This window comes from Pseudomonas sp. P1_A1 (assembly GCF_056406935.1).
In genome coordinates, this window is sequence record NZ_JBFTZE010000017.1 from 57,235 (window position 1) to 111,369 (window position 54,135).

The 54,135-nt window shown below is 59.0% G+C and carries 66 protein-coding genes (1 of these 66 only partly in view); 25 read left to right on the top strand and 41 right to left on the bottom strand.

The genetic code is table 11. From position 1 onward, the window contains the following. The 3 genes in view from AC1D2Q_RS22345 to nrdR are tightly spaced (at most 44 nt apart) and all read right to left on the bottom strand, a layout consistent with a single transcriptional unit that may run on beyond the window. On the bottom strand, positions 1–72 hold the beginning of the coding sequence (locus AC1D2Q_RS22345) for a riboflavin synthase (protein ID WP_477814579.1). It extends 606 nt beyond the left edge of the window; the window shows 72 of its 678 coding nt (coding positions 1–72); its start codon is at positions 70–72; its stop codon lies beyond the left edge, outside the window. 44 nt (positions 73–116) lie between these two features. Next, entirely contained in the window at positions 117–1,250 is a 1,134-nt protein-coding gene (gene ribD, locus AC1D2Q_RS22350; protein ID WP_018925688.1) for a bifunctional diaminohydroxyphosphoribosylaminopyrimidine deaminase/5-amino-6-(5-phosphoribosylamino)uracil reductase RibD, read from the bottom strand. After that, complete coding sequence (nrdR, locus tag AC1D2Q_RS22355; protein ID WP_007906838.1) at positions 1,247–1,711, bottom strand: transcriptional regulator NrdR; 465 nt, start codon at positions 1,709–1,711, stop codon at positions 1,247–1,249. Before nrdR ends, ribD begins: the two co-directional genes overlap by 4 nt. A 116-nt stretch (positions 1,712–1,827) precedes the next feature. Here nrdR and AC1D2Q_RS22360 point away from each other — a divergent pair, with 116 nt between their 5' ends. From AC1D2Q_RS22360 to trxA, 3 genes are all read left to right on the top strand, one after another. Then, a complete protein-coding gene (locus AC1D2Q_RS22360) occupies positions 1,828–2,292 on the top strand; it encodes a YbaY family lipoprotein (protein WP_018925687.1) in 465 nt (154 codons plus the stop codon). Then, the gene (locus tag AC1D2Q_RS22365; protein ID WP_477814580.1) at positions 2,289–2,945 is read left to right on the top strand and encodes a class I SAM-dependent methyltransferase; all 657 of its coding nucleotides are present in this window, start codon (positions 2,289–2,291) and stop codon (positions 2,943–2,945) included. The genes AC1D2Q_RS22360 and AC1D2Q_RS22365 overlap by 4 nt, the downstream gene beginning before the upstream one ends. A 97-nt stretch (positions 2,946–3,042) precedes the next feature. Beyond that, positions 3,043–3,915, top strand: coding sequence for a thioredoxin (gene trxA, locus AC1D2Q_RS22370; RefSeq protein WP_230173056.1), 873 nt, complete (start codon positions 3,043–3,045; stop codon positions 3,913–3,915). A gap of 15 nt (positions 3,916–3,930) precedes the next feature. Here the strand turns inward: trxA and AC1D2Q_RS22375 are convergent, their stop codons facing one another. Continuing rightward, positions 3,931–4,272: a hypothetical protein gene (locus tag AC1D2Q_RS22375; protein WP_477814581.1), complete on the bottom strand. Its 342-nt coding sequence runs from the start codon at positions 4,270–4,272 to the stop codon at positions 3,931–3,933. 135 nt (positions 4,273–4,407) lie between these two features. Between AC1D2Q_RS22375 and AC1D2Q_RS22380 the strand changes: the two genes are divergently transcribed. The 5 genes from AC1D2Q_RS22380 to AC1D2Q_RS22400 all read left to right on the top strand — a co-directional run bounded on the left by AC1D2Q_RS22380 (position 4,408) and on the right by AC1D2Q_RS22400 (position 8,448). Then, positions 4,408–4,995, top strand: coding sequence for a DUF2796 domain-containing protein (locus AC1D2Q_RS22380; protein WP_477814582.1), 588 nt, complete (start codon positions 4,408–4,410; stop codon positions 4,993–4,995). Positions 4,996–5,064: 69 nt separating this feature from the next. Then, the gene (locus tag AC1D2Q_RS22385) at positions 5,065–5,775 is read left to right on the top strand and encodes an ABC transporter ATP-binding protein (protein ID WP_019650853.1); all 711 of its coding nucleotides are present in this window, start codon (positions 5,065–5,067) and stop codon (positions 5,773–5,775) included. A gap of 1 nt (position 5,776) precedes the next feature. Then, positions 5,777–7,042, top strand: a complete 1,266-nt coding sequence (locus AC1D2Q_RS22390; RefSeq protein WP_007933653.1) for an ABC transporter permease — start codon at positions 5,777–5,779, stop codon at positions 7,040–7,042. A gap of 11 nt (positions 7,043–7,053) precedes the next feature. Further along, positions 7,054–7,572 (top strand): DUF3299 domain-containing protein, encoded by a 519-nt coding sequence (locus AC1D2Q_RS22395; RefSeq protein ID WP_018925681.1) that lies wholly within the window; start codon positions 7,054–7,056, stop codon positions 7,570–7,572. Between the two features lie 177 nt (positions 7,573–7,749). Further along, the gene (locus AC1D2Q_RS22400; RefSeq protein WP_477814583.1) at positions 7,750–8,448 is read left to right on the top strand and encodes an OmpW/AlkL family protein; all 699 of its coding nucleotides are present in this window, start codon (positions 7,750–7,752) and stop codon (positions 8,446–8,448) included. A gap of 122 nt (positions 8,449–8,570) precedes the next feature. On the opposite strand, the gene AC1D2Q_RS22405 is transcribed toward AC1D2Q_RS22400, so the two are convergent. Both AC1D2Q_RS22405 and AC1D2Q_RS22410 read right to left on the bottom strand, forming a co-directional pair. After that, complete coding sequence (locus AC1D2Q_RS22405) at positions 8,571–9,500, bottom strand: NAD-dependent epimerase/dehydratase family protein (RefSeq protein ID WP_477814584.1); 930 nt, start codon at positions 9,498–9,500, stop codon at positions 8,571–8,573. Continuing rightward, positions 9,493–10,377 (bottom strand): sugar nucleotide-binding protein, encoded by an 885-nt coding sequence (locus AC1D2Q_RS22410; RefSeq protein WP_477814585.1) that lies wholly within the window; start codon positions 10,375–10,377, stop codon positions 9,493–9,495. Before AC1D2Q_RS22410 ends, AC1D2Q_RS22405 begins: the two co-directional genes overlap by 8 nt. Before the next feature lie 225 nt (positions 10,378–10,602). Between AC1D2Q_RS22410 and AC1D2Q_RS22415 the strand changes: the two genes are divergently transcribed. From AC1D2Q_RS22415 to AC1D2Q_RS22440, 6 genes are all read left to right on the top strand, one after another. Further along, positions 10,603–14,946, top strand: coding sequence for an Lhr family helicase (locus AC1D2Q_RS22415; RefSeq protein ID WP_477814586.1), 4,344 nt, complete (start codon positions 10,603–10,605; stop codon positions 14,944–14,946). A 144-nt stretch (positions 14,947–15,090) separates the two neighbouring features. Next, positions 15,091–16,302 carry an MFS transporter gene (locus tag AC1D2Q_RS22420; RefSeq protein WP_019581394.1) on the top strand — a complete coding sequence of 404 codons (1,212 nt, stop codon included), beginning with the start codon at positions 15,091–15,093 and terminating at the stop codon, positions 16,300–16,302. 156 nt (positions 16,303–16,458) lie between these two features. Next, positions 16,459–17,385, top strand: a complete 927-nt coding sequence (locus tag AC1D2Q_RS22425) for a DUF72 domain-containing protein (protein ID WP_477814587.1) — start codon at positions 16,459–16,461, stop codon at positions 17,383–17,385. Next, on the top strand, positions 17,382–18,179 hold the full coding sequence (locus tag AC1D2Q_RS22430) for an endonuclease/exonuclease/phosphatase family protein (protein WP_477814588.1): 798 nt from the start codon (positions 17,382–17,384) through the stop codon (positions 18,177–18,179). Before AC1D2Q_RS22425 ends, AC1D2Q_RS22430 begins: the two co-directional genes overlap by 4 nt. After that, the gene (gene clsB / locus AC1D2Q_RS22435) at positions 18,176–19,462 is read left to right on the top strand and encodes a cardiolipin synthase ClsB (protein ID WP_477814589.1); all 1,287 of its coding nucleotides are present in this window, start codon (positions 18,176–18,178) and stop codon (positions 19,460–19,462) included. The genes AC1D2Q_RS22430 and clsB overlap by 4 nt, the downstream gene beginning before the upstream one ends. Then, entirely contained in the window at positions 19,459–20,445 is a 987-nt protein-coding gene (locus AC1D2Q_RS22440; protein WP_477814590.1) for a lysylphosphatidylglycerol synthase domain-containing protein, read from the top strand. Before clsB ends, AC1D2Q_RS22440 begins: the two co-directional genes overlap by 4 nt. 40 nt (positions 20,446–20,485) lie before the next feature. Here AC1D2Q_RS22440 and AC1D2Q_RS22445 read toward each other — a convergent pair whose 3' ends face one another. The 3 genes from AC1D2Q_RS22445 to AC1D2Q_RS22455 form a co-directional block, all read right to left on the bottom strand. Then, entirely contained in the window at positions 20,486–21,244 is a 759-nt protein-coding gene (locus AC1D2Q_RS22445; RefSeq protein ID WP_019650842.1) for an alpha/beta hydrolase family protein, read from the bottom strand. Next, positions 21,234–22,343: a DUF3182 family protein gene (locus AC1D2Q_RS22450; protein WP_477814591.1), complete on the bottom strand. Its 1,110-nt coding sequence runs from the start codon at positions 22,341–22,343 to the stop codon at positions 21,234–21,236. Before AC1D2Q_RS22450 ends, AC1D2Q_RS22445 begins: the two co-directional genes overlap by 11 nt. A gap of 208 nt (positions 22,344–22,551) precedes the next feature. Beyond that, positions 22,552–23,547: a GlxA family transcriptional regulator gene (locus tag AC1D2Q_RS22455; RefSeq protein ID WP_477814592.1), complete on the bottom strand. Its 996-nt coding sequence runs from the start codon at positions 23,545–23,547 to the stop codon at positions 22,552–22,554. Positions 23,548–23,645: 98 nt separating this feature from the next. On the opposite strand from AC1D2Q_RS22455, the gene AC1D2Q_RS22460 reads away from it, so the two are divergent. From AC1D2Q_RS22460 to AC1D2Q_RS22505, 10 genes are all read left to right on the top strand, one after another. After that, positions 23,646–24,194, top strand: coding sequence for a cysteine hydrolase family protein (locus AC1D2Q_RS22460; protein ID WP_477814593.1), 549 nt, complete (start codon positions 23,646–23,648; stop codon positions 24,192–24,194). A 281-nt stretch (positions 24,195–24,475) separates the two neighbouring features. Then, the gene (locus tag AC1D2Q_RS22465) at positions 24,476–25,057 is read left to right on the top strand and encodes a YjfI family protein (RefSeq protein ID WP_477814594.1); all 582 of its coding nucleotides are present in this window, start codon (positions 24,476–24,478) and stop codon (positions 25,055–25,057) included. 24 nt (positions 25,058–25,081) lie between these two features. Further along, positions 25,082–25,780: a PspA/IM30 family protein gene (locus tag AC1D2Q_RS22470; protein WP_007933675.1), complete on the top strand. Its 699-nt coding sequence runs from the start codon at positions 25,082–25,084 to the stop codon at positions 25,778–25,780. A 112-nt stretch (positions 25,781–25,892) separates the two neighbouring features. Further along, complete coding sequence (locus AC1D2Q_RS22475; RefSeq protein WP_477814595.1) at positions 25,893–26,456, top strand: rhomboid family intramembrane serine protease; 564 nt, start codon at positions 25,893–25,895, stop codon at positions 26,454–26,456. A gap of 71 nt (positions 26,457–26,527) precedes the next feature. Then, a complete protein-coding gene (locus tag AC1D2Q_RS22480) occupies positions 26,528–27,562 on the top strand; it encodes an ion channel (protein WP_477814596.1) in 1,035 nt (344 codons plus the stop codon). Next, positions 27,549–28,223: a DUF2491 family protein gene (locus tag AC1D2Q_RS22485; protein WP_477814597.1), complete on the top strand. Its 675-nt coding sequence runs from the start codon at positions 27,549–27,551 to the stop codon at positions 28,221–28,223. Before AC1D2Q_RS22480 ends, AC1D2Q_RS22485 begins: the two co-directional genes overlap by 14 nt. Before the next feature lie 14 nt (positions 28,224–28,237). Next, on the top strand, positions 28,238–28,666 hold the full coding sequence (locus AC1D2Q_RS22490; RefSeq protein ID WP_018925663.1) for a DUF350 domain-containing protein: 429 nt from the start codon (positions 28,238–28,240) through the stop codon (positions 28,664–28,666). Between the two features lie 19 nt (positions 28,667–28,685). Further along, a complete protein-coding gene (locus tag AC1D2Q_RS22495) occupies positions 28,686–29,414 on the top strand; it encodes a DUF1190 domain-containing protein (RefSeq protein WP_018925662.1) in 729 nt (242 codons plus the stop codon). Between the two features lie 12 nt (positions 29,415–29,426). Next, a complete protein-coding gene (locus tag AC1D2Q_RS22500; RefSeq protein ID WP_086945160.1) occupies positions 29,427–30,584 on the top strand; it encodes a glutathionylspermidine synthase family protein in 1,158 nt (385 codons plus the stop codon). A gap of 120 nt (positions 30,585–30,704) precedes the next feature. Continuing rightward, positions 30,705–32,909, top strand: coding sequence for an OsmC domain/YcaO domain-containing protein (locus AC1D2Q_RS22505; protein WP_477814598.1), 2,205 nt, complete (start codon positions 30,705–30,707; stop codon positions 32,907–32,909). A gap of 70 nt (positions 32,910–32,979) precedes the next feature. Here AC1D2Q_RS22505 and AC1D2Q_RS22510 read toward each other — a convergent pair whose 3' ends face one another. Both AC1D2Q_RS22510 and AC1D2Q_RS22515 read right to left on the bottom strand, forming a co-directional pair. Then, positions 32,980–33,498: a single-stranded DNA-binding protein gene (locus AC1D2Q_RS22510; protein ID WP_064620707.1), complete on the bottom strand. Its 519-nt coding sequence runs from the start codon at positions 33,496–33,498 to the stop codon at positions 32,980–32,982. Between the two features lie 9 nt (positions 33,499–33,507). Then, on the bottom strand, positions 33,508–34,905 hold the full coding sequence (locus AC1D2Q_RS22515; protein ID WP_477814599.1) for an MFS transporter: 1,398 nt from the start codon (positions 34,903–34,905) through the stop codon (positions 33,508–33,510). Between the two features lie 191 nt (positions 34,906–35,096). On the opposite strand from AC1D2Q_RS22515, the gene uvrA reads away from it, so the two are divergent. Next, positions 35,097–37,931: an excinuclease ABC subunit UvrA gene (gene uvrA / locus AC1D2Q_RS22520; RefSeq protein ID WP_018925658.1), complete on the top strand. Its 2,835-nt coding sequence runs from the start codon at positions 35,097–35,099 to the stop codon at positions 37,929–37,931. 73 nt (positions 37,932–38,004) lie between these two features. Here the strand turns inward: uvrA and bfr are convergent, their stop codons facing one another. From bfr to rpsJ, 30 genes are all read right to left on the bottom strand, one after another. Continuing rightward, positions 38,005–38,469 (bottom strand): bacterioferritin, encoded by a 465-nt coding sequence (bfr, locus tag AC1D2Q_RS22525; protein ID WP_019581411.1) that lies wholly within the window; start codon positions 38,467–38,469, stop codon positions 38,005–38,007. A 164-nt stretch (positions 38,470–38,633) separates the two neighbouring features. Next, entirely contained in the window at positions 38,634–40,073 is a 1,440-nt protein-coding gene (locus AC1D2Q_RS22530) for a catalase (RefSeq protein ID WP_477814600.1), read from the bottom strand. 242 nt (positions 40,074–40,315) lie between these two features. Next, the gene (gene rplQ, locus AC1D2Q_RS22535; RefSeq protein ID WP_007924175.1) at positions 40,316–40,702 is read right to left on the bottom strand and encodes a 50S ribosomal protein L17; all 387 of its coding nucleotides are present in this window, start codon (positions 40,700–40,702) and stop codon (positions 40,316–40,318) included. Positions 40,703–40,744: 42 nt separating this feature from the next. Further along, positions 40,745–41,746, bottom strand: coding sequence for a DNA-directed RNA polymerase subunit alpha (locus tag AC1D2Q_RS22540; RefSeq protein ID WP_003186012.1), 1,002 nt, complete (start codon positions 41,744–41,746; stop codon positions 40,745–40,747). 22 nt (positions 41,747–41,768) lie between these two features. Next, complete coding sequence (rpsD, locus tag AC1D2Q_RS22545; protein WP_003176404.1) at positions 41,769–42,389, bottom strand: 30S ribosomal protein S4; 621 nt, start codon at positions 42,387–42,389, stop codon at positions 41,769–41,771. A gap of 18 nt (positions 42,390–42,407) precedes the next feature. Next, entirely contained in the window at positions 42,408–42,797 is a 390-nt protein-coding gene (gene rpsK, locus AC1D2Q_RS22550) for a 30S ribosomal protein S11 (protein ID WP_002555466.1), read from the bottom strand. A 30-nt stretch (positions 42,798–42,827) separates the two neighbouring features. Beyond that, positions 42,828–43,184, bottom strand: coding sequence for a 30S ribosomal protein S13 (gene rpsM, locus AC1D2Q_RS22555; RefSeq protein ID WP_003186020.1), 357 nt, complete (start codon positions 43,182–43,184; stop codon positions 42,828–42,830). A 130-nt stretch (positions 43,185–43,314) separates the two neighbouring features. After that, positions 43,315–43,431 carry a 50S ribosomal protein L36 gene (rpmJ, locus tag AC1D2Q_RS22560; protein ID WP_002555468.1) on the bottom strand — a complete coding sequence of 39 codons (117 nt, stop codon included), beginning with the start codon at positions 43,429–43,431 and terminating at the stop codon, positions 43,315–43,317. A 27-nt stretch (positions 43,432–43,458) separates the two neighbouring features. Then, complete coding sequence (secY, locus tag AC1D2Q_RS22565; protein ID WP_003228718.1) at positions 43,459–44,787, bottom strand: preprotein translocase subunit SecY; 1,329 nt, start codon at positions 44,785–44,787, stop codon at positions 43,459–43,461. Further along, positions 44,788–45,225: a 50S ribosomal protein L15 gene (rplO, locus tag AC1D2Q_RS22570; protein ID WP_003228720.1), complete on the bottom strand. Its 438-nt coding sequence runs from the start codon at positions 45,223–45,225 to the stop codon at positions 44,788–44,790. Positions 45,226–45,228: 3 nt separating this feature from the next. Then, complete coding sequence (gene rpmD / locus AC1D2Q_RS22575) at positions 45,229–45,405, bottom strand: 50S ribosomal protein L30 (RefSeq protein WP_003176408.1); 177 nt, start codon at positions 45,403–45,405, stop codon at positions 45,229–45,231. Positions 45,406–45,407: 2 nt separating this feature from the next. Then, on the bottom strand, positions 45,408–45,908 hold the full coding sequence (gene rpsE / locus AC1D2Q_RS22580) for a 30S ribosomal protein S5 (protein WP_477814601.1): 501 nt from the start codon (positions 45,906–45,908) through the stop codon (positions 45,408–45,410). A gap of 3 nt (positions 45,909–45,911) precedes the next feature. Further along, complete coding sequence (gene rplR, locus AC1D2Q_RS22585; RefSeq protein WP_003186037.1) at positions 45,912–46,262, bottom strand: 50S ribosomal protein L18; 351 nt, start codon at positions 46,260–46,262, stop codon at positions 45,912–45,914. Between the two features lie 10 nt (positions 46,263–46,272). Further along, positions 46,273–46,806, bottom strand: coding sequence for a 50S ribosomal protein L6 (gene rplF / locus AC1D2Q_RS22590; RefSeq protein ID WP_003176412.1), 534 nt, complete (start codon positions 46,804–46,806; stop codon positions 46,273–46,275). Positions 46,807–46,818: 12 nt separating this feature from the next. After that, a complete protein-coding gene (gene rpsH, locus AC1D2Q_RS22595; RefSeq protein ID WP_003186040.1) occupies positions 46,819–47,211 on the bottom strand; it encodes a 30S ribosomal protein S8 in 393 nt (130 codons plus the stop codon). Between the two features lie 209 nt (positions 47,212–47,420). Further along, positions 47,421–47,726 carry a 30S ribosomal protein S14 gene (gene rpsN / locus AC1D2Q_RS22600; RefSeq protein WP_003176414.1) on the bottom strand — a complete coding sequence of 102 codons (306 nt, stop codon included), beginning with the start codon at positions 47,724–47,726 and terminating at the stop codon, positions 47,421–47,423. Between the two features lie 13 nt (positions 47,727–47,739). Continuing rightward, positions 47,740–48,279: a 50S ribosomal protein L5 gene (rplE, locus tag AC1D2Q_RS22605; protein WP_003210069.1), complete on the bottom strand. Its 540-nt coding sequence runs from the start codon at positions 48,277–48,279 to the stop codon at positions 47,740–47,742. Positions 48,280–48,299: 20 nt separating this feature from the next. Next, positions 48,300–48,614, bottom strand: a complete 315-nt coding sequence (rplX, locus tag AC1D2Q_RS22610; RefSeq protein ID WP_007896770.1) for a 50S ribosomal protein L24 — start codon at positions 48,612–48,614, stop codon at positions 48,300–48,302. A gap of 11 nt (positions 48,615–48,625) precedes the next feature. Next, positions 48,626–48,994, bottom strand: a complete 369-nt coding sequence (gene rplN, locus AC1D2Q_RS22615; protein WP_002555479.1) for a 50S ribosomal protein L14 — start codon at positions 48,992–48,994, stop codon at positions 48,626–48,628. 23 nt (positions 48,995–49,017) lie between these two features. Beyond that, complete coding sequence (rpsQ, locus tag AC1D2Q_RS22620; protein WP_003176419.1) at positions 49,018–49,284, bottom strand: 30S ribosomal protein S17; 267 nt, start codon at positions 49,282–49,284, stop codon at positions 49,018–49,020. A 2-nt stretch (positions 49,285–49,286) separates the two neighbouring features. After that, positions 49,287–49,478: a 50S ribosomal protein L29 gene (gene rpmC, locus AC1D2Q_RS22625; RefSeq protein WP_002555481.1), complete on the bottom strand. Its 192-nt coding sequence runs from the start codon at positions 49,476–49,478 to the stop codon at positions 49,287–49,289. After that, entirely contained in the window at positions 49,478–49,891 is a 414-nt protein-coding gene (gene rplP, locus AC1D2Q_RS22630) for a 50S ribosomal protein L16 (protein ID WP_003228729.1), read from the bottom strand. The genes rpmC and rplP overlap by 1 nt, the downstream gene beginning before the upstream one ends. Before the next feature lie 12 nt (positions 49,892–49,903). Next, a complete protein-coding gene (gene rpsC / locus AC1D2Q_RS22635; RefSeq protein ID WP_003176422.1) occupies positions 49,904–50,590 on the bottom strand; it encodes a 30S ribosomal protein S3 in 687 nt (228 codons plus the stop codon). A gap of 13 nt (positions 50,591–50,603) precedes the next feature. Continuing rightward, positions 50,604–50,936 carry a 50S ribosomal protein L22 gene (rplV, locus tag AC1D2Q_RS22640; protein ID WP_003103908.1) on the bottom strand — a complete coding sequence of 111 codons (333 nt, stop codon included), beginning with the start codon at positions 50,934–50,936 and terminating at the stop codon, positions 50,604–50,606. Between the two features lie 11 nt (positions 50,937–50,947). After that, complete coding sequence (gene rpsS, locus AC1D2Q_RS22645) at positions 50,948–51,223, bottom strand: 30S ribosomal protein S19 (protein ID WP_002555486.1); 276 nt, start codon at positions 51,221–51,223, stop codon at positions 50,948–50,950. Positions 51,224–51,239: 16 nt separating this feature from the next. Next, entirely contained in the window at positions 51,240–52,064 is an 825-nt protein-coding gene (rplB, locus tag AC1D2Q_RS22650) for a 50S ribosomal protein L2 (protein WP_003186055.1), read from the bottom strand. Between the two features lie 14 nt (positions 52,065–52,078). Beyond that, the gene (gene rplW / locus AC1D2Q_RS22655) at positions 52,079–52,378 is read right to left on the bottom strand and encodes a 50S ribosomal protein L23 (RefSeq protein WP_002555488.1); all 300 of its coding nucleotides are present in this window, start codon (positions 52,376–52,378) and stop codon (positions 52,079–52,081) included. Next, positions 52,375–52,977, bottom strand: a complete 603-nt coding sequence (rplD, locus tag AC1D2Q_RS22660; protein ID WP_003228735.1) for a 50S ribosomal protein L4 — start codon at positions 52,975–52,977, stop codon at positions 52,375–52,377. Before rplD ends, rplW begins: the two co-directional genes overlap by 4 nt. Positions 52,978–52,989: 12 nt before the next feature. Beyond that, entirely contained in the window at positions 52,990–53,625 is a 636-nt protein-coding gene (gene rplC, locus AC1D2Q_RS22665) for a 50S ribosomal protein L3 (RefSeq protein ID WP_003186059.1), read from the bottom strand. Between the two features lie 80 nt (positions 53,626–53,705). Beyond that, entirely contained in the window at positions 53,706–54,017 is a 312-nt protein-coding gene (gene rpsJ, locus AC1D2Q_RS22670) for a 30S ribosomal protein S10 (protein ID WP_003186070.1), read from the bottom strand. Positions 54,018–54,135 lie beyond the last annotated feature (118 nt).

The window sequence follows — 54,135 nt, forward strand, 5'->3', positions numbered from 1 at the left end:
AACCCGCACATCTCCGCCTTTTGGGGTCAATGCACGAATACTGCCGATGGATTCGATGATGCCGGTAAACATGGAGTCCTCCTCGAGAACAGGGCCTTCTGGGCTGCAGCCGGGAATTATACGCTGACCGTTGGGACAGGTATGGCAATGACTCGCCAGTCATCGCCAACCGCGCGGATTTCGGTAATTTTGAGCTCGGGCGCATCTTTCATCTGCGCCAGCGGCCAGTCCAGCAACGGTCGCGCCGTGGAGCCGAGAAACTTGCCGGCAATGAAAATCTGGAACTCGTCCACCAACCCTTGCTGAGCAAACGCCCCGGCCAGACGCGGACCGGCTTCGACCAGCACCTCGTTGACGTCACGGGCAGCCAGTTCAACCAGCAACTTGCGCAGGTCGACCTGGCCATCGTCGCCCGCCACGATCAGGCATTCCGGACCGTTGGCGTATTGCTCTTCGATCGCCATGCACGTCGCAACCAACGCCGGGCCAGCCTTGAAAAACGGCGCGTCCAGCGGCACCCGCAGGCGACCGTCGATCAGCACGCGCAGTGGCGGACGGCTCATGGCCAAGGCAGTTTGTTCGGGATCGAGGCCCAATTCATCGGCACGCACGGTCAAACGGGCATTGTCCGCCAGCACCGTGTCGGCGCCGGTCAGCACCACGCTGGCCTGCGCGCGCAGCCGTTGTACCGCCGAGCGCGCCGCCGGGCCGGTAATCCATTGGCTCTCGCCGCTTTCCATCGCTGTGCGACCGTCGAGGCTCATGGCCAACTTGACCCGCACGAACGGCAAGCCGTGCTCCATGCGCTTGAGGAAGCCTTCATTGAGCTTGCGCGCCTCACCTTCCAGCACGCCACTCTCGGTGGCGATACCCGCCTGGGCCAGACGTTGCAGACCGCGACCGGCAACTTCCGGGTTCGGGTCCTGCATCGCCGCAACGACGCGCGCCACACCGGCATTCACCAGCGCATCGGCGCAGGGCGGCGTACGGCCGTGGTGGCTGCACGGCTCCAGGGTCACGTAAGCCGTAGCGCCTCGCGCCTTGTCGCCGGCGGCACGCAAGGCGTGGACTTCGGCATGGGGCTCGCCGGCCCGTACATGCCAGCCTTCGCCGACAATCTGCCCGTCGCGCACCACTACGCAGCCAACCCGCGGGTTGGGGTGCGTCGTGTAATGACCTTTGCGCGCCAGTTCCAGGGCACGGGCCATGTAATGGGCGTCGAGGATGGCTTGTTCCGGGGAGGTGGTCATTCTTTCACCGGTTCACGGGCGAGGCGATCGATCTCTTCGCGGAACTCGTTGAGGTCCTGGAAGCGTCGGTACACCGAAGCGAAGCGGATATAGGCGACTTCATCAAGCTTTTTCAGCTCGGCCATCACCAGTTCGCCGACCACGAGGGATTTGACCTCGCGCTCGCCAGTGGCGCGCAGCTTGTGTTTGATGTGCACCAGCGACGATTCCAGGCGCTCGACACTCACCGGGCGCTTCTCCAGCGCTCGCTGCATGCCGGCACGAAGTTTTTCTTCGTCGAACGGCTGGCGACTGCCGTCGGTTTTGATCAGGCGCGGCAACACCAGTTCAGCGGTTTCGAACGTCGTGAAGCGTTCGCCGCAGGCCAGGCATTCACGCCGGCGGCGCACCTGTTCGCCCTCGGCGACCAGACGCGAGTCGATGACCTTGGTGTCGTTGGCACCGCAGAAGGGACAGTGCATGGTGGCAGGCAACAAAAAATGGGAGGGCCATGGTAGCGCATCCCCGTGGCAAGACAAGCCATAGGGTTTGCGGTATACAGACGGGCTATAATGTTTTCACCTTGCTGGAGCCGCCAATGTCGTTACGACCGCTCGTTTTGCTCAGTCTTTTCAGCCTGCTGGTGGCCTGTGGCAGCGATGCACCCAAGCCCCAGCCACCAACACCAGGCCCAGCGCCGCAACAGGCGCAGAAGAAAGCCAAGGCGTCTGCCGAGCTCGGCCCGCTGCCGGCTTACCAACGTGAAATCAGCGGCACCCTGATGGGCGTGCCGGCCGATGCCGAAGTCGAACTGGCGCTGCTGGTGATCGACGAAAAGGATCGCCCGCAACAATTGCTCGCCAGTGCCAACCTGATCGGCACCAATCAGGTGTTGCCGTTTCGCCTGCGTTTCAACCCTGAATCCTTCCCGGTTGGCGCTCGCGTTGAACTGCGCGGTCGCGCCAGCCAGTCCGGGCAGTTGATTCTGCATCTGCCGGCGCAACTCATCACCCAACCGACGACCCAGGCCCTGGGTCAGTTGCAATTTGTCAAAGCGCCATGATTGCACCGCTCGACCTGCAACAGGCGTTGGGTGAACTGCTCGGTGACGCACAGCTTGTAGCCTGTGAATTGCCGGGCACCGAGCTGAAACTCTGGCTGATCGACGGCGACAACATGGACCGCGCCTTCAGCCCCGAAGAAACCCGACGGATTCTCCACGAGCCGCCGTACTGGAGTTTCTGCTGGGCCAGTGGGCTGGCCGTGGCCCGCTATCTCGCCGAACACCCGCACTGGGTCGAAGGCAAACGGGTGCTGGATTTCGGCGCCGGTTCCGGCGTGGCTGCGATTGCGGCCGTGAAGGCCGGGGCGCTGGAAGTGGTGGCCTGTGACCTGGACCCGCTGGCGATTGCCGCGTGTCGGGCGAATGCCGAACTTAATGATGTGCAACTGCGCTACTCGACGGATTTTTTCGCCGAAGCGGATCGATTTGATCTGATTCTGGTGGCCGATGTGTTGTACGACCGGGAAAATCTGCCGTTACTCGACGAGTTTCTCAGCCGTGGCCGGGAAGCGTTGGTGGCGGATTCACGGGTGCGGGATTTTCGCCATCCGCTGTATCGGCGCATCGAGATGCTGGAGGCGATGACCTTGCCGGACCTGGCCGAACCCGAAGAGTTTCGGCATGTGAGCCTTTACCACGCGCGGCGCGGTTAGCAAAAAGCTTCACGGGCAAGAGTTGGATCACCCCCGCTTTCAGCCGCCCCCCACCAAGCCTTATAGTGGCCTCATCCACGCTTTTACGAGATCCCCCATGAGTCAGGAAACGCCGTACATTTTCGACGCCACGACTGCCGATTTCGACCAGTCGGTGATCGAGAACTCTTTCCACAAACCGGTACTGGTGGATTTCTGGGCCGAATGGTGTGCGCCGTGCAAGGCCTTGATGCCGATGCTGCAAACCATCGCCGAGAGCTATCAGGGTGAGTTGCTGCTGGCCAAGGTCAACTGCGACATCGAGCAGGACATTGTTGCGCGTTTCGGCATTCGCAGCCTGCCGACCGTGGTGCTGTTCAAGGATGGTCAGCCGGTGGACGGTTTTGCCGGTGCGCAACCGGAATCCGCTGTGCGCACGATGCTCGAGCCTCATGTGCAAATGCCGCCGCCAGCCGCCGCCGATCCGTTCGAACAGGCTCAGGCGCTGTTCGATGACGGTCGTTTCGCCGACGCCGAAGCCACGCTCAAAGTGTTGCTGACTGAAGACAACACCAATGCCAAGGCACTGATCCTCTACGCCCGCTGCCTTACCGAGCGCGGCGAGCTGAGTGAAGCGCAAACCGTACTCGACGCAGTCAAGACCGATGAACACAAGGCCGCGCTGGCCGGCGCCAAGGCGCAGATCCAGTTTCTCGGCCAGGCCAGGGATTTGCCGGATGCGGCAGACCTGAAAGCACGCCTGGCGAAAAACCCGCAGGACGATGAGGCGGTCTATCAACTGGCGATCCAGCAACTGGCCCGTCAGCAATACGATGCGGCGCTGGATGCGTTGCTGAAACTGTTCATCCGCAATCGCAGCTACAGCGAAGGCTTGCCACACAAGACCTTGCTGCAAGTGTTCGAACTGCTGGGCAACGATCACCCGTTGGTGACCACGTACCGTCGCAAGCTGTTTGCCGCGCTCTATTAAGCTCTTTTTTGCGGTTTACTCGATCCAGCTGTAGAGCGGCGTATCCCCGCCGCTCACCACTTTGACATCTGCGCAGTGGCGCAAGCGCACCAACAAGCGCTTGCCCGCCGCTGCGCTGCCGGTCAGCCCTTCCAGTTGCTCCAGCAAATCCGGCCCGCTCAATTGCCCGGCCTTGCGCAGCAATTCTTTGGCGATCTGCCATAGCGCCTCGTCCTGATTCACCGGTTTGGCGGGCGTCACACTCGCCTCGGGTTTGGCAGCCTGCAACTGCGCACCGAGCTGCGCCCAGTCGCCCTCATCCAGTTCCAGGGTCAAATCCACCGGCCAGTCGCCGATGCTTCCGCGTATTCGCAACATAAGTCTGCTCCAGCACATACCTGACTCGCATGCTCCCATGGGTCTTGCACAACGCCAAGCAGACGGTCAAACTCTCGGCGCTTTCGTTATAAGATTACATAACAAATTCTTCATTTTACTTTTCGGAGACCCGCCATGCGCCGTCTGCTGCTCGCTTTGCCGTTTGCCTTGTTGCCGCTGGCTGTCGCCCACGCGGCTGTCGAGCATGATCACGACCATGAGCACGGCAGCCTCGGCGCCCACGAACACGGCGTCGGTCGTTTGAATGCGGCGCTGGACGGCCAGACCCTGGAGCTGGAACTGGAAAGCCCGGCAATGAACCTGGTGGGCTTCGAGCACGCCGCCACCACCGATGCCGACAAGGCCAAAGTCGCCGCCGTCCGTGCCCAACTGGAAAAACCACTGACACTGTTCAACCTGCCGAAAGCCGCCGGTTGCGTGGTCGCGACCCAGGAACTGGAAAGCCCGTTGTTCGGTGACAAACCGGATGCCGACGATGAGCATGAAGAAGCCAAGGACGGTCACGAGCATCAACATGACCACAGCGAAATCCACGCCCGTTACCAATTCAGCTGCTCGGCCCCGGGCGCGCTGAAGACCCTGGACCTGGCGACTGTCTTCAACACGTTCCCGGCTACCCAGAAGATTCAGGTACAACTGATCAGCCCGAGTGGACAGCAAGGGGTTGAAGTGACGGCCAAAACCGCCGCCCTGAAATTCTGATCCACCCCGATCCTGTAGGAGCAGCCTTCGGCAGCTCCTACAGGTCATCAACACCATAGAATCGGCGCCATGACCCAAGCACTCATCGAACTGTCCGACCTGGGCTTCAGCTGGCCCGGTCACCCGCCGCTGCTGGACATCCCGGCGTTTCGCCTGGAGCCTGGTGAAACCCTGTTCCTCAAAGGTCCCAGCGGCAGCGGCAAGACCACCCTGCTCGGCCTGCTCGGCGGAGTGCAAAAGCCTGATCGCGGCAGCATCCGGCTGCTCGGCCAGGAGTTGACCGAACTGTCTGCCGGGGCCCGCGACCACTTCCGGGTCGACCACACTGGCTACATCTTCCAGCAGTTCAACTTGCTGCCGTTTCTGTCGGTGCGGGAGAACGTCGAACTGCCCTGTCACTTCTCGAAGCTGCGCGCCGAGCGGGCGAAACAGCGCCACGGCAGCGTCGATCAGGCCGCCGCCACCCTGCTCGCCCATCTGGGCCTGAAGGATGAAAACATTCTGGGCCGCCGCGCCGATTCGCTGTCCATCGGCCAGCAGCAACGGGTCGCTGCCGCGCGTGCGTTGATCGGTCAACCGGAACTGGTGATCGCCGACGAACCGACCTCGGCCCTGGATTACGACGCTCGCGAAAACTTCATTCGCCTGCTGTTCGCCGAATGCCGCGAAGCCGGCTCGAGCCTGTTGTTCGTCAGCCACGATCAGAGCCTCGCGCCGCTGTTCGATCGCCACCTGTCGCTGGCCGATCTCAATCGCGCCGCCACCCCGTCCGAGGTTTGAGATGTACTTGTTTCGTCTTGCCATGGCCAGCCTGGCTAACCGTCGCTTCACCGCGATCCTCACCGCGTTCGCCATCGCCCTGTCGGTCTGCCTGCTGCTGGCGGTGGAGCGGGTGCGCACCGAGGCCAAGGCCAGTTTCGCCAGCACCATCAGCGGCACCGACCTGATCGTCGGCGCGCGTTCCGGCTCGGTGAACCTGCTGCTGTATTCGGTATTCCGCATCGGCAACGCCACCAACAACATCCGCTGGGACAGCTTCGAGCAGTTCGCCAACAACCCGAAAGTGAAGTGGGCGATCCCGATGTCCCTCGGCGATTCCCATCGTGGTTATCGGGTGATGGGCACCACTGAAGCGTACTTCGAGCATTACCAGTACGGCCATCAACAGCATCTGGAACTGGCTGACGGCCGGGCTTTCGCCAGCGATCCGTTCGAAGTGGTGCTCGGTGCCGAAGTGGCCGACGCGCTGCACTACAAACTCGGTGACAAACTGGTGCTGGCCCATGGCGTGGCGGCGATCAGCCTGGTCAAGCACGACGACAAGCCGTTCACCGTGGTCGGCATCCTCAAACGCACCGGCACCCCGGTGGACCGCACGTTGCACATCAGCCTCGGCGGCATGGAAGCTATCCACATCGACTGGCACAACGGCGTGCCGGCGCGGGGTAACGGTCGGGTCAGTGCCGATCAGGCGCGCAACATGGACCTGACGCCGCAAGCGATCACCGCGTTCATGCTCGGCCTTAACAACAAGATTTCGACCTTCGCGCTGCAACGTGAAATCAACGAATTCCGTGGCGAACCGATGCTGGCGATCCTGCCAGGTGTGGCGTTGCAGGAACTGTGGAGTTTGATGAGCACGGCGGAAAAAGCCTTGTTCGTCGTCTCGCTGTTCGTGGTGCTGACCGGGTTGATCGGCATGCTCACGGCGATTCTCACCAGCCTCAACGAGCGGCGCCGCGAGATGGCGATTCTGCGTTCGGTGGGCGCGCGGCCATGGCATATCGCGACTTTACTGGTGCTGGAAGCGTTTGCCCTGGCGCTGTCGGGAGTGATTGCCGGCGTGGCGCTGCTGTATGTGGGCATCGCCGTGGCGCAGGGCTACGTGCAGTCGAATTACGGTTTGTACCTGCCGCTGGCCTGGCCGAGCGAATATGAATGGACGCTGCTCGGTGGCATCCTGATCGCCGCGCTGCTGATGGGCAGCGTGCCGGCCTGGCGCGCTTATCGCCAATCCTTGGCCGATGGCCTGTCGATCCGCCTGTGAGGACCTTGAACATGCCCCGCGCTCTGCTTGCGCTGTTGATGCTGGTTGCTCTGCCGCTGTGGGCGGCCGAGCCGAAAGACCTGACCTGGTCGGAAATGATCCCGCCGGATGCCCCGCCGGAAGTGCCGAACATGACGCCGCTGCACGACCTGTCGAAGATGAGCGACGCGTTGTCCGCAGAGTCGGCCCCGGCCGCCAAGCAGGACATGCCGAACGCGCCAGTGGTGAAGAGTCTCGATGGCCAGAACATTCGCTTGCCGGGGTACATCGTGCCACTGGAAGTCAGTGAAGAAGGCCGCACCACGGAGTTTCTGCTGGTACCGTATTTCGGCGCCTGCATCCACGTACCGCCTCCGCCGTCGAACCAGATCGTGCACGTCAAAAGCGAAGTCGGCGTGAAACTCGATGAGCTGTATCAGCCGTACTGGGTCGAAGGTGCGTTGCAGGTCAAGGCGTCCACCAGCGAATTGGCGGATGCCGGGTATCAGATGGAGGCGCAGAAGATTTATGTGTATGAACTGCCGGAGTGAATCCGGTGGTGATCTGTCGCCTACTGGACTGCCATCGCGGGCTTGCCCGTGATGAGGCCATCAAAGGTTCCGCAAAAATCTGGGCCATCACTGTTTCGTTGAGCTGAGTCAAAAGACCGTATCAGTTGGATCCTTACCATTGGACATCGAACATTTTTAACGTCCTTTGGAGCCCCCATGCACAAGTCCCTGCTCAGCGCTTCGCTGCTTGCCCTCGCGCTCGCAGCCCCGCTCACCCATGCCCATGAGGCTGGCAATATCATCGTTCGGGCCGGTGCGATCACCGTCAATCCGACAGCCGACAGCTCCAGCGTCAAGGTCGATCAAGGCCCGCTGAAGGGCGCCGACCTGGGTGGCAAGGCCACCATGAGCAGCGACACGCAACTGGGCCTGAACTTCGCCTACATGATCACCAACCACCTGGGGATCGAACTGCTCGCGGCCTCGCCGTTCGAGCATGACGTAAAGCTCAAAGGCACCGCCCTCGGCGCCGCCAACGGCAAACTCGGCACCCTGAAACACCTGCCGCCGACCCTGAGCCTGATCTACTACCCGATGGACGCCAAGTCCGCATTCCAGCCGTATGTCGGCGGCGGGATCAACTACACCTGGATCTACGATGAGCACGTCAGCAGCGAAGCCAGCGCCAACGGCTTCAGCAACTTCAACGCGAAAAACTCCTGGGGCCTGGCCTGGGAAGTCGGTGCCGACTACATGCTGACCGACAACGTGATGATCAACGCCCAGGTGCGCTACATCGACATCGACACCCGTGCCACCGTGGAAAACAACGCCGTGGCTCCGGGCACCCGTGCACGGGTGAACGTGGACGTCGATCCGTTCATCTACATGGTCGGTCTGGGTTACAAATTCTAAGCAACATATGATCAGCTTTTGTGGCGAGGGAGCTTGCTCCCGCTGGGCTGCGAAGCAGCATCGGTCATTCGACACACAAAAAAGGCGCCTTCAAGGCGCCTTTTTCACGGCTGTGTAAAACCTCAGCGCCCCAACAACCGCGCCAGGCCAACGTTCATCGGCGTCTGCTCCGGGTAGGTGAACCGCTCCAGCAAACGCCGGTTATTCGCTCGTGAATGACGGATGTCACCGGAACGCGCCGGGCCATAGCTAACGGGCGGCAGTTTGCCGACCACGGCTTCAAGGGCTTCAAGCATCTGCTTGAGAGTCGTCGCCTGATTCCAGCCGACATTCACCGCGCCAACCTCGACCTGCGGTTTCTCGATGGCTTGCACCAGCACGTCCACCAGGTCTTCGACGTAGACAAAATCCCGGGTCTGCTCACCATCACCAAACACGGTGATCGGCAGGCCTTTCTGCGCGCGCTCGCTGAAAATGCTGATCACCCCGGAGTACGGCGAGGACGGATCCTGGCGCGGGCCGAAGATGTTGAAGAAGCGAAAAATCACCGGTTCCAGACCATGCTGGCGGCGATAGAAATCGAAGTAATGCTCGCTCGCCAACTTGTCCGCCGCATACGGCGTCAACGGTGCCTTGGGCGTGTCTTCGTCGATCGACTCGCCTTCACCGTTGTTGCCATAGACCGCTGCGCTGGACGCGTACAACACGCGTTTGACACCGGCCTGACGCATGGCTTCGCAGACGTTCAGCGAGCCGATGAAGTTGCTCTGGTGAGTTTTCACCGGGTCATCTACCGAAGCCTGCACCGAAGCCACCGCGGCCAAGTGAGCCACCGCGCTGCAACCGAGCATCGCCTGCGCCACCAGGGCGGCATCGGCGACATCGCCTTCGATCAGCTCGACGAGGGGATTGTCCATCGGCAGGTTGCTGCGTTTGCCGGTGGACAGGTCATCGAGAATCCGCACCGAATGCCCTTTGGCGAGCAAGGCGTCGGTCAGGTGCGAACCGATGAAACCGGCGCCGCCGGTGATTAAAACAGGGCCGTTAGCCATGGCGATAAAACCTATCCAGTAAGCCCGGGAGTGCCGCGCGCCAGGCGCGGGGCTTGATCCCGAAAGTGTGCAGAATTTTCTTGCAGGCCAGCACCGCGTGTTGCGGTTCTTCGGCAGCGTCGGGCCGCGCGGCGTGAGCCTGGGCGGTCGGCGATTCGATGGCCAGCGGGTGCAGCGCGCGTGCTTCGGTAAGGATTGCCTGCCCCAGTGCCAGCGGCGTCGTCGCCTCATGCCCGGCGTAGTGGTAGGTGCCCCACAGCGGCGCCGCGCAATCGAGTTGCTTGAGCACCGAAATGATCACTCGGGCGGCGTCGTCCACCGGCGTCGGATTACCGCGACGATCATCCGCCAACAGCAGTTCTTCAGCTTTCTCCGCCCGGGCGAGGAATCGCCCGAGGGTGCCCTCGGGGCTGTCATCGAGCAGCCAGCCGAAACGCAGCAACACATGCTGTGGACAAGTGGCGCGCACGCTTTGCTCAATGCGCCACAAAGCCTGACCGCGCAGGCCCAACGGTACCGGTTCGTCTTTTTCGCTGTAGGYGGTCGCCCGGGAGCCATCGAACACGCGATAACTCGACGGTTGCACCAGCACGATGTTGTGATGCTGGCACAATTCGGCCAGACGCTCGATGGCGCGCTCCTGCCCGGCCAGACGCTGTTCGCTGACGGTCTCCGCCTGGAACCAGTCGAAATAGTAGGCGAGATTGATCAACGCATCCGGACGGGTATCGTCGAGCAGTTGCGTCAGGCTCGCGGCGTCCCAGCCGTCTTGTGGTGGGCGGGGGGCGAGGAAACCGATGTCTTCCTCCGCACCGAGGCGAATCAGCGCCTGCCCAAGGGCATTTCCGCCGCCCAGTAACATAAGGCGCATTCGCATAGAGTCAGCAGGCCCAGTCTGATTGGAACGATGGCTTTATCGACAGCGCCCGCAGGCGATGTCCTCAATAATTGCCGGAATCGTTGCATTTTGCGGGTTTAGTGCGCAACCGTCACCCGTAAAGTGTAGTTCCCGGGGATTTGTGGTGCAGCTACTGGCCTCAGGATCAACACAGAGCCTGAGCGGTACTTGCAACTTCCCGCCCCCACCCGCATAAATTGGCTCATGAACCTGCCCATCCCTGCAGACAGCGCTCTGAACGGTTTCCACCCCGCCGTCAGCGCCTGGTTCAGCAACACCTTCGCGACGGCTACCGCCGCCCAGGCCCGGGCGTGGCCGTTGATCCGCCAGCGCCGTTCAACGCTGATTGCCGCGCCCACTGGCTCCGGCAAAACCCTCACCGCGTTTCTGGCCGTACTCGACGATCTGGTCCATCGCGGCCTGGAAAACCCGGATGGCCTGCCGGACGAAACCCTGGTGGTCTACGTTTCGCCGCTCAAGGCCCTGTCCAACGACATCCGGATCAACCTGCAAAACCCGCTGGCCGGCATCACCGAGCAGTTACGCGTGATGGGCCTGCCCGACGTGCCGATCAGCACCGCCGTGCGCACCGGCGATACGCCGCAAAAAGACCGTTCGGCCATGCGCAAAACCGCGCCGCACATTCTGGTGACCACCCCGGAATCCCTTTATGTGCTGCTCGGCTCCGACTCCGGGCGGAAAATGCTCGGCACCACGCAAACGGTGATCGTCGACGAAATCCACGCCATCGCCGCCAGCAAACGCGGCAGTCACCTGGCCCTGAGCCTGGAGCGCCTGCAAGCGCTTTGCCCGCAACCGCTGGTGCGGATCGGCCTGTCCGCCACGCAAAAACCCATCGAAGCGGTGTCGCGTTTTTTGGTTGGCCGTGATCGCGCCTGCGAAATCATCGACATCGGCCATGCCCGCCCACGGGATCTCGATATCGAAGTGCCGCCCGTGCCGCTGTCGGCGGTGATGGCCAACGACGTCTGGGAGCTGGTCTATGACCGCCTCGCCGCCCTCGCCCGCGAACACCGGACCACGCTGATTTTCGTCAACACCCGGCGCCTGGCCGAACGCCTGAGCCGACACTTGAGCGAACGCCTCGGCAAAGACGCGGTGGCCGCCCACCATGGCAGCCTGGCCAAGGAATTTCGCCTGGACGCCGAGCAACGGCTCAAGCGCGGCGAGCTGCAAGTGCTGATCGCCACCGCCTCGCTGGAACTGGGGATTGATATCGGCGATGTCGACCTGGTGTGCCAGATCGCTTCGCCGCGCTCGATTGCCGGGTTTCTGCAACGGGTCGGCCGCTCCGGGCACCAGGTCGGCGGCACGCCCAAGGGCCGGTTGTTCGCCACCACCCGCGACGACCTGATCGAATGCGCCGCTTTGCTCGATTGCGTGCGCCGTGGCGAACTCGACACCTTGCTGATCCCCGAAGCGCCACTGGACGTGCTGGCCCAGCAGATCATCGCCGAGGTCAGTTGCCAGGAATGGCACGAGCAGGCGTTGCTGGAGATGCTGCGTAAAGCCTCGCCTTACGCCAAGCTCGACGAAAAGCATTATCAGGCGCTGCTGCACATGCTCGCCGAGGGCTACAACGGTCGCCAGGGCATACGTAGCGCGTACCTGCACCGGGACGCCGTAAGCCGCACCTTGCGCGGCCGTCGGGGCGCCAAGCTGACCGCCGTGACCAGCGGCGGGACGATTCCCGACAACGCCGACTACAGCGTGTTGCTGGAGCCTCAGGGGCTGAACATCGGCAGCGTCAACGAAGACTTCGCGGTCGAAAGCATCGCCGGGGATATCTTTCAGTTGGGCAATACGTCGTATCGAATCCTGCGGGTGGAAACCGGCAAGGTCCGGGTCGAAGACGCTCAGGGCCAACCGCCGACCATTCCGTTCTGGCTCGGGGAAGCACCCGGTCGCAGCGATGAACTGTCGTTCGCCGTGGCCCGCCTGCAAGCACAACTCGATGAACTGCTCGCGGCCACGCCCGGCAACTTGCAACCGGCGCTCGACTGGCTGACCGACACCCTCGGCCTGAACCTCGCCAGCGCCGAGCAACTGGTCGACTATCTGGCCCGAGCCCGCCAGCCCCTCGGTGCCTTGCCATCGCAAGACACACTGGTGATGGAGCGGTTTTTCGACGAGTCCGGCGGTACGCAGCTGATCATCCACTCACCATTCGGCAGCCGCATCAACCGCGCCTGGGGCCTGGCCCTGCGCAAGCGTTTCTGCCGCACCTTCAACTTCGAATTGCAGGCCGCCGCCAGCGAGGACGCCATCGTCCTGTCGCTATCCACCAGCCAAAGCTTCGCGCTGGAGGACGTCTGGCGCTACCTGCACAGCAACAGTGCCGAACACACCTTGATTCAAGCGGTACTCGAGGCGCCGCTGTTCGGCGTGCGCTGGCGCTGGAACGCAGGGGTCGCCTTGGCGCTACCGCGCTACAGCGGCGGCCGCAAAGTACCGCCGCAGATCCAGCGGATGAAGAGCGAAGACCTGATTGCCAGCGTGTTTCCCGATCAGATCGCCTGCGTGGAAAACCTCGCCGGCGAGCGCGAGATTCCCGACCATCCGCTGGTGGAACAAACCCTCGACGATTGCCTGCACGAGGCCATGGACAGCGAAGGCTGGCTGGCGTTGTTGCGGCGTATGGAACAGGGCGATATCCGCCTGATCAGCCGCGACTTGCCAGCGCCCTCGCCGCTGGCGGCGGAAATCCTCAGCGCCCGCCCCTACACCTTCCTCGACGACGCGCCGCTGGAAGAACGCCGCACTCAGGCGGTACTCAACCGCCGCTGGAGCGATCCGCAGTCCACCAACGACCTCGGTGCGCTGGACGCCGAGGCGATTGCCGCGGTGCGCGACGAAGCTTGGCCAACGCCAACCGGCCTCGATGAAATGCATGAGGCCTTGATGAGCCTGGCGTGCATCACCGAAAGCGAGGCCGAGGCCAACCCCAATTGGCTCGAATGGCTGAATACCCTGGCCGACAGTGGCCGCGCCAGCCGTTTGCAGATCAACGCCAAGCAATCGCTGTGGCTGCCACTGGAGCGACTGACCTGCCTGCGGGCGATTTATCCACAGGCCACGTTGTTTCCGTCGTTGGAGGCGTTGCCCGGTTTCGATGAAACCTGGGAGCCGGACGAAGCAGTCCTGGAAGTGATCCGCGCGCGGCTCAGTGCGTTTGGTCCGTTACTGCTGAAGGCGATCGCCGAACCGCTTGGATTACCGGCGACCCAAGTCACTCAGGCCCTGGCCCAACTGGAACGCGAAGGCTACGTGCTGCGCGGGCAATTCACCCCGCGCGCAGGTGAAGAAGAATGGTGCGAACGGCATTTGCTGGCGCGGATTCATCGCTACACGGTCAAACGGCTGCGACGGGAAATCGAGCCCGTGGCGTTGCAGGATTTCATGCGTTTCCTGTTCGACTGGCAGCATCTTTCCACCGCGAGCCGAGGCCAGGGCAGCGCAGTATTGCCGGCGATCATCAGCCAGTTCGAAGGCTATCCCGCCGCCGCTTCGGCGTGGGACAGCGACATTCTGCCGGCGCGGCTCAAAGACTATTCGGCGAGCTGGCTGGATGAGTTATGCCGCAGCGGCAAACTGGTCTGGACCCGCCTGACCGCGCGCAACAAGAGCACCGGCACAGCATTGCGCAGCACGCCGATTCTGCTGCTGCCGCGTAATCAGGTCGGGTTGTGGAGCAGCTTGACCGAGCAGACCCCGGCCAGCGAACTGTCGCCCAAAACACAAAAGGTCCATGCGGCGCTCAGCCAGCACGGCGCACTGTTTTTCGATGAGCTGATGCACGAGGCTCATCTGCTGCGCTCGGAACTGGAAATCGCCTTGCAGGAACTGGTCGGTGCCGGACTGGTGAACGCCGACAGTTTCGCCGGATTGCGGGCGCTGATCACCCCGGCCAGCAAACGCCAGAATCGCAGCAGCAGCCGACGCGGGCGTGGCGCGTTTGTCGGCGGGATGGACGACGCCGGGCGCTGGGCGTTGTTGCGCCGCGGTGCTGCCGCGCCGGCTGTGGATAAGCCGGTTGTGGATAAACAACGCCCGACGTCCACGCCCACAGAAACCCTGGAACACATCGCCATGACCTTACTGCGCCGTTACGGCGTGGTGTTCTGGCGCTTGCTGGAGCGCGAGGCGGACTGGTTGCCGAGTTGGCGGGAATTGCTGCGCACGTTCCATCGGCTGGAGGCCCGGGGCGAGATTCGTGGCGGGCGGTTTGTCAGTGGTTTGGCCGGTGAACAGTTTGCGCTGCCCGAGGCGATCCCGTTGCTGCGCGAAGTCAGGCGACGCCCCCATGACGGCAGTCTGATTGCGGTGTGCGGGGTGGATCCGCTGAACCTCGCCGGCACCCTGTTGCCGGGCGCGAAAGTGCCGGCGCTGGCGAGCAATCGGCTGGTGTATCGCGACGGCTTGCCGGTCGCCGCCGAAATCGCCGGCAAGCAGCAGTTCTGGCTGGAGCTGGATCAGCAATCGACTACAGAAGTACGCAACACACTGATCCGCCACTCCCCCCTGTAGGATTCAACCTCCTGTGGCGAGGTTTAATACCAGCCGTGAGATATTTGACCTGCACGCAAATATCAAATGCCCACCCCTGTATTTTTCCGCACGACCCAAACCCCGACACTGCGCTCCATCAATCAATCCACCGGAGTTGCAGCCATGCCCATTGCCTTGCTGGCGCTGACCCTCAGCGCTTTCGCCATCGGGACGACGGAGTTCGTCATCGTCGGCCTGTTACCCACCATCGGCGCCGACCTCGGCGTCAGCCTGCCGTCTGCCGGTTTGCTGGTCAGTTTGTATGCACTCGGGGTGGCCGTCGGCGCGCCGGTGCTGACCGCCCTCACCGGCAAAGTCCCGCGTAAATTGCTGCTGTTGTCGCTGATGGTGCTGTTCACCCTCGGCAACTTGTTGGCCTGGAAAGCGCCGAGCTACGAGTCGCTGATCATTGCGCGGATCGTCACCGGCCTGGCCCACGGGGTGTTTTTCTCGATTGGCTCGATCATCGCCACCAGCCTGGTGCCGAAGGAAAAAGCCGCCAGCGCGATTGCCATCATGTTCACCGGCCTGACCGTGGCGCTGGTCACTGGCGTGCCGCTGGGGACGTTTATCGGTCAGCATTTCGGCTGGCGTGAAACCTTCCTCGCGGTGTCTGCACTGGGTGTGATCGCCTTCATCGGCAGCCTGCTCTACGTGCCGAAAAACATCGCCCACAGCAAACCGGCTTCGCTGTTGCAGCAGTTGCAGGTGCTCAAGCAACCGCGCCTGTTGTTGGTGTATGCCATGACGGCGGTCGGCTACGGCGGCTCGTTCATCGCCTTCACCTTTCTGGCGCCGATTCTTCAGGACATTGCGGGCTTCAGCGCCAGCACCGTCAGCCTGGTGCTGCTGGTGTACGGCATCTCGGTAGCCGTCGGTAACATCTGGGGCGGCAAACTGGCGGACAAGCGCGGTCCGATCGGCGCCCTGAAAATCATCTTCGCCCTGCTCGCCGCCGTGCTGTTCGCACTGACCTTCACCGCCGCCAATCCATGGCTGGCCCTGGCCACTGTGCTGGTCTGGGGTGCGGTGGCGTTCGGCAACGTGCCGGGGCTGCAGGTGTATGTGGTGCGTCAGGCCGAACATCACACCCCGCATGCGGTGGACGTGGCGTCGGGCCTGAACATTGCGGCGTTCAACCTCGGCATTGCCGGTGGTGCGTGGGGCGGTGGTTTGATCGTGGCGCATATGGGCCTGATCCATACCGCGTGGATCGGTGGCCTGGTGGTGTTGGTGGCATTGGCGCTGACCGCCTGGAGTGGTCGTCTCGATCGGTTGGGCCCGGTGTATGCCGAGCCGGCTGAAGGTTCGGCCCGGATCGTCGCCGGACACTGATAGATCAAAAGATCGCAGCCTTCGGCAACTCCTGCGCGCCTGTGGGAGCTGCCGAAGGCTGCGATCTTTTCGCTTTACCGTCCGTAGCCCCGTCGAAACTTTCTCGCACGCCTGGCAGTCATCAAAAAACAGGGCTGTCCGAGGATGGGAGGCGACATGGCGGCGATTCATATCGGTATTTCAGGCTGGCGCTACACGCCCTGGCGGGGAGGCTTCTACCCGAAGGGGCTGACCCACAAACGCGAATTGCAATTCGCGTCGCGGGCGGTCAACAGCATCGAAATCAATGGATCGTTCTACGCCCTGCAACGCCCCGAACGTTACGCCCAGTGGTACGCCGAAACCCCGCCAGGTTTCGTGTTCAGCGTCAAGGCGCCGCGCTTCATCACCCACATCAAGCGCTTGCGGGAGATCCATAAACCCCTGGCGAATTTCTTCGCCTCCGGGGTGCTGGAGCTCAAGGAAAAACTCGGCCCGATCCTTTGGCAGTTCCCGCCCAGCTTCAAATTCGATCCGGAGCTGTTCGAACACTTTCTTGAACAACTGCCCCACGACACCGAACAGGCCGCCGCCCTCGCCCGCCAGCACGAACCACGGCTGAACGGTCACGCCAGCATGAAGGCCTACGGCAAAAAACCGGTGCGCCATGCCGTGGAAATTCGCCACGAAAGTTTCGTCGATCCGGCCTTCGTCCGGCTGCTCAAACGCTACAACACCGCGTTGGTGATTGCCGACACCGCCGGCAAATGGCCGTACCGCGAAGACCTCACCAGCGATTTCGTCTACCTGCGCCTGCACGGCGCCGAAGAACTCTACGCCAGCGGTTACACCCCTCAAGCACTGCAACGCTGGGGCGAGCGGATCGAGGCCTGGCATCACGGCCAGCAACCGGCAGATCCGCAATTAATCGCGCCCCGGCAAAAACCCAAGACTCGCAAATCCCGGGAAGTGTTCTGCTATTTCGATAACGACATCAAAGTCCGCGCGCCCTTCGATGCCCGCCGCCTGCTTGAGCGTTTGCATCTCGATAAAGACCTAGTCACTGCCCCTGGCGAGCCGGTTGCCGAAGGAGCGCTGCCATGAGCATTCCCGAACCGGTCAGCGGAACGGATGAACAGCAACCCCTCATCAATGCCGTGAGCCGCTTCACCGTGCTGACGGTCAACACCCACAAGGGGTTCACCGCACTCAATCGGCGCTTCATCCTGCCCGAGCTGCGCGATGCGGTGCGCAGTGTGTCCGCCGATGTGGTGTTTTTGCAAGAGGTCCACGGCACCCACGAACAGCATCCCCAGCGCTACAACAATTGGCCGGCGATGCCCCAGTACGAATTCCTTGCCGACACCCTGTGGCCGCAATTCGCCTACGGGCGCAACGCGGTCTACCCGGCGGGCGATCACGGTAATGCACTGTTGTCGAAATTCCAGATCATTCGCCACGACAACCTCGACGTGTCCATCAGCGGCCATGAAAACCGTGGAATCCTGCATTGCGTGTTGCGGATGCCCGGCGACGGCCGGGAAGTGCATGCCATTTGCGTCCATCTGGGGCTGCGCGAAAGCCACCGGACGGCACAGCTCAAGCTGCTGATCCGACGCCTGGAAGAGTTACCGCAAGATGCCCCGGTGGTCGTCGCCGGCGACTTCAACGACTGGCGCCAGCGCGCCGATGCGTTGCTCAAGCCTTGCGGTTTGCGTGAGGTCTTTGCCGAGCGGCATGGCAAACCGGCGCGCAGTTTCCCCGCGCGTTTGCCGGCGTTACGCCTGGACCGCATCTACGTGCGCCATCTCAAGGCCAGCCATCCGCAAGTACTGGCGGCACGCCCCTGGTCACACCTTTCCGACCATGCACCGCTATCGGTGGAGATCGAGCTATGAGCAGCCCATCGGTGGAAGAAACCACGGTCGAACGCATCTCCACACCACCCCCCGTGCGCGAGCCTGCGGTGACTGAGGTTGAGTACGGCTGGCACGGTAACAACCGCGTCCAATTGCTGGAAAACGGCGAGGAGTACTTTCCACGGGTGTTTGAAGTACTGCGCCAGGCCCAGAGTGAAATCCTGCTGGAAACCTTCATTGTGTTCGAAGACAAAGTCGGCAACGAACTTCAGCAGATCCTGATTGAAGCAGCGCAACGCGGCGTACGCATCACCGTCAGCCTCGACGGTTTTGGCTGTGGCGAACTGAGCACGGAGTTCCTCGCCGCCCTGAGCAATGCCGGGGTGCGCCTGCAAATATTCGACCCGGCCCCGCGACACCTGGGCATCCGCACCAACTGGTTCCGCCGCCTGCATCGCAAGATTGTGGTGGTCGACGGCACGATTGCGTTCCTCGGCGGAATCAACTTTTCCGCCGACCATCTGGCCGACTTCGGCCCCGAGGCCAAGCAGGATTATTCGGTTGAAGTGCAAGGCCCGGCGGTGGCCGATATTCATCATTTCGCCCTGCTAAAAGGCGGTCGACCGGCTCGGGCCAAATACTGGTGGCAACGCCGCCGGCAGCGGCACGCTGAACTGGCGGTCAACGATCATGACGGTCAGGTGCGGCTGGTGTATCGCGACAACGCAGAACACCCAAAAGATATCGAAGAGGTGTATTTGCAGGTGCTGCGCAGTGCCCGGCGTCGCGTGGTGATCGCCAATGCCTACTTCTTTCCAGGCTATCGGCTGCTGCGCGAGATCCGCAATGCGGCCCGCCGCGGGGTCGAGGTGCGCCTGATTCTTCAGGGACAACCGGACCTGCGGGTGGCCAGACTCGCCGCGCGCATGACCTACGATTACCTGCTGCGGGCCGGGGTGTTGATCTACGAATATTGCGACCGCCCACTGCATGGCAAAGTCGCCCTGGTCGACGAGGACTGGAGCACCGTCGGCTCAAGCAATCTCGACCCGCTGAGCCTGTCCCTGAACCTGGAAGCCAACGTGCTGATCCGCGACCGTGTCTTCAACCGCGATCTGTACGAACGTCTCGACGAATTGAGCAGCAACCATTGCAAGGTCATGTCGGTGGACACAGCCCCTCGCGGGCGGATCTGGCACATGACCATCGGCTTTCTGGTGTTCCACTTCCTGCGGCATTTCCCGGCATGGGCCGGTTGGCTGCCGGCGCATAAACCGCGCCTGAAACCCTTTATCCATCCACCCGGGAGCGCCAAGGCATGAGCCATTCCGAAGCGCAGCCTGCGCCGCACTCCGACACGCCGGGCAAACACCACTGGCACCGCTGGAAAAGGCCGCTGACGATGCTGTTTTTCCTGGCGCTGATCGTTTTGTTCACGATGCTCGCCCAGCGCATCGAATGGAACGAAGTGTTCGATACCCTGGCTGATTTCAAAGTGCGTACGTTGATCATTGCGTCGGGTGTGACCCTGGCAAGTTTTCTGGTCTATGCCTGCTTTGACCTGATCGGGCGCACCTACATCCGGCAGGACCTGACCTGGCGGCAGATCCTCCCGGTGGGGATCATCAGCTATGCCTTCAACCTCAACCTGAGCGCCTGGGTCGGCGGCGTCGCCATGCGTTATCGGCTGTATTCGCGGCTCGGCGTGAGCAAAGGCAACATCGCAAAAATCCTCGGGCTGAGCCTGGCAACCAACTGGTTCGGCTACATGGTAATTGCCGGCGCGGTGTTCAGCAGCGGCCTGATGCGAATGCCGCCGGGCTGGAAAGTGAGCAGCAATGCACTGCAAGACGTGGGGATTTTGTTGCTGCTGTTGAGCATGGGATATCTGGCGGCCTGCCGGTATTCCAGGCGCCGGAAATGGTCGGTTCGCGGCGTGGATATCATTCTGCCGTCGCTGCGCATGGCAATCCTGCAACTGGCCCTCGGCGCACTGAACTGGGCGCTGATGGCGGCGGTGATCTTCACGTTGCTGCCGAGCAAACTGGACTATCCGCTGGTGCTTGGTGTATTGCTGATCAGCGCCATTGCCGGGGTCATCACCCATATCCCGGCCGGGCTCGGTGTGTTGGAGGCGGTGTTCGTGGCGCTGCTGCAGCACGAGGTGTCACGGGGCAGCCTGGTGGCGGGGTTGATCGCTTATCGGGCGATCTATTTCATTCTGCCGCTGCTGATAACCGTGGTGATGTACCTGGTGGTGGAAGCCAAGGCCAAGTCGTTGCGGATCTCGAAGAAACCTCAGTGAGCGGTCGCATCCACGAATGATCGCAAGACCACCACATCTCTCAACTCGATTGAATGATGCTCAACCGCTCACCCACCACCATCTCGGTGATCCAGCCCACCAGGATCGAGGTGTACGCCTGTTGCGAAACCGGGTCGCTCAAGGCGTGATCGGCACCGTCGATGATCCGGTGGGTCAGCGAGTGGGTCTGCTGACACGCGGCGCGGTAACTCATGATCGTCGCGTGGGGCACATAGGCATCGGTCTCGGACTCCACCAGCAACACATCCCCGGTAAATTGCGAGCAGGCGTGCAACGCGCGATTGCTGTCGGCGCGCACCAGCGTGCCGCGATAGTCGCGCAAGTCGGCTTTGTCCAACTCACGCTTGGGTGTGTGCCACAAGTCGTCGCGATACAGCGCCGGCACCCGCAGCGCCAACCAGCGCACCGGACGCAACGTCGTCAGGATCGCCGCCAGATAACCGCCATAACTGGTGCCGACCACCGCGATCGCGGAGGTGTCGAGCGCCGGGTGGGAGAGCAAGCGGTCGTAGGCCGCCAGCAGGTCGCGCAGGTTATCTTCGCGGGAGACCCGGGACAACGGAATGCCAGTTCCGCCGGTATGGCCACGCAAGTCGAACGTCAGGCACACACAGCCCAACCCGGCAATGCCTTTGGCGCGCTCCAGGTCGCGCTCCTGACTACCGCCCCAACCGTGGACAAATAGCACACCCGGAACTTTCGATTTGGGGCTGAGGAAGGTCCCGCTCATCTGTTCATCGTCGATGTCGATCTGAATGGTTTCGCTTCTAGCCGTCATAGGATTTGACCGTTACGTACTTGAGAAGAAAGTCACTGTGTTCCGCCGGCCCGCGGTACACCTCGATGGCGTTCGCCGGCAGCGTTTGATCGCTATAGATTTCGACCGAGGACACGCGAATCGCACGCAGGCCGGGGTCGTTGACGAAGCTCTGCAACGCCGCGACTTCGGCGCTGCTGGCACCGCCCAAACGCCAGGATTGTTCGAGCACGCCGCTGCGTTGTCGACCGTTGCAATCCAGCCCCTGGGCGATGTCGTAGTTGCGCCGCGAAGCATAGAAACCGGGGTAGGCCTCATCCGCCGCACTGTCGAATACCTGTGCCTGCTGGATCGCCAGCCTCACCTCATCCGGCAGTTCCAGCGCCAGCAGGTCCTCGTAATAACCCTGCACCACCAACAGGTTGGACCCTCCATAAACCTGCTCGCCCTGAGCGTCCTCGGTCAAGTATTGATCACCGCAATAACTCAGCACTTTGTCGCCGACGAAGCTTTGGCCGACGCTGTGGGTGATCACCTCGGTCAAGTCCTGCTCCAGCACCACGCCTTCGGTGAACAGTGCCTTGGCATCGGGGCGAGCGAGGATGGCGTCGAACTGGTCGATGCTCTTGATCACTTCCTGACCGCGCCCGGCGCAGGCGTGAATAGGCTTGATGCGGATCGGGCCGCTGTAGAGCAGGTGTTCCGCTGCCGGGCGCGCATCGTCCTGGGAGAACACGCTGAGGCCGTCGAGCACGACGCTGCGCACCCGTTCGGAAAACAACGGCGACCAGCCTTCAGGCGCGAACGCATAGCGGTTCAACAAGCCATGACTGATGGCTTTGGTGCAGATGAAATCATGGTCGACGTAACCGCCCCACAAATCCTCCGGCCCTTTGACGCCCAGCCGCCGGGCGGTAGCGGCGCCCACCAGCGTCTGGGTCGGCAACAGATAAAGGTCACGGTTGCTGTGCAATTGGGGGTCGTAACTGCCGCCGTATTCGAGCCCGACGATCTGCGCCAGCCAGCGGGCCAGGGCGCGATTGGTTTCGACTTCGTGCAGTGGAGCATCGGGCCGTACCGAATGGGCGAGTACCAGTTTCTTGCGACTTGTTGGGGTCATGGGGTCCCCTTCAATCTGCGTTGGATAAATGTAGCTGGAGGGGTGCAGGGATCAGGCCAATGGCGGCTGATGAAGAACGACTGTTAAATCAGCCGGTTGCCCAGACAGTAATGGCATTACGCCTGTTTGATTCTGCACGACGCCCTTCAGGACTCAGGTATTTTGCACGACTCAAACCTCCCACATTTTTTGATCTGGTGTGCTCTGGCTACCGGGCCACCACGACTGGCGGCGTCACGCCAAACCGCGTCCGGTAATCACTCGGCGCCAGCCCGGTAATCTTTTTGAACGTCGCCCGAAAAGCACTCGGGTCCTGATAACCCACGGTCCAGGCAATGTGATCAATGGTGCCATTGGTGAATTCGAGCATCTCGCGCGCCTTGCCGACGCGTAGGTGCTGGCAGTACTCGGTGGGTTTCAACCCGGTTGCCGCGCGGAATCGCCGCAAGAAGGTGCGCTCTTCCAGCCCCGCCCGTTCGGCCATTGCCGCCAGCGAGACATCGACCGCCCCGGTGCTTTGCAGCCAATGCTGGACCTTGAGAATCGAGGCATCACCATGGCTGAGAATCGGTGAAAAATTACTGCCGCATTCGCTCGCGCTGTCGCTGTGCTCCACCACCAGAAAGCGTGCCGTGCTAGTGGCAATGCTCGGCCCCAGCAAGCGGTTCACCAGCCGTAACCCCAGCTCTGACCAGGCCATCAGCCCGGCGGTGGTAATCAGATCGCCGTCATCGACGATGGGCGTGTCAGCCTTGAGCTTGATCGCCGGGTAACGCTCGGCGAAGGCTTTGGCCGAGGTCCAATGAGTGGTGGCGCTACGGCCGTCGAGCAGGCCGCTTTCAGCCAACAGGATCGAGCCCACGCAAACCCCGCCCAACGTCGCGCCGTTGGCGTGTTGCTGACGAATCCAGCGGATCAGCCCTTGCGATGCCTGGCCCTCGGCAAAGCCGCCAATCGACGGCGGGATCAACACCGCGACCAACGCTTCGGCCGGGCCGGGTTGACTGTCATAGACCCGCTCTGGCACCTGATCGCCCTCGACCCGCCAATGACTGCCCCGTAACAACGGCAATTGCGCCGTCTGATGCTCGGCGGCAATTCGGTTGGCCACCCCGAACAGATCCGTCAGCCCATGCACCGCCGCCATCTGCGCGCCGGGATAGATCAGCACGCCCAATTCGACGACTGCCCTTTCTACGCCCATTGTCAGTTTTCCCCCTTCTATTGTCGGTGCGGCCAATCCTCGGACGGCCTGCAGAACCTGATACTTGAATCACCAACAAGCACTTCGAGGAAACACTCATGGCCAAGCAAGCACTCATCGTAGTCGATATCCAGAACGACTACTTCCCTCAGGGCAAGTGGCCTTTGACAGGCGCCGATGCCTCCGCAGACAACGCTGCACGGCTGATCCAGGCCTTTCGCGAGGCCGGTGACGCGGTGGTACACATCCGCCACGAATTCACCTCCGACGCCGCGCCGTTCTTCACCCCGGGCTCCGACGGCGCGAAGCTGCACCCCAAAGTCCTCAACCGCGCCGATGAACCGGTGGTGCTCAAGCACTTCGTCAACTCGTTCCGCGAAACCGAGCTCAAGGCCATCCTCGACCAGCAAGGTATCGAACACCTGGTGGTCGTCGGCAGCATGAGCCACATGTGCATCGACGGCGTCACTCGTGCCGCAGCGGACTTCGGCTATACGGTCACGGTGATCCACGACGCCTGTGCCACCCTCGACCTGGAGTTCAACGGCGTTACCGTCCCGGCCGCACACGTTCACGCCGCCTTCATGTCAGCCCTGAGTTTCGCCTATGCCAGCGTGGTGTCCACCGATGACTTTCTGGCTGGTTAGATGAGAAGCCCGTTCCACAGGATTGCGCTTAACTGACCGGAATTATGCTGCTTCCCTTCTTTTTCATACACCTGCGCAACCGTCGAAAAAATCTCACGCGTGAGCTATTGAGGACTGCAAAAATAGCCTGTAGTGTTATCACGCGTGAGTTTTTTCACAACGGGATCAGCACCATGAAAAGCAGCTCTCCATCAGATCCGCCTACCGGGTCTGTTACCGATTCAGCGAGCCGCAAGGGAGAGCGCTCGAAACCCTCCGCGAAAAAACCATCGAGCTTTTACATGAAGCAGATGCGCGCGGGCCTGGGTGCCGCCGGCTATGTGAAACACGAGACTTGGGTGCTTCCCGAAAATCGAAGCCTGCTCAAGCAGATGGAGAAACAGCTACGCCAACCGATTCTGGCTGGCTCATTCATGTCGGAGAATTACATGAGCGCAGGTAATAACTGGAACATCGATCGCCTCTACAGCGCCCTCCAGGCCCTCGACGAAGTGGTTGCGAACGAAATCACCCTCTCCCTCGTTCAAGGCTCCGAGTCCAGCATCAAGCTGGAAATGAACGATTTCGGTGGCTTGCCGATTTACATCGCGGTGGTTGGCGATCAGATCATCGTCGATACCGTCCTGGTCGATGTCGAATCGATCAACGACGTCCCGGCCTTCAACGATGCCGTATTGCGCAGCCGGGAAATGTTCCCGCTGTCCTCGATCGGTATCGAGTCCATGCCCAACGGGCAGGTTGTTTACAACATGTTCGGCGCACTGAGCTCCGACTCCAGCCTGACCAACGTCGTGACCGAGGTCAAAACCCTCGTCGACAACGTCCAGCGCGCCAGCGAAGCCTTCGAACGCTTCTTCAACTAATTATTCGGGAACAGGAAATATCCAATGACTCAGTCCATCTGGAGCAAATTGTTCACCGCGTTGCGTGGCGGTGCCAACGAAGTCGGCGAATCGATCGTCGACCAACAGGCCCTGCGCATTCTCGACCAGGAAATTCGCGATGCTGACAGCGCGCTGGCCAACGCCAAGCGTGAACTGGTCACCATCATGGCCAAGCACAAACTGTCGGCTGACCGCGTCAGCGAGTACAACGCCAAGATCAAGGACCTGGAATCCAAGGCCCTGGCCGCGATCCAGGCCAACCGCGAAGACCTGGCACTGGAAGTGGCCGAAGCCATTTCGACCCTGACCAATGAACTGGATGTCGAGCAAAAGCAGGCCACCGAATTCGGTGGTTACGCCGACAACATGCGCAAAGACATCACCAAGGCTGAAAACCGCATCAAAAGCCTGCGCCAACAAGTGGACATGGCCAAGGCGCGCGAAAGCGTACAGAAAGCCCAAGTCAGCGCCTCGATCGCCAGTGGCGGCGCCAACGGCAAGCTGGAAACCGCTGTCGGTACACTGAACCGCCTGCAGGCCAAGCAGCAGCAACGCGCCGCTGAACTGCAAGCCCAGGACGAACTGGCCGATGCGTCGACCGGCACCGACCTGGAGCGCAAACTGCGCGAAGCCGGCATCACGCCGGACGAAGGCAGCGCCAACGCGATCCTGGAACGCCTGAAGAAAAAATCGGCCGAGTAATTCTCCAAGCCGCGGAACATGTGGGAGCGGGCTTGCTCGCTCCCACATGGATTGCGCTTGGCTGATGGGCATTAATTGATCGCCCTTCTTTACTGCCGAGTCGAGGTCAAGGATGGATGCCCTGAAGGGTTTCAAGACAATCGCTGGCCTGGCCATCTTCATGGTTGCGCTGCAGCTGCTCAATGTGGCGACCGGCTACAGCCTTAACGCCTTCGGCCTGGTTCCGAGAACCTTGCACGGACTGATCGGCATCATCACTTCGCCTTTCTTGCACACATCCTTTGCGCACCTGAGCGCCAACCTGATTGCCTTTTTGATCCTCGGTACCCTGGTCATCGTCGAAGGGCTCAACCGGTTCATGGCCGTCAGCGCTATCATCATTTTGCTGGGCGGCACGCTGATCTGGCTGTTCGGTTTTGCCGGCGTGCATATCGGTGCCAGCGGCTGGGTGTTCGGGCTGTGGGCATACCTCCTGTCGCGCGCCTGGTTCCAGAGGAGCTGGAGTAACCTGATAACGGCCAGTGTCGTGGCCCTGCTCTATGGCGGGCTGATTGTTGGCTTCCTTCCTCGCCGGGGCATTTCCTTCGAAGGGCATATTTTTGCTGCAATCGTCGGGTTTATTGCAGCCAAGGTACTGTTATCTACGCCGCGCAGCAGGTTTAATGCCGCCCGGTAACCGCACTCGAGCACTTAGATGCCCGAGCGATTACGTCGCCAGGAATGAGCCCCCAAGGAGTCAGGGATGTAATGTCGATTTTCCTTTTATTGCGCGCGTACGCTGCGTCCTTCTTCCATCGCTTCGGCTGGGCCGGCCTGGCCATTGCGCTGGGCGTACACCTGTCCACGGCCTGGCTGGGCCTGGTGCTTCTGGGCGAACAACACCTCATCGCTCCCGCCACGTTCACCTACTTCTATCTCACCACTACGCTCACCGTCGGCTACGGCGATCTTGCGCCACAGACAGCCGCGGGACGGATTTTCGTGGCTACCTGGGTCATGCTCGGGGGCATTGCGCTGCTGACGGCAGCCATCGGCAAAACCACCAGCAGTGTCATCGATGTATGGAGAAAAGGCATGAAGGGCAAAGGCGATTTCACCGGCAAAGTCGGCCATACCGTTCTCATCGGCTGGGAAGGCGCGTCCAGCGAGCGGGTTATTGAGTTGCTGCTGCAGGACGAAACGTCCAATGACAACCTGATCGTCATTTGCGATTGCGACCTCGAAGAAAACCCCATGCCGGGCAAGGCGGCCTTTATCAAAGGCGAAAGCCTGTCCTCTGCCGCACTTTTACTGCGTGCCGGCGTGCCTGGCGCCGAACGCGTACTGGTGCGTACCCATTCAGACGATCTGACCCTGGCCACCGTGCTGGCGGTCAATCAACTGAGCCCGGTCGGGCATGTGGTCGCCCACTTCAATGAAAGTGAAATCGCCGCGCTCGCCAGCGCCTACGCCCCCAGCCTGGAATGCACCTCAAGCATGGCCATCGAGATGTTGGTGCGCGCCTCTCAGGATCCGGGCTCGTCAGTGGTCATCAATGAATTGCTGTGCGTGGGCCAAGGTGCCACCCAATACCTGATGAGACTGCCCGAGTCCTTCGAGGCAACGTTCGGCGATCTTTACGCACAGATGAAAGAACACCACAACGCGACCCTTATCGGCTACCGCGCCAAAGGTGCCCGACAACCTTCGATCAACCCGCCCGGCGCCACTCGCGTCAAGGGCGGCGAACTCTTCTACATCGCCTCCACTCGCCTCAAGGAAATCACCAATGGGATGGTTTAAACAGTTGATGGGGCTTGAGGCCCCGAAAGCGAATACAGAATCGAAATGGACAGCCAACGACAACCTGCCAGTCAGCGGCCCACTGGGTCTGGCAATGGGCAAGGGCGTGATGTTCGACACGACCCTGAAATTGTTGCTCGACGAAAAAACCGCGGTGACCATTCCCGGCTCCCAGCAGATCTGGAGCGCCGGCACCATTGAGCTCGGGCAGTCGACCTGGTTGTCGCGCTATTACATGAACGACGAAGACTACTGGCTGCAAGTGCACACCACCGGCGACATCGCCGGGCAGGTCGAGTCGGTGATCCTGTTCAACTACCTCAGCTACGTCACCATCAACAGTGAAGCGGAGCTGCGGCGGCTGGCCGGCCCTCAAAGCCTGATCGGGCTGCCGACCTACACCCTCAACGGTGTCGAATACACCCGCGAATGGGGCACCGAGAACGGCCAGACCGAACTGGTGCCGTTGAGCGAACACCTGAAGAATCCGGACGAAACATACAGCATCCAGCACTGTTCGATGTTGTACGCCCGCGAAACCGGCCTGACCGATCGCCGGGAATTCCTGCTGTTTTCCGTCGAAGAAGACGCCGAAGGCACCATCAGCTTGAGCACTTCGCTGGGTATTTCGCTGTACACCACCGACCTGAACACTTTTTAAAAAGGAAGAAGTCCATGCTTGAAGCGCTCTCTATCTCCCTGAACAAAGCCGCCGTGCTCGGGTTTGTTTTGTACATCCTCGGCGCCGCCGTGCTGTTCGCCTTGTTCCAGTTCATCTACACCCGAATCACACCGCACCGGGAATTCGAACTGATCCGTGCGGGCAACGTGGCGGCCGCCATCGCACTGGGAGGCGCCATCATCGGATTCGCCATTCCGGCCAGCAATGTGATCGCTTACTCGATCAGCATTCTGGACTTCGTCGTCTGGGCGGTGATCGCCGCTTTCGTACAACTGCTGGCGTTCCTGGTGACCAGCCTGGTGCTCAAAGGTGCCTCTGAACGCATCAAGAACGGCGAAATCGCAGCGGGTATCTATGTCGCGGCAGTGGCCATCAGCGTCGGCATGTTGAACGCCGCGTGCATGACCCCTTCCCAGAACTGATTGCGCCACGGAGATTGCGATGAAACGAAGCAAGTACGTTCAGCTCTCGCTGGCGGCATCGGTCGCCATGGCCATATCAGGCTGCGGGCCGACGGAAAAAACCTACGAGATACACAAAAAGTACAACTTCCAGTCCGTCCAGCAGTGCGCCGATGAAAAGCTCCCGGTCGACATCTGTTCTGACGCCTATATGAAGGCCATGGCCCAGCATCGAAGCATTGCGCCGGTGTATGACAACCAGGCTGATTGCGACGCCGACTTTGTCGCCGACTGGTGCCAGCAGGATTCCGCCGGCAAATTCATCCCCAAGCTCGGCGGTTTCGAGCTGAGTGCCGATGGCGAGGTGACGCAGTCCGAAGTGGACGCGGCCAAGGCGAAATTGCCCGCATCGGAAGCGAATGCCGCAGGGTCGGGTTTCTCCGGCAGTAGCCTGCTGACCGGGCTGCTGATCGGCAACATGCTCAGCAGCAACCGCAACAGCTACTACTCCGAACCGGTCTACCGCTATCGCGATGATCGCGGTGACTACTCGTCCTCGACACTCAGTCAGCGGGTATCGTCAGGTTCAACCTTCAACAGGTCCAATCAGGCGCGCTACGGCAGCAGTGGCAGTTACACCGACACCATCACCCGCAGCAAGCCGGTGTCCGTTGCCTCGTCCACCTCCCGCGGCGGCTTCGGCAGCCAGGCCAGCGCACGCAGTGGCTGGGGTGGATCAGGCAAGAGCTTTGGCGGTTCGAGCAGCTAAGGGAGCAAGGCCATGAAGAAGATCCTCTGCGCAGAGCGTCATGACTGGAAGCAGACCGCCGAAAGCCTCGGTTTCCTGTTCCATACCATCGACGACGAACCCTATTGGGACGAGAGCGCGTACTACCAGTTCACGCTCAAGCAGATCGAGAACGACCTCGAAGACCCGACCACCGAGGTTCATGAGATGTGCATGGACCTGGTGGCGCGAGTGGTGCAAAGCGAAGAGTTGCTGGAGCGCCTGAGCATCCCCGCGCCGTTCTTCGACATGGTTCGCACTTCATGGCTCGAAGGCCACCCGCACCTGTATGGGCGCATGGACTTCTCCTACAACGGCAGCGGGCCAGCCAAGCTGCTGGAACTCAACTACGACACGCCGACCAGCCTGTATGAGGCCGCGGCGTTTCAGTGGGGCTGGCTGGAGCAATGCATCGAGCGTGGCTTGCTGCCCAGGCACGCCGACCAGTTCAACAGCATCGACACCAAGCTGCATCAGGCTTTTGCCCAACTGCAGCTCAAACAGCCCTTCTATTTCGCCTCGATGAAAGACTCGGTCGAAGACAAAGGCACCACCGATTACCTGCGCCTGGTCGCGGAAAAGGTCGGCATCGAATCGCGGCACATCGACATCGAAGACATTGGCCTCACCAGTGATGGACGTTTCGTCGACCTCGAGGATCGCTGGATCCCTCACCTGTTCAAACTGCATGCCTGGGAGTTCATCTTCCACGAACCCTTCGGCGCTGCAATTGCCCAGAGCGACACGCAGTTTTTCGAACCGCCCTGGAAATCCATCATCTCCAACAAGGGCATCCTGCCGCTGCTGTGGGAGTTCAACCAAGGTCACCCGAACCTGCTCGCGGCGCACCTGGACTCCGATCCGAGCAAAGCGGTGCCCAAAGGTTGGGTGCGCAAGCCGTTCTTCTCACGGGAAGGCGCGAACATTGAGCTGCAAACCGCTGACGGTCTGATCGTAAAAGAGGACGGGCCTTACACCGATGCGCCGTTCATCCTTCAGGAATTTGCCCCGCTACCGAAATTTGGCGACAGCTACACGCTGATCGGCTCCTGGGTGATCGGGGATCAGGCGGCGGGGATCGGTGTGCGGGAAGACAACAGCTTGATTACCAAGGATTCGAGCCGGTTCTTGCCGCATCTGATACTCGACTGAGCCCTCCATCGCCCACTAAAAAGGACTGGTGTCGACATATCGTCAGACACCTACAAGACTTACTGCGCAAATGCCGGATAATGGCGGCCATTCGTTTAGCCGTTATTCTGGTAATCCCCCATGGAAATCAAGGTCAACTTTCTCGACAACCTGCGACTTGAAGCCAAGTTCGATGACTTCACGGTGGTGGCCGATCAACCTATCCGCTACAAGGGCGATGGCTCGGCACCGGGTCCGTTCGACTACTTCCTGGCTTCGTCGGCGCTGTGTGCTGCGTATTTCGTGAAGTTGTACTGCAGCACGCGCAATATCCCCACGGATAACATCCGCCTGTCGCAGAACAATATTGTTGACCCGGAAAACCGCTACAACCAGATTTTCAAGATCCAGGTCGAATTGCCGGCGGACATCTCCGACAAGGACCGCCAGGGCATCCTGCGCTCCATCGACCGTTGCACCGTGAAAAAAGTGGTGCAAGCCGGGCCTGAGTTTGTGATCGAAGAGGTGGACAACCTCGACGCCGATGCCCAGGCGTTGTTGATGCCTGCTTCCAACTCAGGGGCGAGCACCTATATTGCCGGCAAGGATCTGCCGCTGGAGCAAACCATCGCCAACATGTCGGCCATTCTGGCGGACCTGGGCATGAAGATTGAAATCGCCTCGTGGCGTAATATCGTGCCCAATGTATGGTCGCTGCATATCCGCGATGCGCACTCGCCGATGTGCTTTACCAACGGCAAGGGTGCGACCAAGGAAAGCGCGTTGGCGTCGGCGTTGGGCGAGTTTATCGAGCGACTCAACTGCAACTTCTTCTACAACGACCAGTTCTGGGGCGAAGACATCGCCGACGCAGCGTTTGTGCACTACCCGGACGAACGCTGGTTCAAGCCTGGCCGTAAAGATGCACTGCCGGCCGAAATCCTCGACGAGTACTGCCTGAAGATTTACAACCGCGACGGCGAGCTGCGTGGTTCCCACCTGATCGACACCAACTCGGGCAATGAAGAGCGCGGCATCTGCTCGCTGCCTTACGTGCGCCAGTCCGACGGCGAGGTGGTGTATTTCCCGTCCAACCTGATTGAAAACCTGTTCCTGAGCAACGGCATGAGTGCCGGTAACACGCTGGCCGAAGCCCAGGTGCAGTGCCTGTCGGAAATCTTCGAGCGCGCGGTAAAACGCGAAATCATCGAAGGTGAATTTGCCCTGCCGGATGTGCCGGCTCACGTGCTGGCGAAGTACCCCGGAATACTGGCCGGGATTCAGGCGCTGGAAGAACAAGGGTTCCCCGTGCTGGTGAAGGATGCGTCCCTGGGGGGTGAATTCCCGGTGATGTGCGTCACGTTGATGAACCCGCGTACCGGCGGTGTGTTCGCCTCGTTCGGTGCGCACCCGAGCCTGGAAGTGGCGCTGGAGCGCAGCCTGACCGAATTGCTCCAGGGCCGCAGCTTCGAAGGCCTCAACGACTTGCCCCAGCCGACGTTTGAAGGTCATGCAGTGACCGAGCCGAATAACTTCGTCGAGCACTTTATCGACTCCAGCGGCGTGGTGTCGTGGCGCTTCTTCAGCTCAAAATCGGATTACGAATTCGTGGAGTGGGACTTCTCCGGCCAGGGTGAAAACTCCAATGCCGAGGAAGCCGCGACCTTGTTCGGCATTCTCGAAGGCATGGGCAAGGAAGTGTACATGGCGGTCTACGAGCATATCGGTGCAACGGCCTGCCGCATCCTGGTGCCAGACTATTCGGAAATTTATCCAGTAGACGATCTGATCTGGGATAACACCAACAAAGCACTGTTCTTCCGTGCCGATATCCTGAACCTGCATCGCCTGGACGAAGAGGAACTGCAAGCACTGGTTGAGCGCCTGGTGGAAAGCGAGCTGGACGACTACACCGACATCACCACCTTGATCGGCATCGAATTTGACGACAATACCGCCTGGGGTCAGCTGACGATCCTGGAGTTGAAGCTGCTGATCTATCTCGCCTTGCAACAATTTGAAGAGGCGAAAGAGGCAGTGGAAATGTTCCTGCAGTACAACGACAACACGGTTGAGCGCGGCTTGTTCTATCAGGCCGTGAATGTGGTGCTGGAGATGAAACTGGACGAAGACCTGGAACTGGAAGACTACGAGGCCAATTTCCGCCGGATGTTTGGCAACGAGCGGATGGATGCAGCGATCGGATCGGTGGACGGCAGCGTGCGCTTCCATGGCTTGACGCCGACCAGCATGAAGCTGGAGGGGCTCGATAGGCACTTGCGCCTGATCGAGAGCTACAAAAAACTGCACATGGCGCGGGCCAACATGACTGCTTTATCCAGTTAACAGCGCCCACAAAAAAGCGAAGCCGGATCAATGGCTTCGCTTTTTTTGTTACTGAATGGGTAACGGCTTTTTAGAACGGAATATCGTCATCAAAGCTGTCGAAATCCGGAGCTGGCTGAGGAGCAGCCTGCGGTGGAGCCGGGCGCGACTGTTGCGGTGCCGACTGCTGTGGACGTGGAGCCTGCTGGCGTGGGGCTGGAGCGGACTGCTGGTAGTTATTCCCGCCTTGTTGGTCGCCCTGTTGTGGACGGCCGCCCAGCAGTTGCATGGTGCCCTGCATGTCGACCACGATTTCAGTGGTGTAACGCTTGATACCGTCTTTTTCCCACTCGCGGGTCTGCAGTTTGCCTTCGATGTAGACTTGCGAACCTTTACGCAGGTATTCGCCGGCGATTTCGGCCACTTTGCCGAACATCGACACACGGTGCCATTCGGTCTTCTCGACCTTCTGACCGGTTTGCTTGTCGGTCCATTGTTCGCTGGTCGCCAGACTCAGGTTGGTCACGGCGTTACCGTTAGGCAAGTAGCGAACTTCGGGATCCTGGCCGCAAGTGCCGACCAATATGACTTTGTTAACCCCACGGGCCATAACGTTCTCCTAGGCTACGCACGCTGCCTCGGCCGGGTTGTTCACCAGGCGCTCAAGGGTCGTGCGATCCAATAGTTCTGTGTCCAATTTGATGTAAATCGCCGCTTCATCAGCAACGATCACCGCATCTGTTACCCCTACGACGGCCTTCAGGCGCTCAACCAGACCCGCTTCGCGGATCGCCTCGGGCGACAACGGCAAGCGCAGGCTCGTGACATAAGGTGGTTCACGCATGGTAACAGCAAAGGCCAGCCAGAGGGCAGCCAGGCCGGCGCATCCGAGGAATACAACCGACAAACCGCCGTGCTGGAACATCCAGCCGCCGAGGATCCCACCCAGCGCCGAACCTAGGAACTGGCTGGTGGAATAAACCCCCATCGCCGTGCCTTTACCGCCTGCCGGCGAAACCTTGCTGATCAGCGACGGCAAGGACGCTTCCAGCAGATTGAAGGCGGTGAAAAACACCACCGTGCCGATTACCAGAGCCCGCAAGCTGTCGCCGAACTGCCAGAAGAATAGCTCAGTGAGCATCAGCGTCAGCACCGCGCCCAATAAAACTCGTTTCATTTTGCGTTTCTTCTCGCCGTAAATAATGAACGGGATCATGGCGAAGAAGGAAATCAGCAGCGCGGCCAGGTACACCCACCAGTGCTGCTCCTTGGGCAAACCGGCTTTTTCGACCAGCGCCAGGGGCAATGCAACGAAGCTCGACATCAACATCGCGTGCAACACAAAAATGCCCAGGTCCAGGCGCAGCAGGTCCGGGTGCTTGAGCGTCGGTATCAGCGCTTGACGCGCGACACCGGACTCGCGGTGCTGCAATGGCCCGGTGGCGCGCGGCACCATGAACATCACGATGACGATACCGAACAGCGCCATGCCGCCGGTGGCGAAGAACAGCCCGGAGAGGCCGAAGGCACGGGTCAGCAACGGCCCTACCACCATGGCGATCGCGAACGACAGACCGATCGTCATGCCGATCATGGCCATGGCTTTGGTCCGATGCTGTTCCCGGGTCAGGTCAGACAGCAACGCCATGACCGCTGCGGAAATCGCCCCGGCGCCTTGCAGGATGCGTCCGGCGATGACGCCCCAGATCGAATCGGCATTGGCCGCCAGCACACTCCCCAGGGCGAAGACGATCAGCCCAAGGTAAATCACCGGACGTCGACCGATACGGTCGGAAATGAAACCGAAAGGAATCTGAAAAATCGCCTGGGTCAGGCCGTAAGCGCCAATCGCCAACCCGATGAGGGCCGGGGTCGCGCCTGCCAGGTCCATCCCATAGGTCGCCAGCACCGGCAACACCATGAACATGCCAAGCATACGGAAGGCGAACACCAGGGCCAGACCGCTTGCTGCGCGGGTCTCACTGCCACTCATGCGTTCGCTGTGGGGATCGTGCATGGAAAAACCTCATCTGAACCGGCGGCGATTCTACCAGTCCCATCGATTGACGGGGTATATCGCGACGCTATGACGCGCGCAGATGACGCAATCTTCATGCAAGGCTACGCGCCCCTCATTTGATAGTGTGCATCCATCCAGTATTTGGCCGTATACTCCTACGTTTTCGACGCCCGCCGAGCGAGGCCACTTTGGACAAGATCCTGATTCGTGGGGCCCGAACCCACAACCTGAAGAACATCGACCTGACCCTGCCACGGGACAAACTGATCGTCATCACCGGCCTGTCCGGATCCGGCAAGTCGTCCCTGGCCTTCGACACACTGTACGCCGAAGGCCAGCGCCGCTATGTCGAATCGCTGTCGGCCTACGCCCGGCAATTCCTGTCGATGATGGAAAAACCTGACGTCGACACCATCGAAGGTCTGTCGCCAGCGATCTCCATCGAACAGAAGTCGACCTCGCACAACCCGCGCTCGACGGTTGGCACCATTACCGAAATCTACGACTACCTGCGCCTGCTCTACGCTCGCGTCGGTATTCCGCGCTGCCCGGACCACGACATTCCGCTGGAAGCCCAGACCGTCAGCCAGATGGTCGACCTGGTGCTGGCACAACCGGAAGGCAGCAAACTGATGCTGCTGGCTCCGGTGATCCGCGAGCGCAAGGGTGAGCACCTCTCGGTCTTCGAAGAACTGCGCGCCCAGGGCTTTGTGCGGGCCCGGGTCAACGGCAAGCTCTGTGAGCTGGACGAGCTGCCGAAGCTGGATAAACAGAAGAAGCACTCGATCGACGTCGTAGTCGACCGCTTCAAGGTCCGCGCCGATCTGCAACAACGCCTGGCCGAATCGTTCGAAACCGCGCTGAAACTGGCGGACGGTATCGCTCTGGTAGCGCCAATGGACGACGAGCCCGGCGAAGAAATCATCTTCTCCGCGCGCTTCGCCTGCCCGATCTGTGGCCACGCCATCAGCGAGCTGGAACCCAAGCTGTTTTCCTTCAACAACCCGGCCGGCGCCTGCCCGACCTGCGATGGCCTGGGGGTTAAACAGTTCTTCGACACCAAACGATTGGTGAACGGTGAACTGACCCTGGCCGAAGGCGCGATTCGCGGCTGGGACCGGCGCAACGTCTATTACTTCCAGATGCTCGGCTCGCTGGCCGCCCACTACAAGTTCAGCCTCGAAGTGCCGTTCAACGAACTGCCGGCCGATCAGCAGAAATTCATCCTGCACGGCAGTGGCTCGCAGAACGTCGACTTCAAGTACCTGAACGACCGGGGCGACATCGTCAAGCGCTCGCACCCGTTCGAAGGCATCGTGCCGAACCTGGAACGTCGCTACCGCGAAACCGAATCGGCTTCGGTCCGTGAAGAACTGGCCAAGTTCCTCAGCACCCAGCCTTGCCCGGATTGCCGTGGCACTCGTCTGCGTCGCGAGGCGCGACACGTGTGGGTTGGCGAGAAGACCTTGCCGGCGGTGACCAACTTGCCGATCGGCGATGCCTGCGAATACTTCGGCGTGCTGAAGCTGACCGGCCGCCGTGGCGAAATTGCCGACAAGATCCTCAAGGAAATCCGCGAACGCCTGCAGTTTCTGGTCAACGTAGGCCTGGACTATCTGTCACTGGATCGCAGTGCCGACACGCTGTCCGGCGGTGAGGCCCAGCGCATTCGCCTGGCCAGTCAGATTGGCGCCGGCCTGGTGGGGGTTCTGTACATCCTCGATGAACCGTCAATTGGCCTGCACCAGCGGGACAACGACCGGTTGCTGGGCACCCTCAAGCACCTGCGTGACATCGGCAACACGGTGATCGTGGTCGAGCATGATGAAGACGCGATTCGTCTGGCTGACTATGTGGTGGACATCGGCCCGGGCGCAGGTGTGCACGGCGGACATATCGTCGCCGAAGGTACGCCGGACGAAGTCATGGCTCACCCTGACTCTCTGACTGGCAAGTATTTGTCGGGCCGAGTGAAGATCGCTGTTCCAGCCAAACGCACACCCCGTAACAAGAAGCTGTCGCTGTCCCTCAAGGGTGCTCGCGGTAACAATTTGCGCAATGTCGATCTGGAGATTCCAATCGGCCTGCTGACCTGCGTGACCGGCGTGTCCGGCTCGGGCAAATCGACGCTGATCAACAACACGTTGTTTCCCTTGAGCGCTACCGCACTCAATGGGGCAACGACACTGGAAGCGGCGGCTCACGACAGTATCAAGGGCCTTGAGCATCTGGATAAAGTCGTCGACATCGATCAGAGCCCGATCGGTCGCACGCCGCGCTCCAACCCGGCGACCTACACCGGGTTGTTCACGCCGATTCGCGAGTTGTTCGCCGGCGTACCGGAATCCAGATCCCGCGGTTATGGGCCGGGGCGTTTCTCCTTCAACGTGAAGGGCGGACGCTGTGAAGCCTGTCAGGGCGATGGCCTGATCAAAGTGGAAATGCACTTCCTGCCGGACATCTATGTCCCGTGCGACGTCTGCAAGAGCAAGCGCTACAACCGCGAAACCCTGGAAATCAAGTACAAGGGCAAGAGCATCCACGAAACCCTCGAGATGACCATCGAGGAAGCCCGGGTGTTCTTCGACGCGGTTCCAGCCCTGGCGCGCAAGCTTCAGACGTTGATGGACGTAGGTCTTTCCTACATCAAGCTGGGGCAATCGGCGACGACGCTGTCCGGTGGTGAAGCCCAGCGGGTGAAACTGTCCCGCGAGCTGTCCAAGCGCGATACCGGCAAGACCCTGTACATCCTCGATGAGCCGACTACCGGCCTGCACTTCGCGGATATCCAGCAACTGCTCGACGTGTTGCATCGTTTGCGCGACCACGGCAACACCGTGGTGGTAATCGAGCACAACCTGGATGTGATCAAGACTGCTGACTGGCTGGTGGACCTGGGGCCGGAAGGTGGTTCCAAGGGCGGCCAGATCATCGCCGTCGGTACGCCGGAGGATGTGTCGGAGATGAAGCAGTCGCATACTGGCTACTATCTCAAGCCACTGCTGGCTCGCGACAAGGCCTGAATTGAGGCCATGAAAAAGCCCCTGTCACTTTGTCGGTGACAGGGGCATTTTTGTGCGTCGTCTGCCTAAAAGATCAGAACTGCGATTGCAGGTAATTCTCCAGACCGATCAATTTGATCAAACCCAGCTGTTTCTCCAGCCAATAGGTGTGATCTTCCTCGGTGTCGTTCAGCTGAATGCGCAGGATCTCGCGGGTGACATAGTCCTTGTGCAGCTCGCAAAGCTCAATGCCTTTGCACAGCGCGGCACGAACTTTATATTCCAGACGCAGGTCAGCGGCGAGCATGTCCGGCACGGTGGTGCCGACATCGAGATCGTCTGGACGCATGCGCGGCGTACCTTCGAGCATCAGGATCCGACGCATCAGGGCGTCAGCATGCTGCGCCTCTTCTTCCATCTCGTGGTTGATACGTTCGTAGAGCTCGGTGAACCCCCAGTCCTCGTACATCCGCGAATGGATGAAATATTGATCACGCGCTGCCAGTTCGCCTGTCAGCAACGTGTTGAGGTAATCGATTACGTCTGGGTGACCTTGCATCGCCCTACAACTCCCTGCTTGAAAGTCTGTAGTTTGAACCAAGCTGACCCGAAGGTCACTCGCCTGACGCAATAAAAGCGAAGATATTCTGAGAAAAGCGGTTTAAATAACGCAAAAACCGCACAAATGAGGGCGGTTCTGCTTATCGTTTAGACTTCGTTAAGCTATTTGCCTAACAGTGCTGCGATTGCGGCTCCGTACGCCGGGTCAGCCTGGTAGAAATGCGTCAATGCCAGATCGATGACGTCACCAGAGACACCGTCCATCGAACCGGCGATGTTGCTGACCAGCAGCGCTTGCTGTGCAGGGGTCATCAGTCGGAACAAGTCTCCGGCATAGCTGTAGTAATCCTTGTCTACACGATGATCGTAACGATCGGCAGCGCCATTCAGCGGCAGTGGCGGCTCGTCGTAACCTGGATCCTGTTTCGGCGCATTCGGATAGCTGTTTGGCTCGTAGTTGGGCGCGCCAGTGCCGTAATTGCCATACGCCATGGCACCATCACGCTGATAGGTATTCACCAGGTTGCGTGGTGCGTTCACCGGCAGTTGCTGGTGGTTGGTCCCCACGCGATACCGATGCGCATCAGCGTAAGCGAAGATCCGACCTTGCAACATGCGATCCGGCGAGAAGCCGACGCCAGGCACGATATTGCTCGGAGCGAGGGCAGCTTGTTCCACCTCAGCGTGGTAATTGACAGGATTGCGGTTCAACTCCAGCACACCGACTTTGATCAGTGGAAAGTCTTGTTGAGACCAGGTCTTGGTGACATCAAAGGGGTTATCAGCGTGGTTGGCTGCCTGAGCCTCGGTCATGATCTGCATGCATACGTCCCACCTCGGAAAATCCCCGCGCTCGATGGCATTGAACAGGTCACGCTGGGCGTAATCCGGATCAGTACCCGCAAGTTGCGCCGCGACTGCTGGATCGAGGTTTTTGATGCCTTGTTGGGTCTTGTAGTGCCATTTAACCCAGTGACGAACGCCTTGGGCGTTGATCAGGCTGAAGGTGTGGCTGCCGAATCCGTGCATGTGGCGGTAGCCATCGGGAATACCCCGATCGGACATCAGGATAGTGATCTGATGCAGCGCTTCCGGCGACTGCGACCAGAAGTCCCAAACATTCTGCGAACTTTTCAAATTGGTGTGCGGGTCGCGCTTTTGCGTGTGAATGAAGTCGGGAAACTTCAGCGGATCGCGAATGAAGAACACCGGCGTATTGTTGCCAACGACGTCCCAGTTACCTTCTTCGGTATAGAACCGCAGAGCGAAACCACGCGGATCTCGTGCGGTGTCAGCCGAACCGCGCTCACCACCCACGGTGGAAAAACGCAGGAAGGTCGGAGTCTGTTTGCCTACCGCCGAAAACAGGGCTGCTCTGCTGTACTGAGTGATGTCATCGGTGACGGTAAACGTGCCGTAGGCACCGGAGCCCTTGGCGTGTACACGACGCTCCGGGATGTTTTCACGGTTAAAGTGCGCCAGCTTTTCTATCAGGTGAAAATCCTGGAGCAACAGCGGGCCTCGAGGGCCGGCGGAAAGGGAGTTCTGATTATCCGCGACAGGTGCGCCGCTGGCGGTGGTCAACGTCTTGTTTTGGCTCATTTTGATCTTCTTCCTCTATCAATTTTGATATGCCGGCTAATCGGCTTGAGGGGAAGTATTAATCTTCTATATGAACGCTACCAATGCATTAATCTGTAGGCCTCAATAGGAAATAACTAACAATAATTTCCCCCTGTCTATAATGCAGACCTAGATAGCATAGAAGCTTGTATGCATGGCGCATTTTTTATAGGCACAAAAAACCGGGCACTAGGCCCGGTTCTTTGTTTCAGACTGACGTCTTACTCAGCGGATACAGCTTCACCGCCGACAGCACGATCAACCAACTCAACGTACGCCATAGGCGCGTTGTCGCCAGCGCGGAAACCGCACTTGAGGATGCGCAGGTAGCCACCCTCACGGGTAGCGTAACGCTTGCCCAGGTCGTTGAAGAGCTTACCAACGATAGCTTTCGAACGAGTACGGTCGAAAGCCAGACGGCGGTTAGCCAGGCTGTCTGTCTTGGCCAAAGTGATCAGCGGCTCAGCAACGCGGCGCAGTTCTTTGGCTTTTGGCAGTGTAGTTTTGATCAGCTCGTGCTCGAACAGCGACACCGCCATGTTTTGAAACATGGCCTTGCGGTGCGAGCTGGTGCGGCTCAGGTGACGACCACTTTTACGATGACGCATGGTTCATTCCTTACCAAACACAACGTTCGGTGATTACGACGATCAGGCAGTCGCCTTGTCGTCCTTCTTAAGACTTGCAGGCGGCCAGTTGTCGAGGCGCATGCCGAGGGACAGACCGCGGGAGGCCAGAACGTCCTTGATTTCAGTCAAGGATTTCTTGCCAAGGTTCGGAGTCTTCAACAGCTCTACTTCGGTACGCTGAATCAGGTCGCCGATGTAGTAGATGTTTTCCGCCTTAAGGCAGTTAGCCGAACGTACAGTCAGTTCCAGATCGTCAACCGGGCGAAGCAGGATCGGATCGATCTCGTCTTCCTGCTCGACAACCACTGGCTCACTGTCACCTTTGAGATCGACGAACGCAGCCAACTGCTGTTGCAGAATGGTTGCAGCACGGCGGATAGCCTCTTCAGGATCCAGGGTACCGTTGGTTTCCAGATCAATAACCAGCTTGTCCAGGTTAGTACGCTGTTCGACACGGGCGTTTTCCACCACGTATGCGATACGGCGAACCGGGCTGAACGAAGAGTCAAGCTGCAAGCGACCGATGCTGCGGCTTTCGTCTTCATCGCTCTGACGCGAGTCTGCCGGTTCATAACCACGACCACGAGCTACGGTGAGCTTCATGTTCAGGGCGCCGTTAGACGCCAGGTTAGCGATTACGTGATCGGGGTTAACGATCTCGACATCATGATCCAGCTGAATATCGGCAGCGGTAACCACCCCCGAACCCTTCTTCGACAAGGTCAGCGTAACTTCGTCTCGACCGTGCAGCTTGATAGCCAGACCTTTAAGGTTCAACAGGATTTCAATTACGTCTTCCTGTACACCTTCGATGGCGCTGTACTCGTGGAGCACACCGTCAATCTCGGCCTCGACTACTGCACAGCCGGGCATTGAGGACAACAGGATGCGGCGCAGCGCGTTGCCCAGGGTGTGGCCGAAACCACGCTCGAGAGGCTCGAGAGTGATCTTGGCGCGGGTTGGACTGACAACCTGCACATCAATATGGCGGGGTGTCAGGAACTCATTTACCGAAATCTGCATGGATGCACCTATTTTCTAGCCCTTACTTGGAGTAGAGCTCGACAATCAGGCTTTCGTTGATGTCGGCGGACAGATCACTGCGAGCAGGAACGTTCTTGAAAACGCCCGACTTCTTCTCAGTGTCTACTTCTACCCATTCTACGCGGCCACGTTGGGCACACAGATCGAGAGCTTGGACAATGCGAAGTTGGTTCTTTGCTTTCTCGCGAACTGCGACCACGTCACCAGCACGAACCTGGTAGGACGGAACGTTTACGGTCTGACCGTTAACGCTGATCGACTTGTGCGATACCAGCTGACGGGATTCGGCACGAGTAGAGCCAAAACCCATACGGTATACAACGTTGTCCAGACGGCATTCGAGCAGTTGCAACAGGTTTTCGCCAGTTGCGCCTTTCTTGCCAGCAGCTTCTTTGTAGTAGCCGCTGAATTGACGCTCGAGAACGCCGTAGATACGACGGACCTTCTGCTTTTCACGCAGTTGGGTGCCGTAATCGGACTGGCGACCGCGGCGTTGGCCGTGGATACCAGGTGCTGCTTCGATGTTGCACTTCGATTCGATCGCGCGCACGCCGCTCTTCAGAAAGAGATCGGTGCCTTCGCGACGAGCGAGTTTGCATTTTGGACCAATGTAACGAGCCATTCTTTACAATCTCCTGGATTACACGCGGCGCTTCTTCGGCGGACGGCACCCGTTGTGCGGGATTGGCGTCACGTCGGTGATGCTGGCGATCTTGTAGCCACAGCCGTTCAAAGCGCGGACTGCGGATTCACGACCTGGACCTGGACCTTTGACGTTAACGTCGAGGTTTTTCAGGCCGTATTCCAGCGCAGCTTGACCAGCACGTTCAGCAGCTACTTGAGCAGCGAACGGGGTGGACTTGCGGGAACCGCGGAAACCCGAACCACCGGAGGTAGCCCAGGAAAGAGCGTTACCTTGACGGTCGGTGATGGTCACGATGGTGTTGTTAAAAGAAGCATGGATGTGGGCGATGCCATCAACCACTGTCTTTTTAACTTTTTTACGAGGACGAGCAGCAGGTTTTGCCATGATTAATTTCCTGTCGATTCGCTGGGGCGATTACTTGCGGATCGGCTTACGCGGACCTTTACGGGTACGCGCGTTGGTCTTGGTACGCTGACCGCGTACTGGCAGACCACGACGATGACGCAGACCGCGATAGCAACCGAGGTCCATCAAACGCTTGATTTTCATGTTGATTTCGCGACGCAGGTCACCTTCAGTGGTGAACTTCGCCACTTCGCCACGCAGCTGTTCAATCTGCTCGTCGCTCAGATCTTTGATCTTTGCCGCTGGGTTTACCCCAGTCACTGCACAAATTTTCTGTGCAGTAGTGCGACCAACACCATAGATGTAGGTCAGCGAGATAACAGTATGCTTGTTATCTGGAATGTTAACGCCTGCAATACGGGCCATTCAGTGGGACTCCAATTGACAGCTACCTACGCCCCGGAAGCCAAGAAATAGGGCGCGAGATAATATCGCTGTAATAACAAATAATCAACCCGGCAGCGCACTAGCTGCCGGGCTTGAAGCACAATCACACTCAGCCTTGGCGCTGTTTGTGACGCGGTTCCGCGCTGCAAATTACTCGAACAACACCTTCGCGGCGAATAATCTTGCAGTTACGGCACAGCTTTTTCACCGATGCACGAACTTTCATCACCAACTCCTCGAACCTTATGGGTACTCAGCGCAACATGCCGCTGCCGTAACCCTTCAGGTTGGCTTTCTTCATCAGGGATTCGTACTGGTGCGAAACGAGGTGCGATTGTACTTGGGACATGAAGTCCATCACAACCACGACCACGATCAGCAACGAGGTCCCGCCAAGGTAGAACGGTACGTTTGCTGCAACCACCAGGAACTGGGGCAACAGGCAGACGGCCGTCATGTAAAGAGCACCGAACATGGTCAAGCGAGTCAGAACGCCATCAATGTAGCGCGCAGACTGCTCACCTGGACGGATGCCCGGAATAAAGGCACCGGACTTCTTCAGGTTTTCCGCTACGTCTTTCGGATTGAACATCAACGCCGTATAGAAGAAGCAGAAGAAAATAATCCCTGCACTAAACAGCAGAATATTCAACGGCTGACCAGGAGCGATCGACTGCGAGATGTCCTGCAACCAGCCCATACCTTCAGACTGACCGAACCAGGCACCCAACGAAGCCGGGAACAGCAAAATGCTGCTCGCGAAAATAGCCGGAATAACACCGGCCATGTTCACCTTCAGCGGCAAGTGGCTGGTCTGCGCAGCGAAGACCTTACGGCCCTGCTGACGCTTGGCGTAGTGAACAGCAATACGACGCTGGCCACGCTCAATGAACACCACGAAACCGATAATCGCTACTGCCAGCAAACCGATGGCAACCAGGGCGAAGATGTTGATATCACCCTGACGTGCAGACTCGAAAGACTGCCCGATCGCTCTCGGAAGACCGGCGACGATACCCGAAAAAATCAACATCGAGATACCGTTGCCAACACCACGCTCAGTAATCTGCTCACCCAGCCACATCATGAACATCGCACCAGCCACAAAAGTGGATACCGCGACGAAATGGAAGCCAAAGTCACCAGTGAACGCAACGCCCTGCCCCGCCAGACCAATGGACATGCCAATAGCCTGGACGAGAGCGAGGACGACAGTGCCGTAGCGGGTGTACTGGCTGATCTTGCGACGGCCAGCTTCACCTTCCTTCTTCAACTGCTCCAGCTGCGGGCTGACGGCGGTCATCAGTTGCATGATGATCGATGCCGAAATGTACGGCATGATCCCCAGCGCAAAGATACTCATCCGTTCCAGCGCGCCGCCGGAAAACATGTTGAACAAGCTAAGAATGGTCCCCTCATTCTGTCGAAACAGGTCCGCGAGTCGGTCCGGGTTGATACCTGGAACCGGGATGTGTGCGCCTATTCGGTAGACGATAATCGCCAGGAACAGAAAACGCAGACGAGCCCAGAGTTCAGACATACCGCCTTTGCCGAGCGCAGAGAGAGCACCTTGCTTAGCCATTTATTCCTCGAACTTGCCGCCAGCTGCTTCGATAGCCGCACGCGCACCTTTGGTGGCGCCGATTCCCTTTCCGATGGTGACAGCGCGAGTAACTTCGCCGGACAGCATGATTTTCACACGCTGAACGTTGACGTTGATCACGTTGGCATCTTTCAGGGACTGCACGGTGACGATGTCGCCTTCCACTTTAGCCAGCTCGGACAAACGCACTTCTGCGCGATCCATGGCTTTCAGGGAAACGAAACCAAACTTCGGCAGGCGACGATGCAGCGGCTGTTGACCGCCTTCAAAGCCTGGAGCAATAGTGCCACCGGAGCGGGAGGTTTGACCTTTGTGGCCACGGCCACCAGTCTTACCCAAACCGCTACCGATACCACGGCCCGGACGATGCTTTTCGCGACGGGAACCCGGCGCTGGACTCAGATCATTGAGTTTCATCGATTAACCCTCGACACGCAGCATGTAGTAAGCCTTGTTGATCATCCCGCGATTCTCGGGAGTATCCTGGACTTCTACAGTGTGACCGATGCGACGCAGACCCAGACCCTTAACGCACAGTTTGTGGTTAGGGATGCGGCCGGTCATGCTTTTGATCAGCGTAACTTTAACGGTAGCCATGATCAGAAGATCTCCTTGACGCTTTTGCCACGCTTGGCGGCAATGGATTCAGGAGACTGCATTGCTTTCAAACCTTTGAAAGTGGCGTGAACCACGTTTACCGGGTTAGTCGAGCCGTAGCACTTGGCCAGAACGTTMTGAACGCCAGCAACTTCGAGGACAGCACRCATAGCGCCGCCAGCGATGATACCGGTACCTTCAGAGGCAGGCTGCATGTACACCTTCGAAGCGCCGTGGGCGGACTTCATTGCGTACTGCAGAGTGGTGCCGTTCAGATCAACTTGGATCATGTTGCGGCGAGCAGCTTCCATTGCCTTCTGGATCGCAGCAGGCACTTCACGCGACTTGCCACGGCCGAAGCCAACGCGCCCTTTACCATCACCAACCACGGTCAACGCGGTGAAAGTGAAGATACGGCCGCCTTTAACGGTTTTGGCTACGCGGTTAACTTGAACCAGCTTCTCGATGTAGCCTTCGTCGCGCTTTTGGTCGTTATTTGACATAACTTAGAACTCCAGCCCAGCTTCACGAGCAGCATCAGCCAGCGCCTTGACGCGGCCGTGGTACTTGAAGCCAGAGCGGTCGAAAGCCACCTGCGAGACGCCAGCGGCTTTAGCACGCGTAGCGACCAGCTGGCCAACCTTAGTGGCCGCGTCGATGTTGCCGGTGGCACCATCACGCAGTTCTTTATCCAAAGTCGAGGCACTTGCCAGGACTTTGTTGCCGTCGGCCGAAATGACCTGGGCGTAGATGTGCTGCGACGAGCGGAACACGCAGAGACGCACGACTTCGAGTTCGTGCATTTTCAGGCGTGCTTTGCGAGCGCGACGCAGTCGAGTAACTTTTTTGTCGGTCATTTGCTATGCCCTACTTCTTCTTGGCTTCTTTACGACGGACGACTTCGTCCGCGTAGCGCACACCTTTGCCTTTGTACGGCTCTGGTGGACGGAAGTCGCGGATCTCGGCGGCCACTTGACCTACCAGCTGCTTGTCGATGCCCTTGATCAGGATATCGGTCTGGCTAGGAGTCTCAGCGGTGATGCCTTCCGGCAGTTCATAATCCACTGGGTGCGAGAAGCCAAGAGCCAGGTTCAGCACTGTGCCTTTTGCTTGCGCTTTGTAACCAACACCGACCAGCTGGAGCTTACGCTCGAAGCCTTGGCTTACGCCTTGGACCATGTTGTTTACCAACGCACGAGTGGTACCAGCCATTGCGCGAGTTTGTTGATCGCCATTGCGAGCAGCGAAACGCAGCTCACCAGCTTCTTCAACGATCTCAACGGACGAATGGATGTTCAGTTCGAGAGTACCCTTGGCACCCTTCACCGAAAGCTGTTGGCCTGCGAATTTGACTTCGACACCGGCTGGCAGCTTAACGGGGTTCTTAGCGACGCGTGACATGCTTATCCCCCCTTAGAACACAGTGCAAAGAACTTCGCCGCCGACACCGGCAGCGCGCGCAGCACGATCCGTCATCACACCTTTGTTGGTGGAGACGATAGACACACCGAGACCGCCACGAACTTTTGGCAGATCATCGACGGACTTGTACTGACGCAGGCCTGGACGGCTAACGCGCTTCACTTCCTCGATGACCGGACGGCCTTCGAAGTACTTCAGCTCGATGGACAGCAGTGGCTTGATTTCGCTGCTGATCTGATAACCCGCAATGTAACCTTCGTCCTTCAGGACTTTGGCAACAGCAACCTTCAAAGTAGAAGATGGCATGCTTACGACGGACTTTTCAGCCATCTGGGCATTACGGATTCGAGTTAGCATGTCCGCTAACGGGTCCTGCATACTCATGGGCTAGACGCTCCTAATACACAAAAAATTAGCCTTGCGGCTACTACGTGTCGCCGAGTACATCCGCGCAAAAAAACACGGGCTCAGGCGAGCCGGGTATTCTAGACACACCCCACAAATGAATCAAGCCCCAATAGGGGCTTGATTCAAGTTCAAGGTCACCGATGGTCAGGATCTTTCGACCCCGAACACCGAGACTTCGACAGTGCTTACCAGCTGGCTTTAACCAGACCAGGTACGTCACCACGCATTGCAGCTTCACGCAGTTTGTTACGGCCGAGGCCGAACTTGCGGTAAACGCCGTGTGGACGACCGGTCAGGCGGCAGCGGTTACGCATGCGCGAAGCGCTTGCGTCACGTGGCTGCTTCTGCAGAGCTACTGTAGCTTCCCAACGCGCTTCTGGACTTGCGTTCAGATCAACGATGATAGCTTTCAGTGCTGCACGCTTTTTGGCGTACTTGGCAACCGTGAGCTGACGCTTCAGCTCGCGGTTTTTCATGCTCATCTTGGCCATTTTCCTACTCCAATCAGTTGCGGAACGGGAATTTGAAAGCACGCAACAGGGCGCGACCTTCATCATCGTTCTTGGCAGTGGTGGTCAGGGTAATGTCCAGACCGCGGAGAGCATCGATCTTGTCGTAGTCGATTTCCGGGAAGATGATCTGCTCTTTAACGCCCATGCTGTAGTTACCACGACCATCGAAGGACTTGGCATTCAGGCCGCGGAAGTCGCGAACCCGAGGCAGGGAGATCGACAGCAGACGATCCAGGAACTCGTACATACGCTCACGGCGCAGGGTCACTTTGACGCCGATCGGCCAACCTTCACGGACTTTAAAGCCAGCGATGGATTTCCGAGCGTAGGTCACAACGACTTTCTGGCCGGTGATCTTTTCCAGGTCAGCAACAGCGTGCTCGATGACTTTCTTGTCGCCGATCGCTTCGCCCAGACCCATGTTCAGGGTGATTTTGGTAACGCGCGGAACTTCCATCACGTTCGAAAGCTTAAGTTCTTCCTTAAGTTTCGGTGCGATTTCCTTCCGGTAAATCTCTTTTAGTCGTGCCATGGTCTTCTACCTAGCAGTGTTCAAGCATCAACCGCTTTTTGGGTCGACTTGAAGACACGAATTTTCTTACCGTCTTCTACTTTGAAACCAACGCGGTCAGCCTTGTTGGTTTCGCCGTTGAAGATGGCGACGTTGGAAGCGTGCAGTGGCGCTTCTTTCTCGACGATACCGCCCTGTACGCCCGACATCGGGTTAGGCTTGGTATGACGCTTGACCAGGTTCAGACCACCAACGACCAGACGGTCATCAGCAAGAACCTTCAGCACCTTACCGCGCTTACCTTTGTCTTTGCCGGCGATCACGATGATCTCGTCGTCACGACGAATCTTTTGCATGTCGGATCTCCTTACAGCACTTCTGGGGCGAGCGAGACGATCTTCATGAACTTCTCAGTACGAAGTTCACGGGTCACTGGCCCAAAGATACGGGTGCCGATCGGCTCTTGCTTGTTGTTCAGAAGAACAGCAGCGTTGCCATCAAAGCGGATAATGGAGCCATCTGCACGGCGAACGCCGTGACGAGTGCGGACTACAACAGCAGTCATCACTTGGCCTTTTTTCACCTTACCGCGAGGAATTGCTTCCTTCACGGTAACTTTGATGATGTCACCGATACCAGCGTAACGACGATGGGAGCCACCCAGCACCTTGATGCACATAACGCGGCGAGCGCCGCTGTTATCGGCCACATCGAGCATGGATTGAGTCTGAATCATATAATTTCTCCGACCCCTAGTCCTTAGACTTCCACAGCGCGTTCGAGAACATCAACCAGCGCCCAAGACTTGGTCTTGGCCAAAGGACGAGTTTCACGAATAGTGACTTTGTCGCCGATGTGGCACTGATTGGTTTCGTCGTGCGCGTGCAGCTTAGTCGAACGCTTAACGTATTTACCGTAGATCGGGTGCTTAACGCGACGCTCGATCAGAACGGTGATGGTTTTGTCCATCTTGTCGCTGACAACACGGCCAGTCAGCGTACGGACAGTTTTTTCGGCTTCAGCCATGATTACTTACCTGCCTGCTGGTTGAGCACAGTCTTCACGCGAGCGATGTCACGCTTAACTTGCGAGAGCAGATGAGACTGCCCCAACTGGCCAGTTGCTTTCTGCATACGCAGATTGAACTGGTCGCGCAGCAGGCCGAGCAGTTGCTCGTTCAGCTGCTGTGCGGATTTTTCACGAAGTTCATTCGCTTTCATCACATCACCGTCCGTTTAACAAAGGAGGTGGCGAGCGGCAGCTTTGCAGCAGCCAGGGCGAAAGCCTCACGCGCCAGCTCTTCAGAAACACCCTCGATTTCATACAGGACTTTGCCTGGCTGAATCTGGGCAACCCAGTACTCCACGTTACCCTTACCTTTACCCATCCGAACTTCGAGTGGCTTTTTGGAAATAGGCTTGTCCGGGAATACACGGATCCAGATCTTGCCGCCACGTTTAACGTGACGGGTCAGTGCACGACGCGCTGACTCGATCTGACGAGCGGTGAGACGACCACGAGCAACAGACTTCAGCGCGAACTCGCCGAAGCTGACTTTGCTACCGCGCAATGCCAGGCCACGGTTGTGACCAGTCATTTGCTTGCGGAACTTCGTACGCTTTGGTTGCAACATTTGGCGTACCCCTTACTTAGCAGCTTTTTTACGAGGCGCTGGTGCTTGTGGTTTCAGTTCTTCTTGGCGACCACCAATTACTTCGCCTTTGAAGATCCAAACCTTTACACCGATCACACCATAAGTGGTGTGAGCTTCGTAGTTGGCATAGTCGATGTCGGCACGCAGGGTGTGCAGAGGCACACGACCTTCGCGATACCATTCAGTACGTGCGATTTCAGCACCGCCGAGACGACCGCTCACTTGGATTTTGATGCCTTTGGCACCAATGCGCATGGCGTTCTGAACAGCGCGCTTCATAGCGCGACGGAACATTACGCGACGCTCCAGCTGCTGAGCTACGCTCTGCGCAACCAGCATACCGTCGAGCTCCGGCTTGCGGATCTCTTCGATATTGATGTGCACAGGCACACCCATTTGCTTGGTCAGGTCCTGACGCAGTTTCTCAACATCTTCACCTTTCTTCCCGATAACGATACCTGGACGAGCGGTGTGAATGGTGATACGTGCAGTTTGGGCCGGACGATGGATATCGATACGGCTTACGGACGCGCTTTTTAGTTTGTCTTGGAGATACTCACGCACCTTCAGATCAGCGAACAAATAGTCCGCATAAGTCCGACCGTCTGCGTACCAGACGGAGGTGTGCTCCTTGACGATTCCCAGGCGAATGCCAATGGGATGTACTTTCTGACCCATCTCTTCGACTCCGTTACTTGTCAGCAACCTTGACAGTGATATGGCAAGACCGCTTGACGATGCGATCAGCACGGCCTTTGGCACGTGGCATGATGCGCTTCAGCGAACGCCCTTCGTTGACGAAAACGGTGCTGACCTTAAGGTCATCAACGTCTGCGCCTTCGTTATGCTCGGCGTTGGCTACGGCCGACTCCAGCACTTTCTTCATGATCTCGGCGGCTTTCTTACTGCTGAAAGCCAACAGGTTGAGCGCTTCGCCCACCTTCTTCCCGCGGATCTGGTCGGCGACCAAGCGGGCTTTCTGGGCGGAGATTCGAGCGCCCGACAACTTAGCGGCTACTTCCATTTCCTAACCCCTTAACGCTTGGCTTTCTTGTCTGCCACGTGCCCACGATATGTGCGGGTACCGGCGAACTCGCCCAGTTTGTGGCCGACCATGTCTTCGTTAACGAGAACTGGGACGTGTTGACGACCGTTGTGTACTGCGATGGTCAGACCGACCATTTGTGGCAGGATCATCGAGCGACGCGACCAGGTTTTAACTGGTTTGCGATCGTTCTTTTCCGCCGCCACTTCGATCTTCTTCAGTAGGTGAAGATCGATAAAAGGACCTTTTTTCAGAGAACGTGGCACTGTCGTATCCCTCTATTTACTTGCGACGACGGACGATCATTTTGTCGGTACGCTTATTACCACGAGTCTTCGCGCCCTTAGTCGGGAAGCCCCATGGCGATACCGGATGACGACCACCAGAGGTACGACCTTCACCACCACCATGTGGGTGGTCAACCGGGTTCATGGCAACACCACGAACGGTTGGGCGAACGCCACGCCAGCGTTTGGCACCAGCTTTACCCAGCGAACGCAGGCTGTGCTCGGAGTTCGAGACTTCGCCCAGGGTCGCGCGGCACTCAGCCAGCACTTTACGCATCTCACCAGAACGCAGACGCAGGGTCACGTAGACACCTTCACGAGCGATCAGCTGAGCCGAAGCACCAGCGGAACGAGCGATTTGCGCGCCTTTACCTGGCTTCAATTCGATGCCGTGTACGGTGCTACCAACTGGAATGTTACGCAGCTGCAGAGCGTTGCCCGGCTTGATCGGTGCCAGAGCACCTGCGATCAGCTGGTCGCCAGCACTCACGCCTTTAGGCGCGATGATGTAGCGACGCTCGCCATCTGCGTACAGCAGCAGAGCGATGTGAGCAGTACGGTTTGGATCGTATTCGATACGCTCGACAGTGGCAGCGATGCCATCTTTGTCGTTGCGACGGAAGTCGACCAGACGATAATGCTGCTTATGGCCACCACCGATGTGACGAGTGGTAATACGACCATTGTTGTTACGACCACCAGACTTCGATTTTTTCTCGAGCAGCGGTGCGTGAGGAGCGCCTTTATGCAGCTCCTGGTTGACCACCTTGACCACAAAACGGCGGCCAGGGGAAGTCGGTTTGCATTTAACGATTGCCATGATGCACCCCTTCCTTACTCAGCACTGCTGCTGAAATCGAGATCTTGGCCTGGCTGAAGGGAGATAACTGCCTTCTTCCAGTCATTACGCTTGCCCAGACCGCGAGCAGTGCGCTTGCTCTTACCCAGAACATTCAGGGTAGTAACACGCTCTACTTTCACGCTGAACAGGCTTTCGACGGCCTTCTTGATTTCCAGCTTGGTTGCGTCAGTGGCAACCTTGAAAACGAACTGGCCTTTCTTGTCTGCCAGAACCGTAGCCTTCTCGGAAACGTGCGGGCCAAGCAGAACTTTAAATACGCGTTCCTGGTTCATCCCAGCAGCTCCTCGAATTTCTTCACGGCCGACACGGTGATCAACACCTTGTCGTATGCGATCAGACTAACTGGATCGGAACCTTGCACATCACGTACATCAACGTGCGGCAGGTTACGAGCAGCCAGGTACAGGTTCTGATCAACAGCGTCCGACACGATCAGAACGTCGGTCAGGCTCATGTTGTTCAGCTTGCCCAGCAGGTCTTTGGTTTTCGGCGTTTCAACAGCGAAATCCTGAACCACGACCAGACGATCAGTACGCACCAGCTCAGCAAGGATGGAACGCATTGCTGCGCGATACATCTTCTTGTTCAGCTTCTGGGAGTGATCCTGAGGACGAGCTGCGAAAGTGGTACCGCCGCCACGCCAGATTGGGCTACGGATAGTACCGGCACGAGCACGGCCAGTACCTTTCTGACGCCATGGGCGCTTGCCGCCACCACGAACGTCGGAACGGGTCTTTTGCTGCTTGCTACCTTGACGGCCGCCGGCCATGTAGGCCACGACTGCTTGGTGAACCAGCGTCTCGTTGAATTCGCCGCCAAATGTCAGTTCGGAAACTTCGATCGCTTGAGCGTCATTTACATTTAATTGCATGTCAGCTTCCCCTTAACCGCGAGCCTTGGCTGCTGGACGTACAACCAAGTTGCCGCCAGTAGCGCCAGGAACAGCGCCCTTGACCAACAACAGATTGCGTTCAGCGTCCACGCGCACTACTTCGAGGGACTGCACGGTCACGCGCTCAGCGCCCATATGACCGGACATTTTTTTGCCCTTGAATACACGACCAGGAGTCTGGCACTGGCCGATAGAGCCTGGAACGCGGTGGGATACGGAGTTACCGTGGGTGTTATCTTGCCCGCGGAAATTCCAACGCTTGATCGTACCCTGGAAGCCTTTACCCTTGGACTGACCGGTTACATCAACCAGTTGGCCAGCGGCGAAGATTTCAGCGTTGATCAGATCGCCGGCCTGGTACTCGCCTTCTTCAAGGCGGAATTCCATTACGGTACGACCAGCGGCAACGTTCGCCTTAGCGAAGTGGCCAGCTTGCGCAGCTGTAACACGCGAAGCACGACGCTCGCCTACAGTGACTTGCACTGCACGATAGCCATCGGTCTCTTCAGTTTTGAACTGGGTGACGCGATTCGGCTCGATCTCAATGACCGTGACCGGAATGGAGACACCTTCTTCGGTGAAAATACGGGTCATACCGCATTTACGACCGACTACACCAATAGTCATGTTGTAAACCTCATGAGTGTACGGGGCTTTCACCCGCTATGGCCGCCCATTTCAGAGCGTTACACGACTAAGACCGAGTCTTAGCCGAGGCTGATCTGCACTTCCACACCGGCCGCAAGATCAAGCTTCATAAGAGCATCAACGGTTTTATCCGTTGGCTGGACGATGTCCAGAACGCGCTTATGAGTACGGATCTCGTACTGGTCACGCGCGTCTTTGTTGACGTGCGGGGAGACCAGAACGGTGAACCGCTCTTTACGGGTAGGCAGTGGAATTGGACCACGCACTTGAGCACCAGTACGCTTCGCGGTTTCCACGATTTCCTGGGTGGATTGGTCGATCAGGCGATGGTCAAAAGCCTTCAACCTGATACGGATTTGCTGATTTTGCATTGGATTTCAGACTCCGGCTGCTATTCCCACCGGGCGCAATACGCCCGTTAAAAGGAGGCGCAATTCTATAGACGCCCCTGATAGGTGTCAACCCAATAAAAAAGCCCCCGCTGAGCGG

What these genes read in the sequence shown, in the direction of transcription:
- AC1D2Q_RS22390 (WP_007933653.1), top strand. Translation starts at nt 5,777, where the DNA reads ATGTACTTGTTTCGTCTTGCCATGGCCAGCCTGGCTAACCGTCGCTTC.
- AC1D2Q_RS22500 (WP_086945160.1), top strand. Translation starts at nt 29,427, where the DNA reads ATGAAGAAGATCCTCTGCGCAGAGCGTCATGACTGGAAGCAGACCGCC.
- AC1D2Q_RS22375 (WP_477814581.1), bottom strand. Translation starts at nt 4,272, where the DNA reads ATGTTGCGAATACGCGGAAGCATCGGCGACTGGCCGGTGGATTTGACC.
- nrdR (WP_007906838.1), bottom strand. Translation starts at nt 1,711, where the DNA reads ATGCACTGTCCCTTCTGCGGTGCCAACGACACCAAGGTCATCGACTCG.
- AC1D2Q_RS22425 (WP_477814587.1), top strand. Translation starts at nt 16,459, where the DNA reads ATGGCGGCGATTCATATCGGTATTTCAGGCTGGCGCTACACGCCCTGG.
- AC1D2Q_RS22490 (WP_018925663.1), top strand. Translation starts at nt 28,238, where the DNA reads ATGCTTGAAGCGCTCTCTATCTCCCTGAACAAAGCCGCCGTGCTCGGG.
- ribD (WP_018925688.1), bottom strand. Translation starts at nt 1,250, where the DNA reads ATGACCACCTCCCCGGAACAAGCCATCCTCGACGCCCATTACATGGCC.
- AC1D2Q_RS22420 (WP_019581394.1), top strand. Translation starts at nt 15,091, where the DNA reads ATGCCCATTGCCTTGCTGGCGCTGACCCTCAGCGCTTTCGCCATCGGG.
- rpsH (WP_003186040.1), bottom strand. Translation starts at nt 47,211, where the DNA reads ATGAGTATGCAGGACCCGTTAGCGGACATGCTAACTCGAATCCGTAAT.
- bfr (WP_019581411.1), bottom strand. Translation starts at nt 38,469, where the DNA reads ATGCAAGGTCACCCAGACGTAATCGATTACCTCAACACGTTGCTGACA.
- AC1D2Q_RS22380 (WP_477814582.1), top strand. Translation starts at nt 4,408, where the DNA reads ATGCGCCGTCTGCTGCTCGCTTTGCCGTTTGCCTTGTTGCCGCTGGCT.
- rplQ (WP_007924175.1), bottom strand. Translation starts at nt 40,702, where the DNA reads ATGCGTCATCGTAAAAGTGGTCGTCACCTGAGCCGCACCAGCTCGCAC.
- trxA (WP_230173056.1), top strand. Translation starts at nt 3,043, where the DNA reads ATGAGTCAGGAAACGCCGTACATTTTCGACGCCACGACTGCCGATTTC.
- rpsD (WP_003176404.1), bottom strand. Translation starts at nt 42,389, where the DNA reads ATGGCTCGTTACATTGGTCCAAAATGCAAACTCGCTCGTCGCGAAGGC.
- secY (WP_003228718.1), bottom strand. Translation starts at nt 44,787, where the DNA reads ATGGCTAAGCAAGGTGCTCTCTCTGCGCTCGGCAAAGGCGGTATGTCT.
- rplX (WP_007896770.1), bottom strand. Translation starts at nt 48,614, where the DNA reads ATGCAAAAGATTCGTCGTGACGACGAGATCATCGTGATCGCCGGCAAA.
- rpmC (WP_002555481.1), bottom strand. Translation starts at nt 49,478, where the DNA reads ATGAAAGCGAATGAACTTCGTGAAAAATCCGCACAGCAGCTGAACGAG.
- AC1D2Q_RS22445 (WP_019650842.1), bottom strand. Translation starts at nt 21,244, where the DNA reads ATGACGGCTAGAAGCGAAACCATTCAGATCGACATCGACGATGAACAG.
- AC1D2Q_RS22430 (WP_477814588.1), top strand. Translation starts at nt 17,382, where the DNA reads ATGAGCATTCCCGAACCGGTCAGCGGAACGGATGAACAGCAACCCCTC.
- AC1D2Q_RS22475 (WP_477814595.1), top strand. Translation starts at nt 25,893, where the DNA reads ATGGATGCCCTGAAGGGTTTCAAGACAATCGCTGGCCTGGCCATCTTC.
- AC1D2Q_RS22540 (WP_003186012.1), bottom strand. Translation starts at nt 41,746, where the DNA reads ATGCAGATTTCGGTAAATGAGTTCCTGACACCCCGCCATATTGATGTG.
- rpsQ (WP_003176419.1), bottom strand. Translation starts at nt 49,284, where the DNA reads ATGGCTGAAGCCGAAAAAACTGTCCGTACGCTGACTGGCCGTGTTGTC.
- AC1D2Q_RS22470 (WP_007933675.1), top strand. Translation starts at nt 25,082, where the DNA reads ATGACTCAGTCCATCTGGAGCAAATTGTTCACCGCGTTGCGTGGCGGT.
- AC1D2Q_RS22415 (WP_477814586.1), top strand. Translation starts at nt 10,603, where the DNA reads ATGAACCTGCCCATCCCTGCAGACAGCGCTCTGAACGGTTTCCACCCC.
- AC1D2Q_RS22405 (WP_477814584.1), bottom strand. Translation starts at nt 9,500, where the DNA reads ATGGCTAACGGCCCTGTTTTAATCACCGGCGGCGCCGGTTTCATCGGT.
- rpsJ (WP_003186070.1), bottom strand. Translation starts at nt 54,017, where the DNA reads ATGCAAAATCAGCAAATCCGTATCAGGTTGAAGGCTTTTGACCATCGC.
- AC1D2Q_RS22395 (WP_018925681.1), top strand. Translation starts at nt 7,054, where the DNA reads ATGCCCCGCGCTCTGCTTGCGCTGTTGATGCTGGTTGCTCTGCCGCTG.
- AC1D2Q_RS22530 (WP_477814600.1), bottom strand. Translation starts at nt 40,073, where the DNA reads ATGAGCCAAAACAAGACGTTGACCACCGCCAGCGGCGCACCTGTCGCG.
- AC1D2Q_RS22455 (WP_477814592.1), bottom strand. Translation starts at nt 23,547, where the DNA reads ATGGGCGTAGAAAGGGCAGTCGTCGAATTGGGCGTGCTGATCTATCCC.
- rpsM (WP_003186020.1), bottom strand. Translation starts at nt 43,184, where the DNA reads ATGGCCCGTATTGCAGGCGTTAACATTCCAGATAACAAGCATACTGTT.
- rplR (WP_003186037.1), bottom strand. Translation starts at nt 46,262, where the DNA reads ATGACCGACAAAAAAGTTACTCGACTGCGTCGCGCTCGCAAAGCACGC.
- AC1D2Q_RS22450 (WP_477814591.1), bottom strand. Translation starts at nt 22,343, where the DNA reads ATGACCCCAACAAGTCGCAAGAAACTGGTACTCGCCCATTCGGTACGG.
- rplE (WP_003210069.1), bottom strand. Translation starts at nt 48,279, where the DNA reads ATGGCACGACTAAAAGAGATTTACCGGAAGGAAATCGCACCGAAACTT.
- rplP (WP_003228729.1), bottom strand. Translation starts at nt 49,891, where the DNA reads ATGTTGCAACCAAAGCGTACGAAGTTCCGCAAGCAAATGACTGGTCAC.
- AC1D2Q_RS22485 (WP_477814597.1), top strand. Translation starts at nt 27,549, where the DNA reads ATGGGATGGTTTAAACAGTTGATGGGGCTTGAGGCCCCGAAAGCGAAT.
- rpmD (WP_003176408.1), bottom strand. Translation starts at nt 45,405, where the DNA reads ATGGCTACCGTTAAAGTTACGCTGATCAAAAGCATGACCGGCCGCATC.
- rpsN (WP_003176414.1), bottom strand. Translation starts at nt 47,726, where the DNA reads ATGGCCAAGATGAGCATGAAAAACCGCGAGCTGAAGCGTCAGCTCACG.
- rplB (WP_003186055.1), bottom strand. Translation starts at nt 52,064, where the DNA reads ATGGCAATCGTTAAATGCAAACCGACTTCCCCTGGCCGCCGTTTTGTG.
- AC1D2Q_RS22515 (WP_477814599.1), bottom strand. Translation starts at nt 34,905, where the DNA reads ATGCACGATCCCCACAGCGAACGCATGAGTGGCAGTGAGACCCGCGCA.
- AC1D2Q_RS22495 (WP_018925662.1), top strand. Translation starts at nt 28,686, where the DNA reads ATGAAACGAAGCAAGTACGTTCAGCTCTCGCTGGCGGCATCGGTCGCC.
- AC1D2Q_RS22480 (WP_477814596.1), top strand. Translation starts at nt 26,528, where the DNA reads ATGTCGATTTTCCTTTTATTGCGCGCGTACGCTGCGTCCTTCTTCCAT.
- AC1D2Q_RS22360 (WP_018925687.1), top strand. Translation starts at nt 1,828, where the DNA reads ATGTCGTTACGACCGCTCGTTTTGCTCAGTCTTTTCAGCCTGCTGGTG.
- AC1D2Q_RS22505 (WP_477814598.1), top strand. Translation starts at nt 30,705, where the DNA reads ATGGAAATCAAGGTCAACTTTCTCGACAACCTGCGACTTGAAGCCAAG.
- AC1D2Q_RS22460 (WP_477814593.1), top strand. Translation starts at nt 23,646, where the DNA reads ATGGCCAAGCAAGCACTCATCGTAGTCGATATCCAGAACGACTACTTC.
- rplD (WP_003228735.1), bottom strand. Translation starts at nt 52,977, where the DNA reads ATGCAATTAAATGTAAATGACGCTCAAGCGATCGAAGTTTCCGAACTG.
- AC1D2Q_RS22400 (WP_477814583.1), top strand. Translation starts at nt 7,750, where the DNA reads ATGCACAAGTCCCTGCTCAGCGCTTCGCTGCTTGCCCTCGCGCTCGCA.
- AC1D2Q_RS22385 (WP_019650853.1), top strand. Translation starts at nt 5,065, where the DNA reads ATGACCCAAGCACTCATCGAACTGTCCGACCTGGGCTTCAGCTGGCCC.
- rplN (WP_002555479.1), bottom strand. Translation starts at nt 48,994, where the DNA reads ATGATTCAGACTCAATCCATGCTCGATGTGGCCGATAACAGCGGCGCT.
- AC1D2Q_RS22365 (WP_477814580.1), top strand. Translation starts at nt 2,289, where the DNA reads ATGATTGCACCGCTCGACCTGCAACAGGCGTTGGGTGAACTGCTCGGT.
- AC1D2Q_RS22465 (WP_477814594.1), top strand. Translation starts at nt 24,476, where the DNA reads ATGAAGCAGATGCGCGCGGGCCTGGGTGCCGCCGGCTATGTGAAACAC.
- rplW (WP_002555488.1), bottom strand. Translation starts at nt 52,378, where the DNA reads ATGAACCAGGAACGCGTATTTAAAGTTCTGCTTGGCCCGCACGTTTCC.
- rplC (WP_003186059.1), bottom strand. Translation starts at nt 53,625, where the DNA reads ATGACTATTGGTGTAGTCGGTCGTAAATGCGGTATGACCCGTATTTTC.
- rplV (WP_003103908.1), bottom strand. Translation starts at nt 50,936, where the DNA reads ATGGAAGTAGCCGCTAAGTTGTCGGGCGCTCGAATCTCCGCCCAGAAA.
- AC1D2Q_RS22440 (WP_477814590.1), top strand. Translation starts at nt 19,459, where the DNA reads ATGAGCCATTCCGAAGCGCAGCCTGCGCCGCACTCCGACACGCCGGGC.
- rplF (WP_003176412.1), bottom strand. Translation starts at nt 46,806, where the DNA reads ATGTCACGCGTCGCTAAGAACCCCGTTAAGCTGCCAGCCGGTGTCGAA.
- clsB (WP_477814589.1), top strand. Translation starts at nt 18,176, where the DNA reads ATGAGCAGCCCATCGGTGGAAGAAACCACGGTCGAACGCATCTCCACA.
- rpsC (WP_003176422.1), bottom strand. Translation starts at nt 50,590, where the DNA reads ATGGGTCAGAAAGTACATCCCATTGGCATTCGCCTGGGAATCGTCAAG.
- rplO (WP_003228720.1), bottom strand. Translation starts at nt 45,225, where the DNA reads ATGAAACTCAATGATCTGAGTCCAGCGCCGGGTTCCCGTCGCGAAAAG.
- rpsK (WP_002555466.1), bottom strand. Translation starts at nt 42,797, where the DNA reads ATGGCAAAACCTGCTGCTCGTCCTCGTAAAAAAGTTAAAAAGACAGTG.
- rpmJ (WP_002555468.1), bottom strand. Translation starts at nt 43,431, where the DNA reads ATGAAAGTTCGTGCATCGGTGAAAAAGCTGTGCCGTAACTGCAAGATT.
- AC1D2Q_RS22510 (WP_064620707.1), bottom strand. Translation starts at nt 33,498, where the DNA reads ATGGCCCGTGGGGTTAACAAAGTCATATTGGTCGGCACTTGCGGCCAG.